The organism is Streptomyces sp. NPDC101118 (genome assembly GCF_044759445.1).
GTDB lineage: Bacteria > Actinomycetota > Actinomycetes > Streptomycetales > Streptomycetaceae > Streptomyces.
This window is the reverse complement of record NZ_JBIVZG010000017.1, coordinates 56,862-110,196: the sequence shown is the minus strand read 5'-3', so window position 1 is coordinate 110,196 and position 53,335 is coordinate 56,862. Positions and strand designations below refer to the sequence as shown.

The 53,335-nt window shown below is 75.4% G+C and carries 54 protein-coding genes and 1 pseudogene (2 of these 55 only partly in view); 16 read left to right on the top strand and 39 right to left on the bottom strand.

What is annotated here, in order from left to right; translation table 11 throughout:
* From ACIQUQ_RS25335 to ACIQUQ_RS25320, 4 genes are all read right to left on the bottom strand, one after another.
* Window positions 1–207, bottom strand: the 5' portion of a protein-coding gene (locus ACIQUQ_RS25335) for a hypothetical protein (protein ID WP_403672543.1). The gene continues 168 nt to the left of window position 1, outside the view; the window shows 207 of its 375 coding nt (coding positions 1–207); it begins with the start codon at window positions 205–207; its stop codon lies off the left edge, out of view.
* Between the two features lie 107 nt (window positions 208–314).
* Window positions 315–704: a roadblock/LC7 domain-containing protein gene (locus tag ACIQUQ_RS25330; protein WP_403672540.1), complete on the bottom strand. Its 390-nt coding sequence runs from the start codon at window positions 702–704 to the stop codon at window positions 315–317.
* Between the two features lie 106 nt (window positions 705–810).
* A complete protein-coding gene (locus ACIQUQ_RS25325; RefSeq protein ID WP_403979915.1) occupies window positions 811–1,587 on the bottom strand; it encodes a transcriptional regulator in 777 nt (258 codons plus the stop codon).
* Window positions 1,584–2,039: a hypothetical protein gene (locus ACIQUQ_RS25320; RefSeq protein WP_403979913.1), complete on the bottom strand. Its 456-nt coding sequence runs from the start codon at window positions 2,037–2,039 to the stop codon at window positions 1,584–1,586. The genes ACIQUQ_RS25325 and ACIQUQ_RS25320 overlap by 4 nt, the downstream gene beginning before the upstream one ends.
* Window positions 2,040–2,324: 285 nt before the next feature.
* Between ACIQUQ_RS25320 and ACIQUQ_RS25315 the strand changes: the two genes are divergently transcribed.
* Window positions 2,325–2,789: a PaaI family thioesterase gene (locus tag ACIQUQ_RS25315; protein ID WP_403979911.1), complete on the top strand. Its 465-nt coding sequence runs from the start codon at window positions 2,325–2,327 to the stop codon at window positions 2,787–2,789.
* A 70-nt stretch (window positions 2,790–2,859) separates the two neighbouring features.
* On the opposite strand, the gene ACIQUQ_RS25310 is transcribed toward ACIQUQ_RS25315, so the two are convergent.
* The 7 genes from ACIQUQ_RS25310 to ACIQUQ_RS25280 all read right to left on the bottom strand — a co-directional run bounded on the left by ACIQUQ_RS25310 (window position 2,860) and on the right by ACIQUQ_RS25280 (window position 7,931).
* On the bottom strand, window positions 2,860–3,258 hold the full coding sequence (locus ACIQUQ_RS25310) for a VOC family protein (RefSeq protein ID WP_403979909.1): 399 nt from the start codon (window positions 3,256–3,258) through the stop codon (window positions 2,860–2,862).
* A gap of 66 nt (window positions 3,259–3,324) precedes the next feature.
* Window positions 3,325–4,032: a (2Fe-2S)-binding protein gene (locus tag ACIQUQ_RS25305; protein ID WP_403979907.1), complete on the bottom strand. Its 708-nt coding sequence runs from the start codon at window positions 4,030–4,032 to the stop codon at window positions 3,325–3,327.
* Window positions 4,033–4,123: 91 nt separating this feature from the next.
* Window positions 4,124–4,798, bottom strand: a complete 675-nt coding sequence (locus ACIQUQ_RS25300; protein WP_403979905.1) for a hypothetical protein — start codon at window positions 4,796–4,798, stop codon at window positions 4,124–4,126.
* 188 nt (window positions 4,799–4,986) lie between these two features.
* A complete protein-coding gene (locus tag ACIQUQ_RS25295; protein WP_403979902.1) occupies window positions 4,987–5,436 on the bottom strand; it encodes a DUF6114 domain-containing protein in 450 nt (149 codons plus the stop codon).
* Window position 5,437: 1 nt separating this feature from the next.
* Window positions 5,438–6,082: a DUF6230 family protein gene (locus ACIQUQ_RS25290; protein ID WP_403979899.1), complete on the bottom strand. Its 645-nt coding sequence runs from the start codon at window positions 6,080–6,082 to the stop codon at window positions 5,438–5,440.
* Between the two features lie 214 nt (window positions 6,083–6,296).
* Window positions 6,297–7,187, bottom strand: a complete 891-nt coding sequence (locus ACIQUQ_RS25285) for a MerR family transcriptional regulator (RefSeq protein ID WP_403979896.1) — start codon at window positions 7,185–7,187, stop codon at window positions 6,297–6,299.
* An 18-nt stretch (window positions 7,188–7,205) separates the two neighbouring features.
* The gene (locus ACIQUQ_RS25280; RefSeq protein WP_403979893.1) at window positions 7,206–7,931 is read right to left on the bottom strand and encodes a TetR/AcrR family transcriptional regulator; all 726 of its coding nucleotides are present in this window, start codon (window positions 7,929–7,931) and stop codon (window positions 7,206–7,208) included.
* Between the two features lie 138 nt (window positions 7,932–8,069).
* On the opposite strand from ACIQUQ_RS25280, the gene ACIQUQ_RS25275 reads away from it, so the two are divergent.
* Complete coding sequence (locus tag ACIQUQ_RS25275) at window positions 8,070–9,290, top strand: saccharopine dehydrogenase family protein (protein ID WP_403979890.1); 1,221 nt, start codon at window positions 8,070–8,072, stop codon at window positions 9,288–9,290.
* Between the two features lie 50 nt (window positions 9,291–9,340).
* Here the strand turns inward: ACIQUQ_RS25275 and ACIQUQ_RS25270 are convergent, their stop codons facing one another.
* The 3 genes from ACIQUQ_RS25270 to ACIQUQ_RS25260 form a co-directional block, all read right to left on the bottom strand.
* The gene (locus ACIQUQ_RS25270; RefSeq protein WP_403979887.1) at window positions 9,341–10,510 is read right to left on the bottom strand and encodes a low temperature requirement protein A; all 1,170 of its coding nucleotides are present in this window, start codon (window positions 10,508–10,510) and stop codon (window positions 9,341–9,343) included.
* 418 nt (window positions 10,511–10,928) lie between these two features.
* Complete coding sequence (locus ACIQUQ_RS25265) at window positions 10,929–11,324, bottom strand: hypothetical protein (RefSeq protein WP_403979884.1); 396 nt, start codon at window positions 11,322–11,324, stop codon at window positions 10,929–10,931.
* 155 nt (window positions 11,325–11,479) lie between these two features.
* Window positions 11,480–12,652: a Ku protein gene (locus ACIQUQ_RS25260; protein ID WP_403979882.1), complete on the bottom strand. Its 1,173-nt coding sequence runs from the start codon at window positions 12,650–12,652 to the stop codon at window positions 11,480–11,482.
* 131 nt (window positions 12,653–12,783) lie between these two features.
* Here ACIQUQ_RS25260 and ACIQUQ_RS25255 point away from each other — a divergent pair, with 131 nt between their 5' ends.
* Window positions 12,784–13,026 carry a DUF6158 family protein gene (locus ACIQUQ_RS25255; RefSeq protein ID WP_403979879.1) on the top strand — a complete coding sequence of 81 codons (243 nt, stop codon included), beginning with the start codon at window positions 12,784–12,786 and terminating at the stop codon, window positions 13,024–13,026.
* 52 nt (window positions 13,027–13,078) lie between these two features.
* Here ACIQUQ_RS25255 and ACIQUQ_RS25250 read toward each other — a convergent pair whose 3' ends face one another.
* Together ACIQUQ_RS25250 and ACIQUQ_RS25245 are read right to left on the bottom strand one after the other, a co-directional pair.
* Complete coding sequence (locus ACIQUQ_RS25250) at window positions 13,079–13,558, bottom strand: VOC family protein (RefSeq protein WP_403979877.1); 480 nt, start codon at window positions 13,556–13,558, stop codon at window positions 13,079–13,081.
* A 231-nt stretch (window positions 13,559–13,789) separates the two neighbouring features.
* Window positions 13,790–15,337 carry an MFS transporter gene (locus tag ACIQUQ_RS25245; RefSeq protein WP_403979875.1) on the bottom strand — a complete coding sequence of 516 codons (1,548 nt, stop codon included), beginning with the start codon at window positions 15,335–15,337 and terminating at the stop codon, window positions 13,790–13,792.
* A 191-nt stretch (window positions 15,338–15,528) separates the two neighbouring features.
* Between ACIQUQ_RS25245 and ACIQUQ_RS25240 the strand changes: the two genes are divergently transcribed.
* Genes ACIQUQ_RS25240 through ACIQUQ_RS25230 form a run of 3 tightly spaced genes read left to right on the top strand, consistent with a single transcriptional unit; the run spans window position 15,529 to window position 16,923 of the window.
* Window positions 15,529–15,891, top strand: coding sequence for a DUF1304 domain-containing protein (locus tag ACIQUQ_RS25240; protein ID WP_403979872.1), 363 nt, complete (start codon window positions 15,529–15,531; stop codon window positions 15,889–15,891).
* Window positions 15,888–16,484 carry a TetR/AcrR family transcriptional regulator gene (locus ACIQUQ_RS25235; protein ID WP_403979869.1) on the top strand — a complete coding sequence of 199 codons (597 nt, stop codon included), beginning with the start codon at window positions 15,888–15,890 and terminating at the stop codon, window positions 16,482–16,484. The genes ACIQUQ_RS25240 and ACIQUQ_RS25235 overlap by 4 nt, the downstream gene beginning before the upstream one ends.
* Window positions 16,485–16,527: 43 nt before the next feature.
* Window positions 16,528–16,923, top strand: a complete 396-nt coding sequence (locus tag ACIQUQ_RS25230; RefSeq protein WP_403979866.1) for a DUF3040 domain-containing protein — start codon at window positions 16,528–16,530, stop codon at window positions 16,921–16,923.
* A 61-nt stretch (window positions 16,924–16,984) separates the two neighbouring features.
* Here the strand turns inward: ACIQUQ_RS25230 and ACIQUQ_RS25225 are convergent, their stop codons facing one another.
* Window positions 16,985–17,332, bottom strand: coding sequence for a hypothetical protein (locus ACIQUQ_RS25225; RefSeq protein ID WP_403979863.1), 348 nt, complete (start codon window positions 17,330–17,332; stop codon window positions 16,985–16,987).
* A 155-nt stretch (window positions 17,333–17,487) separates the two neighbouring features.
* On the opposite strand from ACIQUQ_RS25225, the gene ACIQUQ_RS25220 reads away from it, so the two are divergent.
* Complete coding sequence (locus tag ACIQUQ_RS25220; protein WP_403979860.1) at window positions 17,488–18,138, top strand: UdgX family uracil-DNA binding protein; 651 nt, start codon at window positions 17,488–17,490, stop codon at window positions 18,136–18,138.
* 152 nt (window positions 18,139–18,290) lie between these two features.
* Here ACIQUQ_RS25220 and ACIQUQ_RS25215 read toward each other — a convergent pair whose 3' ends face one another.
* The 4 genes from ACIQUQ_RS25215 to ACIQUQ_RS25200 all read right to left on the bottom strand — a co-directional run bounded on the left by ACIQUQ_RS25215 (window position 18,291) and on the right by ACIQUQ_RS25200 (window position 22,444).
* The gene (locus ACIQUQ_RS25215; RefSeq protein ID WP_403979858.1) at window positions 18,291–19,382 is read right to left on the bottom strand and encodes an NAD-dependent epimerase/dehydratase family protein; all 1,092 of its coding nucleotides are present in this window, start codon (window positions 19,380–19,382) and stop codon (window positions 18,291–18,293) included.
* Between the two features lie 64 nt (window positions 19,383–19,446).
* On the bottom strand, window positions 19,447–19,770 hold the full coding sequence (locus tag ACIQUQ_RS25210) for a plasmid stabilization protein (protein WP_403979855.1): 324 nt from the start codon (window positions 19,768–19,770) through the stop codon (window positions 19,447–19,449).
* A gap of 62 nt (window positions 19,771–19,832) precedes the next feature.
* Window positions 19,833–21,101, bottom strand: coding sequence for a cytochrome P450 (locus tag ACIQUQ_RS25205; RefSeq protein ID WP_403979852.1), 1,269 nt, complete (start codon window positions 21,099–21,101; stop codon window positions 19,833–19,835).
* Window positions 21,102–21,319: 218 nt separating this feature from the next.
* Complete coding sequence (locus tag ACIQUQ_RS25200; RefSeq protein WP_403979849.1) at window positions 21,320–22,444, bottom strand: glutamate--cysteine ligase; 1,125 nt, start codon at window positions 22,442–22,444, stop codon at window positions 21,320–21,322.
* A gap of 221 nt (window positions 22,445–22,665) precedes the next feature.
* On the opposite strand from ACIQUQ_RS25200, the gene ACIQUQ_RS25195 reads away from it, so the two are divergent.
* Window positions 22,666–22,914: a CDGSH iron-sulfur domain-containing protein gene (locus ACIQUQ_RS25195; protein ID WP_403979846.1), complete on the top strand. Its 249-nt coding sequence runs from the start codon at window positions 22,666–22,668 to the stop codon at window positions 22,912–22,914.
* A gap of 223 nt (window positions 22,915–23,137) precedes the next feature.
* Here the strand turns inward: ACIQUQ_RS25195 and ACIQUQ_RS25190 are convergent, their stop codons facing one another.
* The 3 genes and pseudogenes from ACIQUQ_RS25190 to ACIQUQ_RS25180 form a co-directional block, all read right to left on the bottom strand.
* Window positions 23,138–24,256, bottom strand: coding sequence for an iron-containing redox enzyme family protein (locus ACIQUQ_RS25190; RefSeq protein WP_403979843.1), 1,119 nt, complete (start codon window positions 24,254–24,256; stop codon window positions 23,138–23,140).
* Window positions 24,257–24,294: 38 nt separating this feature from the next.
* Window positions 24,295–25,275: a virginiamycin B lyase gene (locus ACIQUQ_RS25185; RefSeq protein WP_403979840.1), complete on the bottom strand. Its 981-nt coding sequence runs from the start codon at window positions 25,273–25,275 to the stop codon at window positions 24,295–24,297.
* Window positions 25,272–26,900 (bottom strand): annotated as a pseudogene (locus tag ACIQUQ_RS25180) (ABC-F family ATP-binding cassette domain-containing protein); the annotation flags it as partial. The gene ACIQUQ_RS25185 and the pseudogene ACIQUQ_RS25180, both read right to left, overlap by 4 nt.
* 82 nt (window positions 26,901–26,982) lie before the next feature.
* Here ACIQUQ_RS25180 and ACIQUQ_RS25175 point away from each other — a divergent pair.
* Together ACIQUQ_RS25175 and ACIQUQ_RS25170 are read left to right on the top strand one after the other, a co-directional pair.
* Window positions 26,983–27,597, top strand: a complete 615-nt coding sequence (locus tag ACIQUQ_RS25175) for a TetR/AcrR family transcriptional regulator (protein WP_403979837.1) — start codon at window positions 26,983–26,985, stop codon at window positions 27,595–27,597.
* A 107-nt stretch (window positions 27,598–27,704) separates the two neighbouring features.
* Window positions 27,705–28,115: a RidA family protein gene (locus ACIQUQ_RS25170; RefSeq protein WP_403979834.1), complete on the top strand. Its 411-nt coding sequence runs from the start codon at window positions 27,705–27,707 to the stop codon at window positions 28,113–28,115.
* Between the two features lie 163 nt (window positions 28,116–28,278).
* On the opposite strand, the gene ACIQUQ_RS25165 is transcribed toward ACIQUQ_RS25170, so the two are convergent.
* The 5 genes from ACIQUQ_RS25165 to ACIQUQ_RS25145 form a co-directional block, all read right to left on the bottom strand.
* Window positions 28,279–29,583 carry an MFS transporter gene (locus ACIQUQ_RS25165; protein WP_403979831.1) on the bottom strand — a complete coding sequence of 435 codons (1,305 nt, stop codon included), beginning with the start codon at window positions 29,581–29,583 and terminating at the stop codon, window positions 28,279–28,281.
* A 164-nt stretch (window positions 29,584–29,747) separates the two neighbouring features.
* The gene (locus ACIQUQ_RS25160) at window positions 29,748–31,139 is read right to left on the bottom strand and encodes a PLP-dependent aminotransferase family protein (RefSeq protein WP_403979828.1); all 1,392 of its coding nucleotides are present in this window, start codon (window positions 31,137–31,139) and stop codon (window positions 29,748–29,750) included.
* 252 nt (window positions 31,140–31,391) lie between these two features.
* A complete protein-coding gene (locus ACIQUQ_RS25155) occupies window positions 31,392–32,192 on the bottom strand; it encodes an alpha/beta fold hydrolase (protein ID WP_403979826.1) in 801 nt (266 codons plus the stop codon).
* Between the two features lie 58 nt (window positions 32,193–32,250).
* Window positions 32,251–33,285, bottom strand: a complete 1,035-nt coding sequence (locus tag ACIQUQ_RS25150; RefSeq protein WP_403979823.1) for a TolB-like translocation protein — start codon at window positions 33,283–33,285, stop codon at window positions 32,251–32,253.
* Entirely contained in the window at window positions 33,282–34,598 is a 1,317-nt protein-coding gene (locus ACIQUQ_RS25145) for an MFS transporter (protein ID WP_403980083.1), read from the bottom strand. The genes ACIQUQ_RS25150 and ACIQUQ_RS25145 overlap by 4 nt, the downstream gene beginning before the upstream one ends.
* Before the next feature lie 403 nt (window positions 34,599–35,001).
* Between ACIQUQ_RS25145 and ACIQUQ_RS25140 the strand changes: the two genes are divergently transcribed.
* Window positions 35,002–36,729, top strand: a complete 1,728-nt coding sequence (locus ACIQUQ_RS25140) for an alpha/beta hydrolase-fold protein (protein ID WP_403979820.1) — start codon at window positions 35,002–35,004, stop codon at window positions 36,727–36,729.
* A 66-nt stretch (window positions 36,730–36,795) separates the two neighbouring features.
* On the opposite strand, the gene ACIQUQ_RS25135 is transcribed toward ACIQUQ_RS25140, so the two are convergent.
* The gene (locus ACIQUQ_RS25135; protein ID WP_403979817.1) at window positions 36,796–38,199 is read right to left on the bottom strand and encodes a carboxylesterase/lipase family protein; all 1,404 of its coding nucleotides are present in this window, start codon (window positions 38,197–38,199) and stop codon (window positions 36,796–36,798) included.
* A 233-nt stretch (window positions 38,200–38,432) separates the two neighbouring features.
* On the opposite strand from ACIQUQ_RS25135, the gene ACIQUQ_RS25130 reads away from it, so the two are divergent.
* Together ACIQUQ_RS25130 and ACIQUQ_RS25125 are read left to right on the top strand one after the other, a co-directional pair.
* Window positions 38,433–38,759, top strand: coding sequence for a hypothetical protein (locus tag ACIQUQ_RS25130; RefSeq protein ID WP_403979815.1), 327 nt, complete (start codon window positions 38,433–38,435; stop codon window positions 38,757–38,759).
* Window positions 38,760–38,852: 93 nt separating this feature from the next.
* The gene (locus tag ACIQUQ_RS25125) at window positions 38,853–39,128 is read left to right on the top strand and encodes a chaplin (protein WP_403979812.1); all 276 of its coding nucleotides are present in this window, start codon (window positions 38,853–38,855) and stop codon (window positions 39,126–39,128) included.
* 123 nt (window positions 39,129–39,251) lie between these two features.
* On the opposite strand, the gene ACIQUQ_RS25120 is transcribed toward ACIQUQ_RS25125, so the two are convergent.
* From ACIQUQ_RS25120 to ACIQUQ_RS25095, 6 genes are all read right to left on the bottom strand, one after another.
* Window positions 39,252–40,115 carry a tyrosinase family protein gene (locus tag ACIQUQ_RS25120; protein ID WP_403979809.1) on the bottom strand — a complete coding sequence of 288 codons (864 nt, stop codon included), beginning with the start codon at window positions 40,113–40,115 and terminating at the stop codon, window positions 39,252–39,254.
* Between the two features lie 77 nt (window positions 40,116–40,192).
* The gene (locus ACIQUQ_RS25115) at window positions 40,193–40,633 is read right to left on the bottom strand and encodes a tyrosinase family oxidase copper chaperone (RefSeq protein ID WP_403979807.1); all 441 of its coding nucleotides are present in this window, start codon (window positions 40,631–40,633) and stop codon (window positions 40,193–40,195) included.
* Between the two features lie 116 nt (window positions 40,634–40,749).
* A complete protein-coding gene (locus ACIQUQ_RS25110) occupies window positions 40,750–41,295 on the bottom strand; it encodes a GNAT family N-acetyltransferase (protein WP_403979804.1) in 546 nt (181 codons plus the stop codon).
* Window positions 41,296–41,495: 200 nt separating this feature from the next.
* On the bottom strand, window positions 41,496–42,617 hold the full coding sequence (locus tag ACIQUQ_RS25105) for an acyl-CoA dehydrogenase family protein (RefSeq protein WP_403980079.1): 1,122 nt from the start codon (window positions 42,615–42,617) through the stop codon (window positions 41,496–41,498).
* Entirely contained in the window at window positions 42,596–43,870 is a 1,275-nt protein-coding gene (locus ACIQUQ_RS25100) for an acyl-CoA dehydrogenase family protein (protein ID WP_403979801.1), read from the bottom strand. Before ACIQUQ_RS25100 ends, ACIQUQ_RS25105 begins: the two co-directional genes overlap by 22 nt.
* The gene (locus ACIQUQ_RS25095) at window positions 43,867–44,838 is read right to left on the bottom strand and encodes an NADPH:quinone oxidoreductase family protein (protein WP_403979799.1); all 972 of its coding nucleotides are present in this window, start codon (window positions 44,836–44,838) and stop codon (window positions 43,867–43,869) included. Before ACIQUQ_RS25095 ends, ACIQUQ_RS25100 begins: the two co-directional genes overlap by 4 nt.
* A gap of 299 nt (window positions 44,839–45,137) precedes the next feature.
* Between ACIQUQ_RS25095 and ACIQUQ_RS25090 the strand changes: the two genes are divergently transcribed.
* Entirely contained in the window at window positions 45,138–46,268 is a 1,131-nt protein-coding gene (locus tag ACIQUQ_RS25090) for a hypothetical protein (RefSeq protein ID WP_403979796.1), read from the top strand.
* Window positions 46,269–46,319: 51 nt separating this feature from the next.
* Entirely contained in the window at window positions 46,320–47,354 is a 1,035-nt protein-coding gene (locus ACIQUQ_RS25085; RefSeq protein WP_403979793.1) for an SDR family oxidoreductase, read from the top strand.
* Here ACIQUQ_RS25085 and ACIQUQ_RS25080 read toward each other — a convergent pair.
* A complete protein-coding gene (locus ACIQUQ_RS25080) occupies window positions 47,344–50,808 on the bottom strand; it encodes an NB-ARC domain-containing protein (RefSeq protein ID WP_403979790.1) in 3,465 nt (1,154 codons plus the stop codon). The two genes, ACIQUQ_RS25085 and ACIQUQ_RS25080, sit on opposite strands and share 11 nt — an antisense overlap.
* Before the next feature lie 131 nt (window positions 50,809–50,939).
* Here ACIQUQ_RS25080 and ACIQUQ_RS25075 point away from each other — a divergent pair, with 131 nt between their 5' ends.
* The gene (locus ACIQUQ_RS25075) at window positions 50,940–51,530 is read left to right on the top strand and encodes an SMI1/KNR4 family protein (protein ID WP_403979787.1); all 591 of its coding nucleotides are present in this window, start codon (window positions 50,940–50,942) and stop codon (window positions 51,528–51,530) included.
* Window positions 51,531–51,697: 167 nt separating this feature from the next.
* Here the strand turns inward: ACIQUQ_RS25075 and ACIQUQ_RS25070 are convergent, their stop codons facing one another.
* Both ACIQUQ_RS25070 and ACIQUQ_RS25065 read right to left on the bottom strand, forming a co-directional pair.
* Window positions 51,698–52,513, bottom strand: a complete 816-nt coding sequence (locus ACIQUQ_RS25070) for a hypothetical protein (protein ID WP_403979784.1) — start codon at window positions 52,511–52,513, stop codon at window positions 51,698–51,700.
* A 126-nt stretch (window positions 52,514–52,639) separates the two neighbouring features.
* On the bottom strand, window positions 52,640–53,335 hold the 3' portion of the coding sequence (locus ACIQUQ_RS25065; protein ID WP_403979781.1) for an enoyl-CoA hydratase/isomerase family protein. Its footprint extends 138 nt past the window's final position; the window shows 696 of its 834 coding nt (coding positions 139–834); its start codon lies beyond the right edge, outside the window; its stop codon occupies window positions 52,640–52,642.

Below are 53,335 nucleotides of genomic sequence, written 5' to 3'. Positions count from 1 at the left end.
CTCGTCCTTGAGGCCCAGCATCTCCATGGTGCGGACCTTGGCGCGGACCACGTCGGTGTTGCCCGCCGCGGCGACGTTGAGGTCGAGTTCCTTGCCCCCGCCGATCATGCCCAGGGCCATGCCGCTGGTGTAGTCGACGAGCGCGGCGCCGATGGCGCCGTCGATGAGGGTGGTGGCTTCTTTGAGGGCGGCTTCGGTGGATGCCATGGCTGTCGTACTTCCTTTTCTTGACCGTGCCCGGGGCGGTCCCGGTGGATTCCGGGTCCCGTCGGGCGAACTGCACCGTCTGGTTGGTGTGTCGTACGGAGGAGGGGTCAGGGGTCGCGGCGCGTGAGGGCGCTGTCGACCAGCTCGCCTATGCGGGCGCTGGAGCGGCGGGCCTCCAGGTGGAGGCGGCCGACGTTGATGCGGGGTTCCGCGAGCAGGGTCAGCACGGCGGAGCCGCCTGCGGCGTACGTGGCGACGTACCCGTCCGCGCCGCGCACCAGCAGCTCGCGGAAGTCGCCCTGGCCGGTGGCGTCGGTGAGGCGCTGCGCGACGCCGAGCGCGGCGGCGGTGAGCGCCGCCACGCCCTCGGCCTCGATGGCGGAGGTCTCCTGGGCGAGGACGAGGCCGTCGACGCTGGCCGCGAGGGCGCCGGTCAGCTGGGGCAACCGGGCTCGCAGCCGCCTGAGTTCACCGAGCACCTCGGGCTCTGCCGTCATCAGCTGTCTCCTTTCATGCTGTCTCCTCTCGGCGCGCTGACGCATCGGGAGCCTCATGACGGCCTTCCCGGAGCGGAGCGGCGGGTGGTGCCGAGCGAAGAGGTGGTCACAGGGTTGCCTCCAGGGCGTCACGGAGCCGACGGAGCAGGGCGATGTCCGGGGAGGCGACCTGCGTTACCCATCCGGGGAGGGGTGAAGGAGGTGGGGGCATGGGGTCCTGCGGGGTCTCGACCAGGCCCGTGGCGGCGAGCCGGCGTACCTCCAGGAGGGTGTGGAAGGCGGGGCGGCCCAGCTTCCAGGCGAGGGCCGCCGGTGTGCGGACCCCGTCGGCCGCGCGCAGCAGGGCGCGCTGGCGAGGGGTGACGGTCTGTCCCGGCGCGGCGGCCCGGGGCACCACGGGGGCGGTGTCGAGCACGGGGTAGGGCCAGACGGTGTCGAGGAGTTCCCTGCGGCGTACGGTCTCGCGCTCCACGGCGGCGGCGGAGACCGAGCGCACGGAGCCGATCCAGTGGGTGGCGCCGCGCCGGAAGCGGGTGGGCCCGCTGCCGGGGGCGAGGGCGAAGAACGCCGCGTCGAAGACGGCGCCGAGGTGGCAGATCTCGAGCTCGCCGTCGCCGAGCCGGCCGCTCTCGACCAGGAACCGGCCGACCTCGCGGCGCGGGCCGGCCCGGTCCACGGCCTCCTGCCAGCCCTCGGGGGGCAGCCGGCCGCCGGCCGTCAGCAGGACATCGATCCCGGGGGTGGCGGGGCTCTCGGCGTGCACGATCCGGCCGTCTTCCAGGAAGAGGGTGCCGTGGTCGCGGAGCAGGGCGCCGGTGGCGCGTTCGTCGGCGAGTCGTTGGAGCATCGGGGACACCGTGGTGGCCGCCGCGTGTGCGCTCATCCCAGCACCAGCCGCCCGGCGAGGTCGCGGAGCCGGATCCGGGCGAGGGCGAGGTTGCCCGCGGTGCGGTCCAGCCAGAGGTGGATGAAGACGCTGCTGTCGAAGCTCGTCTCGACGAAGCGGAGCACGTGGTAGCCGGTGCGGGTGGTGACGATCACGTCCTCGACCGGCGGCTCGCCGTCGGGCGGGCCGGGCGGGAGTTCGGGCGGCGCCGGTCTGGCGCTGTGCCGGCCCGACAGGCCGGGGGGCGGTACGCCGATGGCCGAGAAGGACTCGTACTCGGCGGCCGCGCGGGCGAGTTCCGCGGTCTCGGCCGCGGTGGTTTCGTGGTCGCCGACCGGCGAGTCGCCTATCGTGCCCAGTGCGAGACCGCTGCTCCAGTCGACCAGCGCGGCCCCGCGGGCACCAGGCACGGCCATCACTTCGAGCAGACACTCATCGATTCCGGGCACTCGGGCTCCCCTCCCAGCCGCCGTGCGCAGGACGGTCGCGTACGGGCGGCGACACAGACGCTACTCAACGTCGGCGCCGGGTTGGGGAGTTCTGGCAAATTCCATCGGAACATGCCGAAAACCGGTATGGGGGGCCGGAAGCTTGCGGTCCGGCCCGTGCGGAGTCGGTCGTTCCCCGCGCCGTTGCGGGCGCCGCGCCGGGGTGCTCGGCGCGTCCGGGTGGGCAGGGGAACGTGCGTGCTCCGTACCACGGCGGCCCTTCCGCGCAGGGCTTAGGCTCGGGACATGAGCGACGACAGCGGCGGGCCGGGCGGCGCCGGCCCGAGCGGCCTCGACTTCCTGCGTTCGATGGTCGACGGGCGCGTGCCACAGCCGCCGATGGGCCGGACGCTGGGCTTCGCGCTGATCGCCGTCGAACCGGGCACCGCGGTGTTCGAGGGCGAGACCGGCGAGCACCTCTACAACCCGATGGGCACCGTGCACGGCGGCTACCTCGCGACGCTGCTGGACTCGGCCCTGGGCTGCGCGGTGCTGTCGCGGCTGCCCGCGGGTACGGCGTACACGACGGCGCAGCTCAACGTGCACATGATCCGCCCGGTCACCGCCGCCACCGGCAAGCTGCGCGCCACCGGTACGGCCGTCCACGTGGGCCGCACGATCGGCACGGCCGAGGCCCGGGTGGTGGGCGTGGCTGACGGGAGGCTGTACGCCCACGCGACCACGACCTGCGCGATCTTCCCGGCGCGGTAGCGCGGCCGGGGGGTGCGGCGGGGCGGCCGGCAGTGCGGCGGGGCGGGGCCCGCCGCGGGCCGATCAGTCCTCAGTCCTCCGGGGCCGGGTGGTAGAACTCCAGGGCGATGCCGTCCGGATCCTTCACGTTGAGGTGCCACCCGAACGGATCCTCGACGATGCCGGAGTGCGCCGTCTCCTGTTCGTCGAGACGGGCTTCCCAGGCTTCCAGGCCCGCGCGGTCGGCGACCCTGAGGGCCAGGTGGTCGAGTCCGACGCGGGTGGCGTCGAAGGCGTCCGCCTGGTTCGTCGTCCCGTGCGTGCGGAAGCCGATGACCAGCAGGGGCGATGCCACGGCCAGGAACGGGCCGTACTCGTCCTCCACGTCCATCACCGTCTGCGTGTCGAGCAGGCGGTTGTAGAACTCCGCGCTGCGCTTGACGTCGCTCACGGTCAGGCAGACGTGGTCGACACCGGTGACCTCGGGCATGGACGCCACCTCCTCCGGGTGGTGGGCTGTCCCCCCTTCCGATGCTACGCGCCGGGCCTCGGCGGCTCAGGTCTTCGGGGCACGGGAGGAGACGCGGGTGCGGAGGACGCAGTCGCCGCAGAGTCCGCCTCCGGGGACCTGGTAGTAGAGGCAGCAACTGTTGCGCACGAAGGCCGTGCCCAGGCCCGGCTCGTGGATCCAGGTGTGGGCGGCGTCCGCGAGCGGGCCGTCGCCGTCCAGGAGTTCCGCGACGAGGGAGGCCGGGGAGTACGGGGTGCCGGGCGCCCGGTTCTCGAGCACGCGGAGGGCACCGACCAGGGCGGAGGCCGAATTGCCGCGCAGGATCCGGTCGGAGAGCCCGGATCCGGTGCGCAGCCGGGCGTCCAGCACGGGGAGGTTGCCCTCCAGTACGGAGGCGGTCAGGCCCTGGGCCCCCCGCTCGGGGCGGGGCTCGGGATCGGGCAGCCAGAGCGTGAGGGAGCCGCCGGCCGGGAGGTGCCAGAGCACGCGGTCGGGGGCCAGGTCGGGGACCCGGCCGTCGAGGGCGGCGCAGCCCAGGGCGAGGGACCACAGGCGCGAGGCGATGCCGAGGTGGGCGGTGGAGGCGGCGACCCGGGTGCGGGCGGTGCCCGTGCGGCGGGCGGTCTCGGCGACGTATCCGTCGAGCGCGGTCCCGTACAGCTCGGTGAGCGGGCGGTACCCGGCCGGGGGCGCTCCGAGGCCCGCGGTGAAGTACGGCCCGACGGCGGCCAGTCGGCCGAGGGTCTCGATCACGGGCAGCCAGTATGCCGCCGCCCGGACCGTGACCGGGCTCGGGGGGCCGGTCGGGGGCCGGGCGGCGGGTCTGCGAGCCGGCGGGCTTCGCTCAGCCGGTGACGGTGATCTGCTGGGACGGGTCGGTGGTGTCCGTCACGAGGTAGGTGGCGGTGAAGGTGGAGGTGGTGGCGCTGGTCGGACAGCCGAAGCCGCCGACCACCTTGACCGGGACGCTCGCGCCGGAGAAGGCGAGCGCGGACGGGGCGCCGTTGGTCCAGGTGCCGGGCACGGCGGCGGCCGCGGTGGGTGCGGCGGTGACCGTGCAGCTGGCGATGCCGCTGGTGCGGACGACCAGGCCGGCGGTGGGCACGGTCATGGTGGCGACGACCGGGGAGCCGTGCTGCATGGAGACGCCCCAGGTGCCGCTGGTGGTCACCGTGGCGCTGACGCCGGGCACGCTGGTGGTGCAGGAGCCGTAGGCCGGCGCGGAGATGGTGGACGAGACCGGGCCGGCCGCGTTGTGGTTGGCGGGTGCCTGCGGCACCGCGCCGGTGGACGTGGAGACGGTGCAGGTCACGGTGACGGAGCCGGCCTTGAGGGTGGCCTTGCCGGTGAGGGCCGCCTTGAAGGAGTGGCCGGCCGGGGTGACGGTGGTGGAGCCGGCCAGGGCCGGTCCGGATGCGGCGGCGGCCGGGCCGGTGAGGCCCACCGCCCCGAGGGCGAGGCCGGCGGCGGCCGCGAGGGCGAGTGCGGTGCGGGGACGGGTGCGGGTGCGGGTGGTCATGGCGGTGCTCCTTCGGGAGTGGGGTGGGGTGCGGCCGGTCCGACCGGGCCCGCGTACGGCCGGCCGCGGGGCGGCGGCGCGTGCGGGGGCCCGGGCGGCCTGGGGGATCGGCCGGGTGGGGTCGGGCTCAGGCGGTCGGGCTTCGGCGGGCGGGCTTCGGCGGGCGCGGGTGTCGGACCGGGCACGGTTCAGGAACCGGGCGCGGACGCCGGTTCCGGTAGGGAGCCCGGCGCACCGCCCGGACCGGCGCCGGGCGCGCCGTCCGGTACGGCGCGGGCCGCGGCGCCCCCTGCCGGCCCCGCCACCGGGCGCCAGGCGAACGTCAGCCCGCCGCCGACGATCCCGAGGACGGTGCCGATCAGGAAGCCGCCCAGGTTCGACAGGACCAGCGCGGCGCAGGCGAGGAGCGCGGTGACGATCCCGGCCAGGCTCCGGTGGTGCGGGGCGAACCAGGCGGTCAGACCCATGAGGATCATCAGGAGGCCCATCAGGACGGACGGGATCCCCGCCACGCCCTGATGGAGCATCACCTTCAGCGGGGCCAGCGGCAGGACGCTGATCTCGGCGCCGGCGAGTACGGTGACCAGGCCGCCCCAGAAGGGACGGCTGCGGCGCCAGCGCCGCCAGGCCCCCGCCATGTCAGAAGCATTCCTTCTTGCCCTTGGCGACGGTCATGTTCAGGCCGGAGAGCTTGAAGGTGCCCGCGTTGGTCGCCCAGGCGGTCTGCCTCAGCTTGGCGATGCGCACGGTGTCGGCCTGCTGGCCGAAGAGGTCCTGCATGCCCTGGGAGCCGTCGGGCCCCTTGTCGAGGGTGGAGGCGTCGCGGCCGATCTCGATGTTGGTGAAGACCGCGTCGCCGCCGAGCTGGGTGGCGTCCACGAAGAGGTCGGTGGCCTCGACGGGGGTGCCGCGGCCCGCGGTGAGGTTGAGCGAGATGTCCCCGATGACGGGGAGGGTGGTGACGACCGACTGGCAGAGGCTGCGCAGTTCGGCCTGTTTGATGGCGGTGACGGCGACCGGGATCAGTTCCTCCCGGGCGTTCACGTCGATGCCGCCGTACTGGGCGAACCCCTGGCCGGTGAGGCTTTCCGCGGAGACCTTGAACTGCTGGCCCGAGACGGCGAACGAGGCGGCGAGCGCGCCCTGGGAGAGGGCGATGCCGAGGCCGGCGGTGACGGCCAGGGCGGGGACGGTGAGGACGGCGAAGCGTCTCCAGCCGACCCTGCCCGTCACCTCCGGCGCGGGGCCGGGCGGAGTGTCGGAGGGTAAGCGGGCTTCCTGCATGGCGACATGTCCCCTTGTCAGCGAGGTGAACGTGCCTGGACCTGGCGGCCGGTGCGCGGGGCAGGGGCCGGCCGGGTGCGCCGGTGACCGGGCGACCGGTGGCCGCACCTCGTCCGGGGTGGTGGCGACCGGTCACCGGGCTCTGGTTACCGACGAGTTGAACGTATGAGTGCCAATGGCGGTTGGCAAGGTTGCGGCAACGGCGGTTTTCGGCCTACTCCTGGGCCGCCTCGGTACCGCTCACCAGCCCCAGCAGTTCCTCCAGTTCGGCCGTGACCCGCGCGGCCAGCGCCCGAGCGAACTCGGCCGCCACCACCTCGCCGGCGACCGGCCGGAGGGCCGCCACGGCCTCGGTGACCCGCTGCACCTGCTCGGCCGGAAGCGCTTCCAGGCCGCCCTCGCCGATGACGTGCCGGCGGAACAGGGCCACGAACCGGTCCGCCACGGCGGCCGCCTCGCCCTGTACGAACTCCCCCGCGTCCAGCACCTCCGAGACCGGAACGCCGCGCCGGACCAGGGCCACCGTCGCCTCCAGCAGCCGCCGGCTGCGGTGGGTCACGAGGTCGCCGTCGACGCTCAGGTAGCCCAGCGCGACCGCGCGCCGGGTGTCCTCGGGCGTGGCGCCGGGCCCGAAGGTCTCGCGCAGCCGGGCGAGCGGGAGGGTGACGGGCTCCTCGCGGGGCCAGTCGTGGGTCATGGCGCGTTCCAGGCCCAGCAGTCGGGCGAGCCCGCCGCCGCGCTCCCACGCGTCGAAGAGTTCGGCGATGGCGTTGACGGTGTAGCCCCGGCCCAGCAGGTCGTCGATCAGCCGGAGCCGGGTGAGGTGGTCCTCCGAGTACCAGGCGATCCGGCCCTCGCGGCGGGGCGGCGGCAGCAGCCCCCGCTCCTGGTAGTAGCGCAGGTTGCGGGCCTTCACCCCGGCCGCCCTGGCGAGTTCCTCCCGGCGGTAGCGCGGGCGGCCGTCGCCGGCGGGGCAGGGTCCGTCACCCGGAGTACGGCGGTCCGCGCCGGCCGGGTCGAGGCCGTCGCCGGCGGGCCGGCCGCCCGCGTCGGCCGGGCCGTCGCTCCCCGCGTCGTGGTCCCGCTCCCCCTCTGCCTGTGTCACCCGCGCGAGTGTAGAGCGTTACCCGTCGGTCGGCCCGCCCCCGGGGACGGCGCTGAGCTGGGCTTCCGCGCTGTCCAGCAGCATCCGCAGGGCGACCGGGTACGCGCTGTGCGTCATCCGGGCGGCCAGCAGCGGGGCGGTCGCGGCGATGTGCGGGTACGTGTCGGCGGGCAGCCGGGCGTACGTCGACTCCCACATCTCCTCGTCCGCGGCCCGCGCCTCCTCCGCCAGCGCCAGGGACCCCGCGTCCAGCGCCGCGAAGGCGAGGCTCTGGTCGATGAACGCGTGGTAGATCCGCACGGCCACCGGGTCCGGGAAGCCGGCGGTGCGGAGCACCCCGAGGATCGCCTCGTCGGCGGCGATCTCGCGCGGCCGCCCGGTGACCCGGCTGGCGGTGAGCACCGCCGCCTGCGGGTGGTCCAGGTAGGCGCGGTGGATGCGCAGGCCCAGCGCGCCGAGGTCGGCGCGCCAGTCGCCGGTGGCGGTCCAGCCCTCCAGGGCGCGGCCGGTGAGCTCCTCGCCGATGGCCCGGGTGAGGTCGTCCATGCCGGCGAAGTACCGGTAGAGGGTGCTGGGGTCCGCGCCGAGGGCGGCGCCCAGCCGGCGGGCGGTCAGGCCGCCGCTGCCGTGTTCGCGGAGCATCCGCAGGGCGGTCTCCACGATCATCCGCTCGGACAGCACGGTGCCCGTCTTGGTCGGCCGGCGCCTCCTGCGTGCCGGTTCGGGCACCACCTGCTTGGCCATGGCCCGTCCTTCCCGAGTGCCGCGCGTCCCCGGAACCGTACCCGCGGATCCTTATGCCAACGCCATTGACCTTAACTCCGGGCAACGCGTTTCATCGCCCTCCAAGGAGCGAGCGCTCCAACGGAAGAGGGTTGTGTCATGCGTGTACTGCTTGTGGGGGCTGGTGGCGTCGGCACGGCGATCACCCGGATCGCGGCCCGCCGGAAGTTCTTCGAGCACATGGTCGTGGCGGACTACGACCCGGCCCGGGCGGAGGCGGCGGTGGCCGCGCTGGGGGACGGCGAGACCCGGTTCAGCGCCTGCCGCGTCGACGCCTCGGACGAGGCCGCGGTGACCGCCCTGCTGGCGGAGCGCGGCTGCGACGTGCTGCTCAACGCCACCGACCCGCGGTTCGTGATGCCGCTGTTCAACGCCGCGCTGGCGGCCGGCGCGCACTACCTGGACATGGCGATGTCGCTCTCGTACCCGCACCCGGAGCGCCCGTACGAGGAGTGCGGGGTCAAGCTCGGCGACGCGCAGTTCGATCGGGCGGCGGAGTGGGAGGAGGCCGGGCGGCTGGCGCTGGTCGGCATGGGCGTGGAGCCGGGCCTGTCGGACGTCTTCGCCCGGTACGCGGCCGACGAGCTCTTCGACGAGATCGAGGAGATCGGCATCCGCGACGGCGCCAACCTCGCGGTCGAGGGGTACGAGTTCGCCCCCTCCTTCAGCATCTGGACCACGATCGAGGAGTGCCTGAACCCTCCCGTGGTGTACGAGTCGGGGCGCGGCTGGTTCACCACCCCGCCGTTCAGCGAGGGCGAGGTCTTCGACTTCCCCGAGGGCATCGGCCCGGTGGAGTGCGTGAACGTCGAGCACGAGGAGGTGCTGCTGATCCCCCGCTGGGTCGACGCCCGCCGGGTGACCTTCAAGTACGGGCTCGGCGACGACTTCATCGGCAAGCTGAAGGCCCTGCACGCACTGGGCCTGGACAGCACGGCGCCCGTCACCGTGCCCGGTCCCGGGGGTCCGGTCCGGGTCTCGCCGCGGGACGTGGTGGCGGCCTGCCTGCCGGACCCGGCCACGCTGGGCGGGCGGATGACCGGCAAGACCTGTGCCGGCACCTGGGTGAAGGGCGTCAAGGACGGGGCGCCGCGCGAGGTGTACCTGTACCACGTGGTCGACAACCAGTGGTCGATGGGCGAGTACGGCTCGCAGGCGGTGGTCTGGCAGACCGCGGTGAACCCGGTGGTCGCGCTGGAACTGCTGGCCGACGGCAGCTGGTCGGGCTCGGGCGTGCTGGGCCCGGAGGCGTTCGCTCCGCGGCCGTTCCTGGACCTGCTCACCGCGTACGGCTCCCCGTGGGGGATGCGCGAGCAGTGAGCACGGCGTACGGGCGGCCCGGGGGGACCGCCCGTACGGTGCGCGCGGCGCTACCCGGGTGCGGCCGCCCGCCGCCGGGCCAGCGCCTTGGCGTACAGCAGGTGGAGGATCGCCTCGGCGGCCAGCAGCAGGACCACCAGCCAGGGGGCGAGCACGTCCGCGCCGAGTACGACGAGGAGCGCCACGCCGATGCCGGGCACGGCCCAGACCGCGACCCTGCGCGGGGGGCTCCCGAACCGCAGGGCGATCAGGGCGTGCGCGGCGTGGTAGAGGGCGAGGCCGCCGGCGAGCGCCCAGACGGCGCCGCGGGCCAGGTGCGCGTGGCCGGCCTCCTCCACCGCAGTGGACAGCCCGGCGGCCATGAGGATGACGGCGGCGGTGACGAAGAAGTGCAGGAAGCCGCCGACGTCGCGGGCCATCAGGTAGGCCGCGCGGCCGCCGGCGGCGCCGAGCACCCGCTCGGCGCCGGTGGCGGCGAAGTCGAAGTACGACCACCAGAGCGCGGCCAGCAGCACGAAGCCGAGCACGGCCACCAGTCCGGCGGCGGCGGTCCAGGTGTGGTCGGCGGCGGTGATGAGCGCCAGCACGGACTCGCCCAGCACGATGATCACGAAGAGGCCGACCCGCTCGACCAGGTGGCCGGTGTGGACCTGCCCCGGGATCCCCACGCCGCGGGCGGTGAGCAGCAGCACCATCTCGGCGAGCAGCAGGGCCGCCCAGACGACGTAGATCCAGGGCGCGGGCACGGCGGCGGAGGCCGCCCAGAGCACCGCGGAGGCCAGGCAGTAGCTCAGCGGCCGCCAGCGCGGGATGCGGCGGGGCGGGGCGAAGCGGGTGGCGGGCCACCAGAGGGCCAGCAGGACGAGCCGGGTGCCGGCGTAGCCGAGGGCGTACGCGGGTGCCCGGTCGCCGTCGGCCTCGGGCGCGGCGGCGGCCATCACCGCCAGGCAGAGCATGGCGAACAGCATCGCGAAGCGGCGGCGGGCGCTGTCGTCCTGGAAGAGGTTGGCGGAGACGGTGAGGTTGGCCCACATCCACCAGGGCGGGAAGTAGAGGGCGAAGAAGACGCCGAACTCGCGCCAGCCGGGGTCGCCGTGCAGTCCGTGGGAGAGCTGCGCGACGAAGGCGACGAAGACGAGGTCGAAGAAGAGCTCCAGCCACCCGGCATGACGCTCGGCCTCGCGCACGGACGACGCGTCCGCGGACTGCGGTGTGCTCATCGGAACCACCCGGGTACGGCGACGGGCCACGACAGGAAGCATCAGACCACGGAACGGCGCGTTCGCGCCTGCGGTGACGCTCCGCGGGGTGGGGTGCGTGCGCGGCTGCGCCGGTCCGAGGCGGTGCCGGTCCGAGGCTTCGTGCCCCGCACCGCGGACGGCGGCCCGCGACCGGCCCGGCGCACCGGCTGGCCCGTCGCCCCGGCCGCGCCGGTTCGCGGGGGCGCCCTCCTCGGGCGGCCTACGACATCACGTTCCCCCTCGCCCACGACGCCGGTGCCGGCTCCGTCACGCTGCTGCCGGGTCCGGGTGCGGCGTTCGCGTCCATGACCTGCCGTCCCATCGGGCCGGCATGCCGACGACGCCCTGCGGGGGGCGCCGGGCTCGCGCGGTCTGCCGTGAACACGGGCGGCGGGCTCTACTTCTGGAGCCTCTGAGTGCGGGCCTTCGGAGGGCGGTCGCGTTTGACGCCGCAGCAGGCCAGGAGCTCGGTGCCGGTGGCGTCGAAGAACAGCTGGTAGCTCCACGAACGGTCCACCGTGTCGATGATGCCGGTGCGCAGGTGTTCGCCGCGGTGCCGGGCCAGGATCTCGACGGTCTCGTCCAGGCCCAGGGTCGTCTGGCCGGTCCGCAGCGTCCGCCGCCGCCTGGTCGTGGCGATGCCGGCGGCCATCCAGTGGGGCACCGCGTCTTCCCAGACCACCACCCGCCCGCCGGCGGCGACGGCGTCGCGTGCGGCCGCGCAGGCCCGCGTCTGGTCGGTGAGCATCGCGACGACGTCGGGGTGGGGCGGGTTCTCGTCCTCGGTGGCCATGCGGGGACTGTAGGGAGCGAGAGGGGTGGGCCGCCACGGGATTCCGCGGGGAGTGCGCGGGCTGCCGGACCGCCGGGCCCGGTGCCGGGCAGGCCCGCACGGGGGTGCGGGGCCGGTACAGGGGTGCGGGGCCGGTGCGGGCGGGGGTCCGCGCGTCAGGCGGCCCGGGGTGACTCCAGGGCCTTCGCCAGTTCGGCGCGGGTCATCGTCGAGCGGCCCGGGATGCCGGCCGCGGCGGCGCGTTCGTACAGCTCGGCCTTGGTGAGGTCCTTCAGGTCCGCGCCGCCGGATCCCTTGCCCGCCTGCCGGCCGGAGGCCGTCCGGGACCTGCCGCGGCCCGGCCCGGAGGCGGAGGCGCGCCCGTTTCCCCTACCGGTACCGGTGCGGGTGCGGGTCGGCTTGCCACGGCCGGAGCCGGTGGCCGTCTGGGCACCGGCGGTGCCGGCACGACGGCCGCGGCCCGTGCCGGAGCCCTTCCCGGCAGGGCCGTCGGAGCGGCCGGTGCGGCCGCCGGTGCGGCCGGATCCCCGGCCGCCACGCCCCGCGGAGCCACCGGCGGCGTCGACGCTGGCGCGGAGGACTTCCATCAGGTCCACCACGTTGGTGGCCTCCGCCGCCGGTTCCGCCTTCTCCGTTTCACCGCCCTCCTTCTTCGCCTTGATCAGCCGCGCCACCTCCGCCCGGTACGTGTCCTGGTACTCCTCCGGCTGCCACTCCATCGACAGGGCGTCGACGAGCTGCTCGGCCATCCGCATCTCGCGCCCCGACAGCCGGGTCCCGGACGAGGGCAGGAACTCGATCTCCTCCCGCGGGTCCCGGATCTCGTCCGCCCAGTGCAGGGTGTGCAGGGTCAGCACGCCCCGCTCCGCCTTCACCGCCACCAGGTACTCGTGGTTCCGCATCACGAAGGTCGCGATCCCCGCCTTGCCCGCCTTCTCCAGGGCCTTCACCAGCAGGGCGTACACCTTGGTGTACTCCTTGCCGCCGGGGCCGAGGTAGTACGTCTTCCCGAAGTGCACGGGATCGACCTCCGCGAGGTCGACGAAGCCGGTGATCTCCAGTGACCGGGACCGCCCGGGCGCGATGTCGTCCAGCTCCTCGCGTTCCACGACGACGTACTCGTCGTCCACGACCACGCCCTTCACGATGTCCTTCAGGCCGACCTCCTCGCCGGTGCGCTCGTTGACGCGCCGGTTGCGGATGCGGTCGGAGGTGCCGCGCTGGAGCTGGTGGAAGTGGATCGTGTGGTCCTCGGTGGCGGTCATCAGCCGCACCGGCAGCGAGACCAGCCCGAAAGTGAGCGCTCCGGCCCATACGGGACGCGCCATGTCGATCACCGTCCGTCGTGCGGGGTCCGGCCGCGGCAAGGCCGACCGGATTGTTCGCATTTACCCTGTCTTACGGGGAAGCAGTCATTCCGGCGGCCCCGCCCCTCACCACCGGACCGGAGGGAGTGACCATGGCCGAGCACGACGGCGGTGTGGCACCCGAGCAGCTGGCGGAGGGCCTCCTGCTGAAGGAGCTGGAGGCCATCCACCGCACCCGGCACGAAACGCTGCTGCACGGGTCGGCGGACGCCCTGCGGACCCACACCCAGCGCATGTCGGAGCTGGAGGGCGAGTACCTGCGGCGGCACCCGGACCGCGCTCCGGTGGCCGGCCGCACCCGCTCGGGCGCGCGGGCCCGCGGCACGGAGGGCTGACCCCGCCGGCCGGACGGCGGGCGGGTGAGGGCCGTGTCCCGCGCCCCCGTGCTCACTCCCCCGCGTACGCACGCTCCAGCGCCGCCAGGTCGATCTTGACCATCTGGAGCATGGCCCGGGTCGTCCGCGCGGCCTTCTCCTGGTCCTCGTCGCCCACCATGTCGAGCAGCACCTCGGGGAAGACCTGCCAGGACACCCCGTACCGGTCCTTGAGCCAGCCGCAGGCGACGCCGTGCCCGCCCTCGGTCAGCCTCTCCCAGTAGTAGTCGACCTCGGCCTGGTCCTTGCAGCGGATCTGGAACGAGACGGCCTCGTTGAAGGTGAACTCGGGGCCGCCGTTGAGGGCGACGAACTTCTGGCCGTTGAGTTCGAACTCGACGGCCAGGACGTCCCCCGCGGGCCCCGGGCCGGCCTCCGTGTACCGGCCGACCTTGCCGGGCCGGGAGTCCTTGAAGACGGACAGGTAGAACTGCGCGGCCTCCTCGGCCTGGCCGTCGAACCACAGGCACGTGGTGAATCCACGGTCGGACATCTCTGCCTCCTCGTACGGGCGTGCACCGCGCGGCGGGTGCCGCGCTACCTGTATGGACCGGTCCGGGCACCGGAACTCATCGGCGCGGCCGCGGAAATCTCCGTTCACCCGGCCGGCCCTGCAGCGGGGGCCGGCAGCAGGGGTCCGGGAACACGGCAGGGGCGGGCGCCGGGGATGTCCCCGTACGCCCGCCCCTGTACCTCCGCGCCGTGGGCCCGGCCCCGCCGGGGATCAGGCGGTCGCCGCCGCGGCGGCGGGACGGGCCTCCTCGGCGGTCTCCTGGGCGGGGGCCTCCTGGGCGGCGGGCTCCGCCACGGCGGGCGCGGCGGCAGCGTCGGCACCCGCCGGGTCCGCCTTGGCACGCAGGCCGATCCAGCCGATCAGGCCGACCAGAGCGAAGGCCACCGCGGCCACCACGAAGGTCAGGGTGAAGCCGGACTCGGCGGGCAGCTCCGGCACGCCCGCCGGCAGGTGCTCGATGGTCTGCGAGGCCAGGATCGTCGTGACGACGGCGCTGCCGATGGCGCTGCCCGTGGAGCGGGAGATGGAGTTGATGCCGTTGGCGATGCCGCTCTGGTGGTGCGGGACGCTCGACATGATCACGGCCGGCATGGCCGCGTAGCCGAAGCTGACGGAGGCACCGACGACCAGGCCGGCGCCGATCACCGAGAACGCGTGGCCGTGGTCCAGCGCGAGCCAGAGGAACCCGGCCGCGCCGAGCGCGGCGGCGAGGCCGAGGACCACGCGCGGGCCGCGGTGGCGGACCAGCCGGCCGCCGATCGGCGAGGCGAGCAGCGAGACGATCGCGCCGGGCAGCAGGAACTCGACCGAGGCCCGCAGGATCGAGGCGTCGAAGCCGTAGCCGGTGAGCGCCTCGGGCATCTGGACCAGGTAGGAGACGCCCAGGAAGTTGGCGAACATCCCGAAGCCGACCAGGATGCCGGCGAGGTTGGCCATCAGCACCGGGCGGTGGACGAACATCTTCATGTCGACCAGCGGCTCGCGGACCCGCCGCTCGACGAGCACCCAGACGGCCGTCATGACGGCGGCGCCGGCGAAGCTGCCCAGGGTCCGGGCGGAGCCCCAGCCCCACTCGTGGCCCTGGGAGACCGGCAGCAGCAGGAGCAGCAGGGCGATGCCGAGGGTGAGCGCACCGAGGACGTCCGTACGGCCGCCGGCCTTGGTCCGCGTGGCCGGGACCAGGAAGAGGACGGCCAGCAGGGCGATCACGGCGAAGCCGACGGCCATCCAGAAGGCGCTGCGGTAGTCCGCGTCGGAGCCGGAGGTGAGCAGGCCGGTGGCGACGAGCGCCAGGCCGCTGCCGAACGCGAGGGTGCCGCTGACCAGGGCCATCGCACCGGGCAGCCGCTCGGGGCGGACCTCTTCGCGGAGCACCGACAGGGCCAGCGGGAAGATCGCGGTGGCCGCGCCCTGGAGCACCCGGCCCACGATCAGCACGGGCAGCGAGGTGGCGAGTGCGGCGATGACCGAGCCGACGACCATGACACCGAGGACGGCGATCAGGGTGGGCTTCTTGCCGCGCTGGTCGCCGAAGCGGCCGAGCAGCGGGGTGAAGACGGCGGCCGAGAGCAGGGTGGCGGTGGTCACCCAGCTGACGTTCGCGGTGGTCGTGCCGAGGTCGGCGCGGATCAGCCCCAGGATCGGCACGGGCAGGGTCTGCATCATCGACACGACCATCGCGGCGAGGCTCAGGGCGAGGACGACGGCCGTCTCGCTGCGTCGGCCGGACGCGGTGGCCGGGGTGGCGGGGTGACTCATGGCGGCGGGGACCTTCTCGGTGCTCAATGCTTCAGGACGCGGATGTTTCATGTCTTCAAGTAACTGGACGAAGGTAGCCAGCATTAGTTCACTTGGTCAAGTAAATAATTGCTTTACCAAACCATTGCCTTGAGCCACCGACCCCGACGGGCGGTTGACGGAATGGACATGTGTCCATCTAAGCTGGACACATGTCCATCTTTGCGAACGTCCTCGTGGGCCTGGTCGCCCTGCTGCACGTCTACATCCTGGTTCTGGAGATGTTCCTGTGGGAGCGCGCGCCGGGCCGCGGCCTGTCGGGCTTCGATGCCGGCATGGCCCGGGCCACCCGGCCGCTCGCCGCCAACCAGGGGCTCTACAACGGCTTCCTCGCGGCCGGCCTGGTCTGGGGCCTGGTCGCCGCCGACCCCGTGGGCTTCCAGGCACGGGTGTTCTTCCTCGCCTGCGTGACCGTGGCGGGCCTGTACGGCGGCCTCACCGCCAACCGCCGGATCCTCCTGGCCCAGGCCCTGCCCGGCGCCCTGGCGCTGGCGGCCGTCCTCGTCGCCGGATGACGCCCCGTACCACCGCGCCGGACGAGGGCGGGGCGCGGGCCGCCCGTACCCGCGACCGGCTCCGCACCGCGCTGCTGGCCGAGTGCGCCGAGCGGCCGCTCGCGGAGATCACCGTCGCCGCGCTGGTACGCCGGGCCGGTGTCGGCCGGGCCACCTTCTACCTGCACTACACCGACGTACCCGACCTGGCCGTGGACACCTGCGCGGACCTGGCCCGGCAGGCGGTGGACGCGCTGCACGCCTGGCGCGGCGTGCCCGACCCGGCGGCTCCGCCGGAGCCGCTGGTCCGGTTCTTCACGGAGACCGCGGGCCACGCCGGGCTGTACCGGGCGCTGCTGCTGCCCGGGGGCTCGGGACCGCTCGGCCAGGCGCTCCACCGGGAGCTGCGGCAGCGCAGCCTGGCCGAACGCACGCTCGCGGGCGGCCACTCCCCCGCCCTGATCGCGTCCGCCGTCACCGCCACCTTCACCGGGGTACTGGCAGACTGGCTCCACGGGCTCGTCGAGGGCACGCCGGAGGCTCTGGCGGGCCAGGTGTGGCGGCTGCTCATCACCCTGCACCGGCATCCGTCTGGGCCCGCCGTAACTGGGTAGCGGCACGTGACGGGGGGCAGGCGGCGCACCACCGGAGGCGGCCATGGACGGCCCTGGATTCTCTGAGCGGGAGCGCACGATCCTGGACGGGATCGAACGGGACCTGGCCGGGGAGGACGCCCTCCTCGACCGCCGGATGCGCACGATGCGACGCGGGCTGCGCCCCTGGGCCGTGCCCTGGCGGGGCGCCCGGCGCCATCCGCTGCGGCTGGCGGCACCGCTGCTGCTGACCGCCTCGGCCACCCTGTTCGTACTGGCCGTCGCGGCCGAGCGGCCCGCCCTCATCTGGGCGTTCGCGGCCGTCTGGCTGGTCACGCTGGCCTGCCTGCTGCGGATGCTGATCGGCTGGTGCCGCCGCTGGGCGGCCACGATGGCCCGCCGCGAGCCGCGGGGACCGGCGGAGGGGCAGGGCACGGCGTCGGACGGGCCGGGGATCTGAGGGCCCCGGCCCGCGACGGCTCCCGGGCCCGGGCTCACTGCGACCCGGGGCCCGCGGGAGGTCAGCGCCCGTGGAGCCGCAGGTGGACGTCCTTCTCCTGGTCGCCCGCCGCGCTGCCCTGCGCGTCGATCGCGAAGACCGTGCCCAGCTCCGCCACGACCCGGTCCACCGCCCCGTACCCGCCCTGGGCGGTGACGGTCACCGGGTGCTCCAGGGGCACCGCGTGCGCGGCGTGCTCCTTGGGGTGCGCCACGTCGAAGGTCGAGGACCATACGGTGGCCCGGCCGCCGCTCCGGGCCGACGGGGCCCGGTCCGGTGTGAACGTCTCGCCCAGCGCCGTCAGCACCGTCCGCGCGTCGTCCTCCGCGCAGTCGCTGACGACCACCGTCACCTCTGTACCACCGCTCACGGCCGACTCCCTTCCCGGCCCCCGTGTCTCTGCCCCCTGTTGCCCGGGACCTGCCCGGCCTACACCCCATACTCCCCGACTCCCGGTTTCGGCGCCGGTCCGCCGGAGAGACGCGGAGCAGGGGGCGGCCGCGACACGGGAGCGAGGCGAGCACCATGGCCGGAACCGTTGCGGCCCCGTACGACGCCCGGCCCTTCCTGCCCCGGCGGGGCGGCCTGGAGGCGCACCGGAAGGCCGCGGCCGACTGCCGGGGCTGTCCGCTGTGGGAGGGCACCACCGGCACGGTCTTCGGCACCGGCGACCCCGGCGCCCGGCTGGTGCTGGTGGGCGAGCAGCCCGGCGACCAGGAGGACCGGCGGGGCGAGCCGTTCGTCGGCCCCGCGGGACGGCTGCTGCGCCGCGCGGCGGCGGAGGCCGGGCTGGACCTGGCGGAGTGTTACGTCACCAATGCCGTCAAGCACTTCAAGTACACGATCGCCGCGGGCGGCAAGCGCCGGATCCACAAGCAGCCGACCCTGCGCGAGCTGACCGCCTGCCGCCCCTGGCTCGACGCCGAGCTGGGCCTCGTCGCCCCCGAACTCGTGGTGGCCCTGGGCGCCACGGCCGGCAAGGCCCTGTGGGGCCCGGACTTCCGGCTCGCCGACCGGCGCGGGGCGGTGGTGGAACTGGCCCTGCCCGGGGACGGCGGGGTGCGCCACGGCCTGGCGACGCTGCACCCGTCGGCGGTGCTGCGGTCGAACGACCGGGAGGCGGCGTACGCGGGCCTGGTGGCCGACCTGACGGTGGCGCGCCGGCACCTGGGCTGAGCCGCGCGGCACCTGGGCCGGCGGTCGTCAGGTACCCGGGCCGACCCGGGTGCCTGGACGACGGCCGGCCAGGTCGCGCAACGGCCGAGCCGGCACAGCTGCCCGGACAACGGCCGAGCCAGGTGCCGGACAACGGCCGGGTGCCGCCCCCGTCAGGCCACGTGGGCCGGCAGGCCGGCGCGGCCCGGGTGGAGCGGGGCCGTGTCCATGCCCGCGGCCTCCCGCAGGCCGCCGAGGAACTCGGCCAGCGCCTCGGTCGCGGAGCGGCGCGGGGCGAAGCCCAGTTCGCGCTCCGCCCGCGAGGTGTCCATCAGCGGCAGCCTCAGGAACGCGTCGAACAGGTCCGGCGAGGCGGGCACCGCCCGCAGCCGCCAGGCCGCCGCGAGGGCGGCCCGTACGCCGCTCCGCGGCACCGGCACCACCCGCGCGTCCAGCAGCCCTGCCAGCAGGCCGGCGTCGACCACCGGCCCGGCGGCGAGGTTGAAGGCCCCGCGCACCGGACGGGCCACGGCGGCCCGGTAGGCCTGGGCGGCGTCGTCGGTGTGCAGCACCTGGAAGCGGAGTCCGGGCAGGTCCGGCACCACGGGGATGAGCCCGGGGCGCACGAGCCGGCCGGGCAGCAGCGGGCCGGCGAAGATCCGGCGCTGCTGCGAGGCGGACTCCCGCTTGAAGAGGAATCCGGGCCGCATCCGCACCACCCGCATCTCGGGGTGGTCGCGCTCGAACACGTCGAGCCAGCGCTCGACGTACGCCTTCTCCCGGCAGTACGCCGCCGCGGCCCAGCCGTGCGTGGGCCAGTCCTCGGTCACCTCGCGGTCCTTGGGGCCGGGCGAGTACGCGCCCACCGAGGAGGCGTACACGAGCGCGGGCACGCCCGCCTCGGCCGCGGCCTCGAAGACCCGGATGCTGCCCAGCACGTTCGTCCGCCAGGTGGTCAGCGGGTCGTGCGCGGGCTGGAACCGCCAGGCCAGGTGGACGACCGCGTCGGCGCCGCGGAAGTGCGGCACGAGGTCGGGGCCTCCGGGGTCCACGTCCGCGGCGGCCCACCGGGTCCCGGGCGGGCGCCAGTCGGGGACGCGGCGGGCCAGGCCCAGCACGGACATCACCGCCGGGTCCTCGGCGAGGGCCCGCACCACGCTGGTCCCCGCGTTGCCGGTGGCGCCCACGACGACCACGCGCGAGCCGTGTCCGGTGCCCGCACCGGCACCTGCACCTGCACCTGCGTCCGCATCCGCATCCGCCATCGTCCTGCCTCCTCATGTCGCGGTGCTCCCGGCGCCCCGCCCGGGGCGGGGCGGGCCGGCCGGGTCAGCGGCCCAGCTTCTGCTTCAGCTCGGCCTTGTTCATGTTCGAGCGGCCGTGGATGTTGCGGCGCTTGGCCTCCTCGTACAGCTGGTCGTACGTCGGGCCCTGCGCGCCGCTGTGCGAGCGCCGGCCGCCGCGCTTCGACGAGGACATGTCCTCCAGCGAGGTCCTGCTGGCCGTCTTGGACTCGCCCGCGCGGGCGCGCTCCTTGTTGACCGTGCGGGCGGCGATCTCCTCGGCCTTCTTCTCGCTCTCGCCGCGGGACTTGACGCTCTCCTTGATGTGCTCGTACTGACGCTCCCTCTTCGGGCTGGATCCGCGGGGCATGGCGTTCCTCCTGCTCTTCCGTCGGTGTGTTCCACGTGTGGCCGTGTGGTCCGTCCCGGGCTTCAGCCGGCCGGGGTGACCGGCGTGATCACGACCCCGCTGCGGGGCCGGGTGGGGACCCGGCGCAGCGGGATCGAGAGGTCCTGGTGGTCGGGTACGGCGTACTCCTGGGCCGCCAGCCGTGCGGCGAGCACGGTCAGCACGGCGATGGTGATGTCCTCGCCGGGGCACCGGTGGCCGGTCGTGGGGTCGCCGCCGCCCTGCGGGACCAGCGTGTCGGGGTCCGGCGGTCCGCCGGCGAAGCGTTCGGGGTCGAAGCGCTCCGGGTCGTGCCAGGTCCGGGGGTCGTGGTCCTGCCCGTACAGGTCGAGCAGGACGAGGGTGCCCTCGGGGATGTGCTCGCCCTGCCACTCCAGGTCGGTGGCGGCCCGGCCGGCCGCGAAGGGCGCGAACGGGTAGTAGCGGCGCACCTCGTGGGCGAACGCGCGGGCGCGGTCGGTGCGGTCCGTGCCGCCGGCTCCGCCGGGGCCGTCGGCTCCGTCGGCGCGCAGCCGGGCGGCCTCCGCCGGCCAGGCGTGCAGCGCGTGCGCCGCGAAGGCGGCGAACCACGCGATGGCGACGGTGGGCCGGACGACGTTCAGCAGTTCCACGGCCGCGGTGTGCGGGTCGAGCAGCCGGCCCTCGGCGTCCCGGTGCCGGGCCACGGCCTCCAGGACGCTGGGGGCGGCGTGGCCGTCGCGGGGCGCGGCCGCGCGGGCCCCCTGGACGAGCCGTGCGAACTGCTTCTCCTGGCGCTTGCGGGCCCGCCGGGCCCGCCAGTGCCGGGGGCCGGGGGTGGCGAAGCCGTCGACCATGGCCACGCAGTCGCGGGCGGTGCGGCGTACGGCCCGCTGGGACAGCGGCAGTCCGGCCCAGCCGCAGACCGCGCGGGCCAGCACCTGGCTCGCGGTGTCGAACACGGCGATCGGGCGGCCGGGGGCACGGGCCAGCTCGCGGCTCCACAGGGTGTCGACCCGCTCCACGAGGTCCCGTACGCGGGCCTCGTCCATCAGCAGCCGGACGAACATGCCCTTGCGGACCCGGTGGGGCGTGCCGTCCAGGGTGTGCACGGCGCCCCGCCCGAAGAGGGTGTCCAGCACCGGTCCGGGCAGCGCGGCGTGGCGCCGGACGTGGCGTTCGTCGTAGAAGAAGCCGACGGCTCCGGGGCCGCCCACTGCGACCGCGGGCCTGCCGAGCAGGCGCGTGCGCACGGGCCCGCCGCCGGTCCGGCGACGGCGCTCGGGCAGCCAGCCGTACCCCTGGGCCAGCAGGGACAGGGTGCTGTCGGTCATCGTGGGGGACATGGTGCGCGGCTACCCGGTGGCGCGGGGGGTATGCGGGGCCGGGCGGCGAGCGACGGGGGGACCGGGCCGGCGTCCCGGACGGCAGGGGCGCGGCGGCAGCAGGGGCGACACGGACGGCAGGGGCGTGGGGCGGCAGGGGGCGTGGCACGGCAGGGGCGTGGCACGGCAGGGGCGTGGGGCGGCACGGACGGCACCGGTCGGTGGGCTCACGCCTGGGTCACGGCCACCAGGTCGTCGACGACGTCACACAGGCGGCCGGCCCGGCGGTAGGCGGCCCGCTGGCGTTCGGCGCCGTTGCCCGCGCGGCGGGTCCGGTCCAGGAGCCGGACCGCCTCGTCGAGGTCCCCGGCGGCCGCGAGGCCCGGCGCCGCCCGGCGCAGCAGGGCCCGGGTCCGTTCCGCGGCGGTCACGGTGGCACCGGTGAAGGGGTCCACGGCGTCGCCCCGGTCGCCGTGGCGGGCCGCCGCGGCGTGCGCGGCACGCATCCGGGCCGCGGGGACCGTGGCGGCCGAGCCGTTCGTGGGACGCATCAGGGCGGTCATCGCCAGGCCCCGTACGAGCAGGGCCAGCAGCACCGTCATGTCGAGGTCGGCGTTGCTGTCCGCCACGCGCACCTCGACGGTGGGGACGTGCTCGGAGGGCCGGGCGAACCAGTAGATCATCCGGCGGTCGAGCAGGATGCCGGAACGGACCAGTGCGGACGCGGTGTGCTCGTACCCGGCGGCGTCGAGCACGGGTGCGGGCCCGGCGGTGGGCCAGCGGCCGAACTCGACGGACCGCCAGCCGGCGAAGCCGCTCTCCAGGCCGCCGCGGAAGGGCGAGTTGGCCAGCAGGCCCTGGAGGGCGGGCAGGTAGGGGCGCAGCTCGTTGGCGAGGAGCAGGGCCTGGACGCGGTCGGCGGTGCCGATGTGGACGTGACAGCCGCAGACCATGCCATGGGTGCCGTCCACGACGGCGCCGAAGTGCCGGGCCATGCGGCGGTAGCGGGGGGTGTCGGTGACCGGGATCGGTGCGTCCGGCGGGACGACGACCGTGCCGCTGGCCATCAGCCGGCACCCGGCGGCGCGGGCGGCACCGGCGGCGACGGCGCGCAGGGCGGTGAGGTCGGCGCGCAGCTCGGCGGCGGAGGTGGTGGGGCGGGTGCAGAGCTCGACCTGACACCGGTAGAACTCCGCCTGCACCCGCCCGCCGAGCCGCGGCACGAGCGCCCGCAGCACGTCGGGACCGCGGGGGACGGGGGCGCGGGTCACGGGATCGACGAGGAAGAACTCCTCCTCGACGCCCATCGTCGGCACGGCCACCCGGCCGCCGCCCGACTCCTCTGCGCTCATGGCCCGCGTCTACCCCGGGGTGCCCGGGGAAACCCGGGGTGCCCGGGGGTGTGGGGGTGGACCGTGGGGGTGGACCGGACCCGCGCGGGGCCGGGGTGCCCGGGGGGTGGACCGGACCCGCGCGGGGCGCGGTGCATGTGGGCCCCCGCACCGGGCACACGCGCCCCGACGGTGCTCGTGCCCATCGGGAGCGGGGCCGGGGAACGAGGAGCGTGGTGACCATGCCGGAGCCGGTGGACCGTACCGAGGGCCCGCGCGACGGGGCCGGCCGGCGTCCCGCGGAGCCGCCGCTGCCCCGGGCGACGTCGATCGCGGGCGGACCCGTACTGATCGAGGGCCCGGTCGAGATCGTGCTGCCGGACGGCGAGGTGCGCGTGTGCGACCGGCCGGTCGTGGCCCTGTGCGCCTGCCGCCGCAGCCTCCGCTTCCCCCTGTGCGACACGAGCCACCGCCCGAGGGTCCGCTCCTGACCTGCTGCCCGACGGCACCCGGGGCCCGCACTTCCTCGGCCACCGTCGAGGTCCCGCCCCCGCGGGGCCGTTGCGACCACCCTCCCCCGGTCCGCGTCCGACCGTCCTCCCGGCACGCGGACCCCGGAAGAGGCCACCGCCCCAGGGCGGTGGCCTCTTCCCGTGCCGTCAGGACCGTCACGCCCGGCACAAGTGCACACCCGTCACCGGGGCGGACGAACCCTCACCCGGCCGCCGCCCTCCCCGAGCCCTCGTCGCCGCCCGAACTGCCCGCACCGGCCGCGCCACCCACGTCACCCACGTCCAGCCTGTCCGGGTGGTCCAGCTGGTCCAGGGGGACCCGCAGAGCCGAGTGGCCCTGGCGCCAGGCGGTCAGCACCTGCTCGGTGAGCCGGTCGCCCAGCCACACCGTGGCCTCCACGCCGAAGACCACGTCCGCCTCCAGCTCCGGCTCCTCCTCCAGCAGTCCGCCGATCACGTCCCGCCGCACGACCTGCTCGTGCACCGCGTCCGCCTCCACGTGTTCGTCGTAGAACCGCAGCGCCGCCGGCCCCGCCCCCGCCCGCCGCAGCGCCAGCAGCATCCGCGCGGCCGCGGGCGGGGCCGCGGTCTCCAGCGCCGCGAAGTGCCCGACCAGCGCGCCGCGCAGCGAACGGTGCAGGCCCAGCAGCGACATCAGGTTGACCGTGGCGAGGGCCGGCGCCCCGGCGGCGGGCAGGTAGCGCCCGTACGCGGGGTCGAGCCCGAGGTCGCGCATCAGGTCCGCCCAGAGCGTGGCGTGCAGCCGCTCGGCGCGTCCGCTGCCGTAGTCGTCGTACAGCACGGCCGCCATCGCCGCCTTGGCCCGCCCGCGCAGCCTCGGCAGCACCCAGGCGTGCGGGTCGGCCTCCTTCAGCAGGTACAGGGAGCGCAGGGCCGCGTACTCGCGGAGTTCCTCGCGCCCGCCGCCGTCCTTGAGGTGGTGGGAGACGTCGTAGGCGTCGGTGTGTTCGACCAGCAGCCCGCGCAGCGCCTGGTCGACGCGGTCGACGGCACCGGTCTCCGCGCGGAGCGCGCCGAGGAACCGGCGCTCCAGCAGGCTCCGGAGTCCCAGCAGCTCCGGGTCCCATTCCTTGCCGTCCGGCACGCCCTCGAAGCCGCGGTAGTGGGGCTCGTAGCAGAGGTAGAGGGCGAGTTGGAGGTCCTCGCCGTACGGGTCGGCGCGCTCGACGGTGTCGGGCCCCGGGAGCCCGTACGGTCCCTCCGCGCGCAGCGCGCTGAGCACGGCGGCGGACAGCTCGCCCCGGCCGGGCGGCAGGACGGGCGCGGCCCCCAGGTCCGGGGCGGTGGCTACGGCACTCATGGCGGCGTTCCTTCCCAGGGGGCGTCAGCCCCCCACGTTCACGCCCCGCCAGTACCCGACCCGGCCCGGGGCACACCCGGGCGGGGCCACCCGGCCGTTCCGGCCGTGGCCTGCCCGGTGGAGGGCGGGGTCAGACGGGTCAGGTGGCCGGATTCCTGGGCCGTGTACAGGGTGCCGTCGGGGGTGAAGGCGAGGCCGTGGGGTTCGGGGGCGGTGGTGGGGAGGGGGTGCTCCTCGACCTGGCCGTCGGGGGTGATGGCGGCCACGCGGTTGGTGGCCCATGCCGTGAACCAGCAGCGGCCGTCCGGGCCCGCCGTGATGGCGTGGGGGCGGCAGCCGGGGTCGGGGAGGGGGAATTCCGTGATCCTGCCGTCGGTGGTGACGCGGGCGATCTGCCCGGCGCCGATCTCCACGCACCACAGGGCGCCGTCGGGGCCCGCGGTGATGCCGACGGGCGCGGCGCCCGGGGTCGGCAAGGGGTACAGGGTGACGTCTCCGCCGGTCGTGATGCGGCCGACGGCGTCCGCCTGGTTGAGGGTGAACCAGAGCGCGCCGTCGGGGCCCGCGGTGATGAAGGAGGCGAAGGCCCCGGTGACCGACAGGGGGTATTCGGTGACCTCGCCGGAGGTGGTGATGCGGCCGATGCGGTCGGTGTGCATCGCGGTGAACCACAGCGCGCCGTCCGGGCCGGCGGTGATGCCGAAGGGGCCGCTGCCGGGGGTGGGCAGGTCGTACGCGGTGATCTCGCCCGACGTCGTGACGCGGCCGATGCGGTGGTCGCGGTTCCGGGTGAACCACAGGGCGCCGTCCGGGCCGGCGGTCAGGACGGACGGTCCGCAGTCCGGGGCGCCGGTGTCGTACCGGGTGACCTCGCCGTCGGGGCCGAGCCGGACGACGGCGCCGGCGTGGACGAGGGTGGTCCACACGGCCCCGTCGGGGCCGGCGGCGACCGCGTAGGGGCCCTCGCCGGGTTCGGAGACCCGGAGGAGTGCGTGCCGGCCGGGGCGGTGCTCGGTCACAGGGCTCCTTGAAGGGCGGGGGCGGGGGCGGGGCCAGGGGCGGGGGCGGTGAGGTCGAGGCGGGCGCCGTGCCAGCGGTCACGCAGCCGGCGGTCGTGGCTGACGACCACCAGGGCTCCCGGGTAGTGGTCGAGGGCCGCTTCGAGGTCCTCGACCAGGGCGAGGGAGAGGTGGTTCGTCGGCTCGTCGAGCAGCAGGACGTCGGCCGGTCCGGCCACCAGGCGGGCCAGGGCGAGCCGTTGGCGCTGTCCGGTGGAGAGCCGCCCGACGGGCGTGTCGAGGCGGTCGGGCGCGAACAGCCCGAGGGAGAGCAGCCGGGCGGTGCCCTCGGGGCCGAAGGCGGCGCGTACGGTGCGGCCGGGCGGGCCCGGATCGGGCTGCTGCGACAGGAGGCCGACGCGGCCCCGGCGGGTGATCCGGCCCCGGTCCGGGGCGAGTTCGCCGGCCAGGATGCGCAACAGGGTGCTCTTGCCCGCCCCGTTGGGGCCGGTGACCAGCAGCCGGTCGCCGGCCGAGAGCGTCAGGCCGAGCGGGCGCAGGCGGCCGGTCACGCCGATGCCTTCGGCATCGACGAGGGTGCCGGACGCCCGCCCGGCCGTACCGAGTCCGGCCGTGCGGAGTTCGGCGGTGAAGCGCAGCGGTGCGGCGGGGGCCGGGACCGGCTCGGCCAGCAGGCGGCGCAGCCGCTCCTCCGCGTTGCGGACCCGCCCGGCCAGGGACTGCTGGACGCGGCCGGCCGCCCGGTCGTACGCCATCTTGTTGCCGTCCCTGACGGCCCGCCCCGGTGCCACCCGGCGGGCGGTGGTGGCCGCCGCCTCGCGCAGCCGCTCGGCCTCCGCCCGCCACCGCTCGTGGGCCTGGGCGCGGCGGGCGCGTTCTGCGGCCTTCGCGGCGAGGTAGCCGGCGTAGCCGTTGCCGTACCGGGTGAGCGTCCTGGTGTCGGCGTCGGCCTCGACGAGGACGTCGGCCACCCGGTCGAGGAAGGTCCGGTCGTGCGAGACGGCGACGGTGGTGCCTGCGCGGCCGCGCAGGTGTTCCTCCAGCCAGGTGAGGGCGTTGTCGTCGAGGTGGTTGGTGGGCTCGTCGAGCAGCAGCACCTCGGGGGACCCGGCCAGCAGGGCGGCCAGGCGCAGGCGCACCCGTTCGCCGCCCGAGAGGCTTCCGACGCGGCGGTCACGGGGCAGCCGGGCCAGGCCCAGGCCGTGCAGGGCGCGCTCCAGGCGGGCGTCGGCGTCGTACCCGCCGCGCAGTTCGAAGGCGGTGAGGAGGTCGCCGTACTCGGCCAGGCCGCTCTCGTCGCCGCCGGTCATGGCCTTCTCCAGCTCGCGCATCCGGGTTTCGAGGGCCCGCAGGCCGGCGAGGCCGCGGTCGATGACGCGCTGGACGGTGAGGTGGCCGGGGAGGTGCTCCTCCTGGGCGAGCCGGCCGAGGCCGCCGGCGGCGCGGACGGTGACGGTGCCCTGGTCGGGCGCCTCCGCACCGGCGAGCAGGCGGAGCAGCGTGGACTTGCCCGAGCCGTTCTCGCCGATGATCCCGGTGCGCCGGCCCGCGGGGAGCGAGCAGCTGACGCCGTCGAGGACGACGTGGCCGTCGTACGCCTTGGTGACGGCGCGGAGGGTGAGCTGGGTGGTGCCGGTCGGGGTGGTGCCGGTCGTGGGCTGCGTGGGGAACTCCTTAAAGCGACGATCGTTGCGTTAAGATGCTGCCATGGCATCCACGACATCCGCAAGCGGTTCCCGCCCGGGGGGCCGCAGCGCCCGGGTCCGCGCCCAGGTCCTCGAGGCAGCCGGTGCGCAGTTGGTCGAGCAGGGGTACGACGCGCTCACCGTCGACGCGGTGGCCGAGCGGGCCGGCGTCCACCGCACCACCGTCTACCGGCGCTGGCGGGACGTCGGCGGACTGCTGGCCGACCTGCTGGACGCGGCCGCCGACGACAGCTGGGAGCCGGCCGACACGGGCACGCTGGAGGGCGACCTGACCGCCCTGAACGAGGAGATCCTGGCCGGCGTGACCGCCGATCCCCCGCTGACCACGGCGCTGATCGCGGCGTCGTTCCGCTCGGCCCAGGCGGCGGACGCGCTGCGCGCCTTCTGGGAGGACCGGTACGCGCGCTGCGCGGTGGTGGCCGCACGCGCGGAGCAGCGGGGCGAACTCCCGGCCGGCACCCGCTCGCGGGACCTCCTGGTCGCGGCGACGGCCCCGCTCTACCACGAGCTGGTCCTCCTGGGCACGCCCCCGGCCCCGCACCTCCCCGCCACGGCGGCCCGCGCAGCCGCGTCAGCGGCCCGCGCGGGGGCGTTCACGGGTCCGGTCGGCGAGTGACGGGACCCGCCGCTGAGCCCGTTCCTCGGCCTTCCGGCCGCCGCGCGTGTCGCCCGGAGGGACAAATTGCGGTGCGCACCGGCAGCATGCGGGTCAGACTCGCGGGCATGACTGCGAAGATCACTCGTATCAACCCCGAGCAGCTGCACTCCACGCCGGGCTATCACCACATCACCGTGGTGGAGACCGGTCGTACGGCCTACCTGGCGGGACAGTGCCCGCTCGACCGGAGCGGCTCCCTCGTCGGTTCCGGATCGCTTGAGGTGCAAGTCGACCAGGTGGTCGCGAACGCCCTCGCCGCCTTGGCTGCCGTGGATGCCGAGCCGCAGCACGTGGTGCGCTCGGTGATCTACGTGCGGAGCGACGACAGAGACGTCCTGGGCGTCGCCTGGCGTCGGCTCACCGACTCGGCTCTCGGGCCGGCGTTCACCACGGCCAGCACGCTGTTGGGAGTGGCGCAGCTCGGCTTCACGGGACAGCTCGTCGAGGTGGACCTCACCGTGGCACTGCCCGACTGAACCTCTTCGCCCACGGGTGCCGAACGGCGCCGCGAACCGGTCGGCTCGCCCGGGGACCCGCCGGACGTGGGAGCGGCCTTCGTCTCCCGGATGGCCGCGGGACGGCTCGTCCCGTCATGCCGGGGATCGGGCTCGTCTCCGGGTGGGCTGCAGTGGGTGGCCGTCAGGCCGCTTGGGTGAGGGGGCGGGTGGGCTCCGGGGTCGGGGTGGGCGGGCGGGTGCCGGCGGCCCAGCGGGTGGCCGGGCCCATCGCGTAGCCCGCGGCCAGGAAGATGCCGCCCAGCAGCAGCCAGCCCGGGACGCCGCCGGCCACCACCAGGGAGGTCAGCAGCAGGGGGCCCAGGGTGCGGGCCACCGGCACTCCGGTGCCGAAGAAGCCCTGGTACTGGCCGATCTGGTGGGCCGGCGCCAGGGAGAAGCCGATCTGCCAGCCGCCCGCCGACTGCCGCATCTCGGCGGCCACCTGGAGCACCGCGCCGGCCACCAGTACCGCCGCCCCGGCCCAGGCCCCGAGCCGCCAGCCGGAGAGGGCGAAGACCGCGCACGACGCCAGCATGATCCAGCCCGACGAACGCACCGCCCGGGCGGCTCCGGCCAGCCCGGTCACCGAGCGCGCCGCACGCACCTGGAACAGCATCACGGCCCCGGTGTTGAGGACGAACAGGCCCGAGACCAGCCAGCCGGGCGCGTCGGTGCGGCCGACGATCCAGAGCGGCAGCACGAGGCTGAGCAGCGGCAGCCGGAGCAGCAGCACGGCGTTGAGCAGGGTCACGAGCGCGTACGGCCGGTCGCGCAGCACCGCGAGCCGGCGCTCCCCCACCGGAGCCGTGCCGGCAGCCCGGCCCGCACCGCCCGCCGCAGCCGTCCCCGCAGCGCGGACCGCCCCACCGCCCGCCGGAGCCACAGCCGGTACGCGCCACAGGAGGCCCGCGCCCAGCAGGAAGGTCAGCGCGTCCAGGACGAACACCGCGAGGTACGCCTCCCGCGTCCCCACGTGCAGCGCCAGACCGCCCACCGCCGCGCCCGCGGCCAGTCCGGCGTTGCCCACGGCCTGGAGGCGGGCCAGTACGCCGGTCCGCTCCCCCGGCGCCACCAGCCCGGCCAGCAGCGCCTGCCGGGCCGCGGCCAGTCCGCACTGCGCGGTCGCGTACCCGACGGCGGCCACCAGGAACGCCCCGAAGGAGTCCACCAGCAGGAACGACGCCACCGCGCCCGCGGCGGCCAGTGCCAGCAGGACCGCAGTGCCGCGCGGCCCGCGCCGGTCGGCGAGCGCCCCCAGCGGCACCCCGGCGACGGAGCCGACCGCCCAGGCCACGGTCAGGCCGAGGCCGACCTGCGCGGGCGAGAGGCCGGCCACTCCGGTGAAGTACAGCGCGGAGCTGACGTAATAGGCGCCGTCGCCGACGGAGTTGCTCAGCTGGGCGGCGGCGAGCAGCCGCGCCGGTCCGGACGGGGGCAGGATCCGCATCGGGTGACTCCGGGGTGGCCTTCAGGGGCGGCCTTCGGGGATTCGGGGACACTCCGAGGCTACGGTCGCGATGGCCCGATGAGCAGGGCCATTCTGCTGCCGTGGGACTGGGCCACTTTGCCCCGGTCGGCTGCCCTGCCAGTCCCGGCAGCCCCGGCTCCTCCCTACGCCCCGTCCAAGACCCGCACCAGCTCCTCCAGCGCCTGCGGGTAGTCCCGTTCGCGCGGCGTGCCGTAGCCGACCACCAGGCCCTGCGGCCGGTCGCCCGGGGTGTGCCAGTGGTCGCCGAGCCAGCCCAGCGCCAGTCCGGCCGCATCCGCCCTCCGCCGCAGATCCGCCTCCGCCGGTCCCCCGTCCGGGAGTTCGAGCAGGGCGTGCAGCCCGGCGGCGACGCCGCTGACCCGGCCGTACGGGGCGAGGCGGCCGGCCAGCAGGTCGCGGCGGCGCCGGTACCGCATCCGGACCGCGCGCACGTGCCGGTCGTAGGTGTGACCGGCCATCAGCTCGGCCAGGGCCAGCTGCCCCAGCGTCTCGGTGTGGTGGTCGGTGTGCAGCTTGGCGTCCAGGACCGGGCCGACGAGGTGCTCCGGCAGCACCATCCAGGCCAGCCGCAGCGCGGGGGCCAGGGACTTGGAGACCGTGCCGAGGTACGCGACGTGGCCGGGCGCGGTCCCCTGGAGGGCGCCGACCGGCTGGCGGTCGTACCGGAACTCCCCGTCGTAGTCGTCCTCCACGAGAAGCGTGCCCCGCGCGCGGGCCCAGGCGGTCAGTTCGCGGCGCCGGGCCGGGTGGAGCGGGACGCCCGTCGGGTACTGGTGCGCCGGGGTGACCACGGCCGCGTCGGCGCCGTCGAGGGCCTCGGGGTGCGCGCCGCGCTCGTCCACCGGCAGCGGCCGGACCGCGAGCCCGGTACGGCGGACCACCTCCCGGTGGAAGGCGAGGCCGGGGTCCTCCATGGCGACGGTACGGGCACCGGCACCGGCGAGGACGCGGGAGAGCAGCGAGAGACCCTGGACGTAACCGGAGACGACCACGATCCGGCCGGGGTCGGCGAGGACGCCCCGGGTCCGGCCGAGGTAGCCGGCGAGGGCGGTGCGGAGTTCGGGGCGGCCGAGCGGGTCGCCGTAGCCGTACGTTTCCGCGCTCGCCGTGGTGAGCGCGCGCCGCACCGCCCGCAGCCAGGCGGCCACCGGGAAGGTACCGACGTCGGGGCTGCCCGGGCGCAGGTCGAGCCGGGGGGCGTCGGGGCGCGCGGCCTCCGCCCCGGCTCCTCCGCGGGCGGTGGCGAGGGCCGCCACCACCGTGCCGGCGCCCTGGCGGGCGGTGAGGTAGCCCTCGGCGGTGAGTTGGTCGTACGCGGCCTGAACGGTGCCGCGGGACAGGCCCAGTTCGGCGGCGAGCCGGCGGGTGGAGGGCAGCCGGGCGCCGGAGACCAGGCGTCCGGTGCGGACGGCGTCGCGCAGGCCGTGTTCGAGGGCCGTGCGGCGGCCCCCCGCCGCGTCGAGGTCGACGTGCAGGTCCACCCCGGCGACGGACCAGGATCCGGATCCAGTCATGGCAGCCGATCCTACGTTCGACCGCCCCGGTTCGTCGCCCCGCCCGCCCCCGCTCGTCGCCCGCCCGCCCCGGACCGCACCACCCGGCAGGTGAGGAGCACGCCCCCGGGCACCCGAGAAGCCCCCTCCCCACCCGACGAGCCCGCCCCCAGGGCACCGACGAGCACGCCCCCGGGCCCGGATTACACGCCGCCTGCCGCCTGCCGTCCGACGCCCGCCGGGCACACCGCCCCGCTGCCGACGGGTCCCGCCTCACACCTTCGCCAGGAACTCCAGCAGCGCCGCGTTGAAGGCCTCCGGCGCCTCCACCCCCGGCAGGTGACCGGCTCCGGGGATGACCACGAGGGCGGACTCCGGTACCAGGGCGTGGAGTTCCTCGGCGTCCGCCACCGGCGTGTACACGTCCTCCTCGCCGACCACGACCAGGGCCGGCACCCGGGCGGCCGCCAGACCGGGCCGGTGGTCGGTGCGTTCGGCACGGCCGCGCAGCGCGGCGGCGGCGCCCTCCGGGTCGGTGCCGCGCATCATGCCCAGGACGTGCGCGGCCACTTCGGGCAGGGCGGTGACATGGGCCGGAGTGATCATCTTGTCGATCACCTCGTCCGCGTAGCCGCCCATCCCCTCCGCCACCAGCCGGTCGGCCAGCGCCCTGCGGAACGCCTTGCCGTCCTCCGTCTCGGGCCGGGGCGAGGTGTCGGCCAGCACCAGCGCCAGCACCCGCCGGGGGAACAGCCGGTGGAACTCCATGGTGAGCTGGCCGCCCATGGAGACCCCGCCCACCACGGCCCGCTCCAGCCCGAGGTGGTCCAGGAGTTCGGCGAGGTCGCCGGCGAACGCCTCGAAGGACGTCGTGCCGGGCACGACCTCGCTCCGGCCGTAGCCGCGCAGGTCCGGGGTGACCACCCGGTACCCGGCCGCCGCCAGGGCCCGGGCCTGCGGGTCCCACAGGGTGCGGTCGAAGGGGTGGCCGTGCACCAGCAGCACGGGGGTGCCGCCGGCCGGGCCGGACACCTCGTAGTGGATCCGCGTACCGTCCGTCGTCGTGAAGTCCATCCCGCCAACCTAGTGCCACCGCCGGGCGCCACCCGGTGCGGCGGCGGCGCGACGGTGCTCAGCCCAGCCGGGCCGGGGCCAGGGCCGAGGTGAGGAAGCGGCGGGGGGTACCCGTGCCGTCGGCGGGGACGGTGTACAGGTCGGAGCCGAAGTCGCCGGGCAGGGCGTAGGCGAGGGTGTGGCCGTCGGTCCAGACCGCCTGGTCGTCGACGCTCCGGGCCTCGGCGAGGGGGTGGTCGCGCAGGTCGGCCAGGTCCAGCACGTGCAGCCGCCAGGGCGCCTCGGCGGGCAGGCCCGGCACCCGCTTCTTGAAGGCGATGCGGGTCTCGTCGGGCGACAGCGAGGGGCACTCCACGTTCGTCCGCAGGGTGGTGACGGACCGTTTCGCCAGGTCGCCGCGGACCAGGTGGGTGCGGCCCCCGGTGGCGAGGGTCGCGTAGAAGTGCCGGTCGTCGCGGCTGAAGGTGACGCCCCAGAAGTTCACGTCGGACGCGCGGTACGGCGCCCCGTCCCTGACCACCGCGAAGGCCTCCAGCGTCGGTTCGAGCCGCCCGCTGCGCAGGTCGAGGACGGAGGTCCGGGTGGAGAACGCGGTCCCGGCGTACGAGTCCCCGCCGACGAACACCGTCCACGCGACGAACCGTCCGCTGGGCGAGACCCGGGCCCGGGTCGGGATGCCCGCGACGGGATGCCGGGCGACCTCCCGCAGGCGGGCGTCGAGGACCACGGCCCGGTGGCTCACGGTCACCGTGCCGCCCGCCTGCTGGAGGCAGATCCCGGTGCCGCCGGCCGCGTGGAAGCGCAGGCAGCGCAGCCCCGACACGGTGCGGGGGCCGCCGGGCGCCCCGGCGGGCACGCTGGCCAGCGTGTCGCGGTACGGGCCCCAGGACATGTTCCGGAAGACCAGGCGCCGTTCGCCGCCGTCCGCCAGGGAGACCGGGCCCGGCCGTTCCCGGGGACCGTCGGCGCGGCCGCGGTCCCGGGCCGCGGCCCGGTCGGCGGCCCGCCACACGGCGCCCCCGGCGAGGCCGCCGAGGACGAGCAGCGCGACGAGCAGGATCAACAGCCGCCCGCGGGCGGTGGGGCCGGTCATGCAGGGTCCTCCTCGGGGGTGCGGGGCGGGCGGAGCCGGACGGCGAGCGCGGCCGCCAGGGCCAGCCCGGTGCCGGCGAGGAGCAGCGCGGGCCGCTCGCCCCAGGCGGTCCAGGCGGCACCGAAGGCGAGCGAGCCGAGGAACCTGGCCAGGGCCTGCCCGGTCTGTACGAGCGCCAGGCCGCCCGCGCGCAGCTCCTCGGGCACGGCGTCCGCCGCGGCGGCCATCAGCACGCCGTCGGTGGCCGCGTAGAACAGGCCGTGCAGCAGCAGGACCGCGTACGGCAGCGCCGCGCCCCGCCACGGGCCGAGCAGCAGCCCGTACCCGGCGAGCAGCGCGAGGTGGCCGCCGAGGAACACCCGCCAGGGCCCGGCACGGTCGGCGAGGCGCCCCAGCGGCAGGGCGAGCAGCAGGAACGCGGCCGCCGTGCCCAGGGGCAGCAGGGCGAACCAGCGGTCTGCCAGCCCGGTGCGGCGCTGGAGCAGCAGGAAGACGAAGGCGTCGCCGACCGTGGTCAGGCCCAGCAGCAGGGCGCAGAGGCAGGTGCGGCGCAGGGCGGGCCGGCGCAGCAGGCCCAGGGAAGCCCGCAGCGTGACCCGCCCCGGGCCCCCCGAGTCGCCCGAGTCCCCCGGGCCCCCCGCCGGCGGCCCGGGGGCCCGGCGCCGGCCGGGGACGAAGAGCACCAGCACCAGCACGCCGAGCAGGGCGACGCAGCCGCTGACGGCGAACACCGCGTCGTAGCCGCCGGCGGCCTCCCGCAGGATCAGGAAGGCGGCGAGCGGTCCGAGGAGCGCCCCGGCGGTGTCCATGGCCCGGTGCACGCCGAAGGCGCGTCCGCACTCCCCGGGCGCGCTGGCCAGGGAGATCAGCGCGTCGCGGGGCGCGGTGCGCAGGCCCTTGCCGGTGCGGTCGGCGGCGAGCACCGCCCCGATCAGCGGGAGGGTGTGCACGACGAGGAGCAGCGGCTTGCAGAGGGCCGAGAGGGCGTAGCCGAGGCCGGCGACGGCCTTGTGGCGGCCGGACCGGTCGGCGAGGTGCCCGCCGACGAGCCGGACCAGCGCGCTCACCCCGTTGTACAGGCCGTCGACCAGGCCGAGGCCGAGCGGGGAGAGGCCCAGTCCCGCGACGAGGTAGAGGGGCAGGACGGCGGTCACCATCTCGGCGGAGACGTCGGTGACCAGCGAGACCGTGCCGAGGGCGAGCACGGTGGGGGCGACGGCCGCGCGCGGCCGGGGGCCGGCCGCTTCCGCTCCCGTGTGCGGTGCCGGCCCTGCCTGGGCCGGGGGCATGCCGCGGCTGTCCGCTACGTACACGGCGGGCGGTACGACCTGGCCGCGGCCGAGGGCAGCGGCGGGGCGGCAGGGCGGCACGGACACGGGGCGGGGCGGAACGGGCAGGGGAACGAGCCGGACACGGACGACCTCCGGGGGGCCTGCGGGCGGGGCGGGCGGCGCGCGGGTCGCACCGTAGCGAGCGGGCCGCACCGGGGCCAGAGAACTCGGCGCCGCCCGGCATGCGCTTCCGGTATCGGTGCGCACCCCGGGCGGCATGGGCCGCGGCGTCCCCTCGGATCCGCGCCCGGGGCCCCTCCGGCAGCCGGCACCGGGAGCCAAAGGTCAAGATGCGGCAAAGCGGGCAACCCGGCGGGGCTGATCCACATCCTCAGAGCCGAATGACAGTTCGCCCTTCGGGGCAGACCCGAGCCGGAGATCCGTGATGACGTACGCACCCAACGGGGGCACCCCCCAGGGCAACCGCCCGCCCGAGGGGAACCGCCCGCCCGAAGGCCACGGGTCCCCGCAGGAATACGGTTCCCCGCAGGAGTACGGGACCGGCGGGCCGTACGGATCCGCACAGCCGTACGCGCCCTACGGGTCCCCCGAGCACGGCTCGCCGCAGTACGGAACACCGGAGCAGGCCACCCGCCCGTACGGGTCCCCGCAGTACCGCACCCCCGGCCATGACGCCCCCCGGGGCCACGGCCAGGGCCCGTACGCCGCCCGCCCTCCGCACGGCGCGCCCGGGCAGCACCCTCAGCAGCCCGCGCACCCCCGGCAGCCGCAGCAACCGCAGCACCCCCAGCAGCCCTACGGCCACCAGCCGCCGTACGGCAATCCCCCGTACGGCTCCCCCCAGGCCCCCGGCCCGTACGACACCCGGGAGCCGTACGACACCCGGGAGCCGTACGACACCCGGGAGCCGTACGGCACCCCGGGCTCGTACGACACCCACGAGCCGTACGAGCCCCCCACCCCGTACGCCCCCGCCCCCGGCCACGGCCACTCACCGGCCCACCACCAGGAGCCCCCGCTCCCGCCCCACCCCCGCGACGGCGACCCCTCCCCCGAGGACCAGGGCCGGCCGCCCCGCCGGCGCGGGCGCCGCCTGCTGATCGCCGGCACCACCCTCGCCGTCCTCGGCGTGGGCGCCTGGCAGGTGATGAGCCACTACGAGATCCCGCCGTTCACGGACAAGGGCGACCCGGTCTCCTTCGACCAGACCCCCGCCGACCCCGGCCCCGACGCGGGCGGCGGTCAGTCGGGCGGCACCGCCAGGCCCGCCGACTCCAAGGTCTCGCTGCCGACCGGCCCGAAGGCCGAGTTCAAGGTGGCGAACACCCTCGAGGACGGCACCAAGATCGGCGTGGTGACGTACACGGGCAAGAAGTCGGGCTTCACCGGCAAGGTCTGGGTGTGGGCCCCCAAGGCGTACTCGGACCCGAAGTTCGCCAAGAGCGGTTTCCCGGTGATGATCGCCCTGCCCGGCGGCGCGGGCTACCCGATGAACTACTGGATGGGCACCGACCTCAAGCTCCAGGAGAGCATCACCAAGTGGTACGACGAGGGCAAGAGCAAGCCCTTCCTGCTGGCCATGCCGGTGCAGAACCCGGAGCCGGACACGGACGGCACGTACTGGGACGGCAGTGACATCCCCGGCCAGCCCAAGATGGGCACCTGGCTCGCCGAGGACGTCCCGCAGCTGATGAAGGAGAACTTCCGCACCATCAAGTCCCGGGACGGCTGGGCCTTCATGGGCTCCTCCACGGGCGGTTTCAACGGCCTGAAGGCGGTGCTGAAGCACCCGGACAAGTTCAAGGCCGTGATCGCCTCAGGACCGGACATCGTGCCGGACTCGCGGCTCTGGAAGGGCCACGAGAAGGAGAAGCAGGAGAACAACCCGCAGGTCCTGGCCCAGCAGCTGATCGACCGCAAGGGGCCGGACGTCTACCTGGCCTTCCAGGTCGGCACGAACGAGAGCAACACCAAGACCCTCCCGGACGTGAAGAAGTTCATCGCCACCTACGGCAACAAGGGGCCGGTCCACACCACCCTGAAGGAGATCCAGGGCGGCAAGCACAACGCCGCCACCTACGTCCCGGCCATGGGCGAGGGGCCGATCGAGTGGATCAGCAAGTACATGGAGGGCCCGACCCCGGCCTCCTAGGCGGCGGAACCGGGCTCCGTCCGGACGCGAACGGCGAACACGCGAAGGGTGGGCGGCCGGGCCCCGCTATGCGCCGAACCGGCGGGGCTCCCCGGGGGCCGGGGCCCAGCCCGGGTCCCCGGTGACCGCGAACGACACCCACGCCGCGTGCATGGCGTCGGCCAGTTCCTGCGGCGCCCCGGGGCCCGCCAGCGCGCGGGCCGCCGGGGTGTCCAGCACGTCGAAGACGAAGCCCAGCTCCAGGGCGTGGCAGGACCCCAGCCCGGGTATGCCCGAGCGCCAGCCGAACTCGTACACGTACGCCGGCGCCCGACGCTCCGCCGCGGCCAGGGCGCGCAGCGGGTCCCGCAGCAGCCGGTCGGTGAGCACCTGGCCCGCGACCTCGCCCACCGGCAGCTCCGGCTGTGCCGCCCGCCGGGCCCGTACGGCCGCGAGCGGCATCCCGGCGCGGGCCGCCGTCAGCGCGAGGGCCATCGGGCCCATCCGGTTCAGGTGGCCCAGTACGCCCGTGGGCGCCAGCCACAGCCGGTACTCCTCGTCCGTCCAGCCCAGCAGCAGCGGTACGTCGGTCCCCGCCTCGCCCGCGACGAGCCGGGCCAGCGGGTCGCCGGGCACGGCGTCCCCGTCCTCGACGATCCCGAAGGCCGCCCCGCCCAGCAGCGGGCTGGAGCGGCGCAGTACGGCGGCCTGCGCGGCCAGCAGGGCGTCCGGGTCCACCTCGGCGAAGGCCGCCGCGGTGGCCGGCACCTTGAGCCGGGCCGCCATCCTGCGCACCATGGCCCGCACCTTCACGTGCGGCAGCGCCTCCGGGGGACCGCTCTGGAGCACCGCCCGCCGGAACAGGCCCTCGGCCCGCGGGGAGGCGAGCAGCGCCCCGATGCTGATGGCGCCCGCCGACTCTCCGAACACGGTGACCCGGCCGGGATCGCCGCCGAAGGCCTCGATGTTGTCCCGCACCCACTCCAGGGCGGCGATCTGGTCCAGCAGCCCGCGGTTCGGCACCGCGTCGGGGAAGTGCCCGAAGCCCTCCACGCCCAGCCGGTAGTTCAGCGAGACGAGGACCACGCCGTCGCGGGCGAAGGACGAGCCGTCGTACACCGGCACCGCCGAAGAGCCCCTGGTCAGGGCGCCTCCGTGGATCCAGACCATGACCGGCAGCGCCGCTCCGGCCACCGGTTCCGGGGTCCACACGTTCAGGTTCAGGCAGTCGTCGCCCGGGTGGACCGGGTCGGTCAGCAGGGAGGCGAAGGGCTCCGGGTACGGGGTCTTCGGCGCCGTGGGTCCGAAGGCGACGGCCTCGCGCACGCCCTCCCAGGGCTCGGGCGGCGCGGGCGCGGCGAACCGGTGCGGTCCGACGGGCGGGGCGGCGTACGGGATGCCGCGGAAGACGGCGACGGAGCCCTCGCGCGTGCCCCGTACCGCGCCGTACCGCGTGACGGCCTCCACGCGTTCCACCACGTCCATGGCCATGTCGCCCTCCCGCATTTCCTCGGTGCGCCGTAGGCCCAGGAAGCGAGCATAAACAGCGGCGGCGGGGGCCGCCCGGCGGGGAGGGGGGTCCGGGTGCGAGGGGTGCGGGCCCCTCGGGCGTACCGGGCCGGCTCCCGGGCCCGGCGTTGCCCCTACGGGTGACATGGCGTGACCCGCACCGGGCCGGATGGTTGGACCGGTGGCAGGTACTCCATCCACACCGCGAGGCATACATGCGTATCAACGGCACCCTGAGGGCCGCGGCGGCCCCGGCACTCCTCCTGGCCGCCACGGCGGCTGCCGGGGGCACGGCCCACGCCGCCGGTCAGGACTTCCAGTTCTTCGGCACGGACGACAAGGTCCACGCCATCCACGACCCGGCCGGCTGCTTCGACGCCGCGGGCGGCGCCGGCGGAGGCGTGGTGAACGGCTCGGACAGGCGTGCGGTGCTGTACGCCGGGGAGGGGTGCGCGGGACGGGTCGTCGGGGTCGTCGAGCCCGGTGCCAGCGCCCCGGTGGGCCCGGCGTTCGGCTCGGTGCACTTCCCCGTCACCAGGTAGGCGGAGCGGCCGTGACCCCAGGGCGGTCACGGCGTTGTACGCCATGTCATCGTCACAGATCTTGTGGCGCTTCCATTTCTCAAGGAGATCTCGATGTCGCGTATCGCGAAGGCAGCAGCCGTCACCGCTGCCGCCGGTTCCGTTCTGGCCGCCGGCGCCGGCATGGCCGTCGCCGATGCCGGAGCGCACGGCGCCGCGGTCGGTTCCCCCGGTGTCGCCTCGGGCAACGTCGTCCAGGTGCCCGTGCACGTTCCGGTCAACGTCTGCGGCAACTCCGTGAACGTGATCGGCCTCCTGAACCCCGCCTTCGGCAACCACTGCGAGAACGTCTCCGGGCACGACGAGCCCAAGGGCGCCTACGGCGACTGATCGCCGGCACTCCGCAGTACCCCCTCGGGCCCCCCGCCGCAACCGCGGTGGGGGGCCCGACCCCTTGTGCAGGGACCTTTGTGCGGCTTGTGCGGGGCCCTCGTGCGGCCCGGCCGCCGGTGGCTACGCGTACCGGTAGAGGTTCCGGTGCGAGAGGAGTTCACGGGGCGTCACGCCCCAGGGCGGCATCGGCTCGTCCAGGCTGAGCACCCGCCCGTACTGCCGGTCGAAGCGGTCGAGGCGCTGCGCCGGCAGGTAGCCGGAGCCGGGGTGCTTCTGCTGCCAGCGGTCCCAGATCAGGTCGACGAACGAGTGGTGCAGCCAGAACGCCGGGTCGTTCGGCGCGGTACCGCCGGTCATGTGGCCGCCGATCCACTGGTGCACCTTGTTGTGGTTCCGCCAGCGCTCGCGGCGGGGCGCGGTCCACCCCTCCAGCTTGTTGCGGAAGCCGCCGTCGACGGCCGTCGAGTCCCAGGGGGCGGTGTCGTACACCGGGTCGTCCACGGCCCACTGCAGCTCGGCCGCCGTGGGGAGGGTGATGGGGTTGTGCGGGCGGCCGAGGTTGCGGGTGAGGAAGCGGCCCTCCCGGATGCCGACCGTGATGGGCCAGTTGCCCTTCTCGTGGGCGAAGGGGCCGGTCGTCACCTGCCGGTCGTCCGCGCGCCCGGTCCCGCCGAGGAAGTCCTCCGCCCAGAGGGAGGAGGCGGGGCTGCGGTCGCTGGTCCAGTCCCAGTAGGGGACGGACAGCCCCGGGTCGAGGGCCTGGAGCGCCTTCTCGAACTCCAGCAGGTACTTGCGGTGCCAGGGGAAGAACGAGGGCGACATGTGGCCCACGCGCAGGCCGTCGTCGTCGTCCGGCACGAAGTAGCGGTCGTGCGTGCGGACGAACTGGTCGTACGTGCCGTCGCGTTTGAGCTCCAGCACGGCCGCGACGAACCTCTTCTTCTGCGCGCTCGTGAGGTCCTTCTGGTTCTGGCGGGTGTACACGGGGTCGGGCCCTTTCGGCGGGGATCGGGGGCCGCCGTGGCGTGCCGGCGGCCGGGCGTGGGGTGCGGGTGGGGCCGTCAGGCGTGGTGCGCGGGGGCCTCGGCGAGGCGGGCGCTGCCGAGTTCGTCGACGGCGGCGCGGGCCAGGGCCCGGGGGGAGGGGAAGGACTCGTAGTGGTTGACCCCGCTGAGCCAGCTGCCGTCGGCGCGGCGCATCACGTGCAGGGAGCGCCCGTCGACGTACACGGCCACGCGTTCGCGCGCGCCGGGCGCGTGGGCGGCGTACCGGACGGCGGTGATGTGACGGCCGCGGTACGTCTCCTCGAAGACCGGTACGGTCGGCTCGACGTCGCGGGTGGTACGCCGGCCCGCGCGCCCGGCCCGGACGACGGGGGCCAGGGCCGCGGCCGTGGCCGCCACGACGGCCGCGGTGAAGGCCGTGCGCAGCGCCAGGCGGCGACTGACGGCGAGTGCTCCGGCTGCCCTGGCGATGCCGATGTTCCCGCTGCTGGCGCTCATCCGTGCTCCTCCGTGCCTCTCGGGGCGTCAACCGACTCCGACGGTCTAACGCTCCGGTGCAGTGGAGGTCACCGGGGGCCGCGCGCGGGGGGAGCTGCGGGGCGGGCGCGCGGGGGTCAGCGGGGCGTCGGGCCGCCTCCGGCGGGGGCGTGCGCGGATTTGTAGAAGATGGTGGTGGGGTGGAGGACGCCGGCCGGGTCGGCGGCGAAGTCCGGGACGGTGCCCGCCTCCTGCCAGCCGAGGGCGCGGTAGAGGCCCTCGGCGGGGCTGCCGGTCTCGGTGTCGAGGTGCAGCAGGACCAGTCCCTCGTGTGCCGCGTGCCGCTCGAGTTCGGCGAGCAGGGCCCGGGCGAGGCCCCGGCCGCGCGCCGCGCGGTGCACCATCAGCTTGTTGACCTCGGCGCGGTGCCGGCCGTTGGGCTTGGTCTCGCGGCGCAGGCTGACGGTGCCCGCGACCCGGTCGCCGTCGAGGGCCGTCCAGACGGTGAGCGTGCCGTCGGAGACGGCCGGCAGGAGCGACTCCCACCAGGCGGCGGCCTCGGCGTGGCCGACTCCGGCGAGGAAGCCGAGGGAGTTGCCCCCGGCGACGGTGTCGAGCGTCAGGTCGGCGAGGGAGGCGAGCTGGGCGCGGAGCGCGGCTTCCGAGAGCGGCTGGATGATCATGCCGGTCAGGGTAGGGAGCGATTGTTTCGGCCATGTGTGCTGTCGCGCCGGGCCGGGCGGCCGGGCTCCGGAGGCGGGGCGGGAGGGCGCGCCGGCCCCCGGGCGGGGCCGGCGCGTGATCGGCGGCGGCGCGTGATCGGCGGCGGCGGCGCCGGCCGGGAACTTCGCCGGGAACGGCGCGCCCTCGGCCCGCCCGGCCGTCAGGGGGCCGGGAGGGCGGCGAGCTGGGCGATGCGGTCGTGGTGGTGGCCCGGGGTGCCCAGCGCGAGCGAGTCGGCCTTGGCCCGCTTGAGGTGCAGGTGGGCCGGGTGTTCCCAGGTCATGCCGATGCCGCCGTGCAGTTGTACGCACTCCTCGGCGGCCCGCACGGCCACCCGCGAGCAGTAGGCCTGGGCGAGGGAGACGGCGAGGGCCGTTTCGGTGTCCCCGGTGGCCAGGGCGTCGGCCGCGTTGCGGGCGGCGGCGCGGGCCTGGGCCACCTCCAGCCAGAGCTGGGCGAGCCGGTGCTTGAGGGCCTGGAAGGAGCCGACGGGCCGGTTGAACTGGTGGCGCTCGCGGACGTGGCGCACGGTCTCGGTCAGGCACCAGTCGGCCAGCCCGAGCTGCTCGGAGGCGAGCAGTCCGGCGCCGGCGAGCAGGGCCCGGCGCAGCACGGCGGCGGCCGTGACGGGTCCGGCGAGCGGTTCGCCGTACGCGCGGTCGAGGCGGACGGTGGCCAGGGGGCGGGTGAGGTCGAGGGGGACGGCGGGGTCGATGCCCGCCTCCTCGGCGCGTACGGCGAAGAGGCCGGTGTCGGCGAGGACGAGCAGGACGTCGGCGGCGGCCGCGTCGGCCACGGAGGTGACGGTGCCGCTGAGCAGTCCGCCGCCGGTGTCGCGGACCGGGGCGGGGCCCTGTGCGCCGGGCCCGAGGGTGAGCGGCAGGGCGACGACGGCGACGGCCGTGCCGGCGGCGAGGGAGGCCAGCAGGCGGGCGACGGCGGGGAGCTGGGCGTCACAGGCGAGCAGGGCCTCGGTGGCGATGACGGAGCTGGTGAGGTAGGGGACCGGGGTGACGGCGCGGCCCAGCTCCTCCAGCACGACGGCGGCCTCGCGGGGGCCGGCGCCCTGGCCGCCGAGCTTCTCGGGGACCAGCAGCCCGGCGGCGCCGATCCCGGCGCCGAGGGCCTCCCACAGCGCCGGGTCGTAGGGCGTGCCGGATTCGGCGCGGGCCAGCACGGCGGCTGCGGGGGCCCGGTCGGTGAGCAGGGCCCGTACGGCGGCGCGGAGTTCTTCCTCGGTGTCGGTGTAGCGCAGGTCGCTCACTTGGCCAGGTCCTTCCAGGGCAGGTCCTTGTCGTCGCGCGGCTCGGGCGGCAGGCCGAGGACGCGTTCGGCGACGATGTTGAGGAGGATCTCGCTGGTGCCGCCCTCGATGGAGTTGCCCTTGGAGCGGAGGTAGCGGTAGCCGGCGTCGCGGCCGGTGAAGTCGACGAGTTCGGGGCGGCGCATCGTCCAGTCCTCGTACAGCAGGCCCTCCTCGCCGAGGAGTTCGACCTCCAGGCCGCTGATCTCCTGGTTGAGGCGGGCGAAGGTGAGCTTCATGCCGGAGCCCTCGGGGCCGGGCTGGCCGGCGGCGAGCTGCTGGCGCAGCCGCTCGGCGGTCAGGCGGGCCACCTCGGCCTCGACCCAGAGGCCGAGGAGCCGCTGGTGGAGTGCGTGGGTACGCAGTTCCGGGCGGGCGCGCCAGGCGGCGGCGACCGGGCCGATCATGCCGCCCTCGCGGGGCAGCCGCATGCCGCCGATGGAGACGCGTTCGTTCATGAGGGTGGTGCGGGCCACCTCCCAGCCCTGGCCGACGGCGCCGAGGCGGTGGGCGTCGGGGATCCGGACGCCGGTGAGGAAGACCTCGTTGAACTCGGCCTCGCCGGTGAGCTGGCGGAGCGGCCTGACCTCGACGCCGGGGGCGGTCATGTCGCAGAGGAAGTACGTGATGCCCTGGTGCTTGGGCAGGCCCGGGTCGGTGCGGGCGATGAGGATGGCCCAGCGGGCGAGGTGGGCGCTGGAGGTCCACACCTTCTGGCCGTCGACGATCCAGTCTCCGGCGGTTCCCGTGTGGCCGGGGTCCGAGGCGGTTCCCGTGTGGCCGGGGTCCGAGGCGGTTCCCGTGTGGCCAGGTCCCGGGGCGGTCTCCTCGCGGACCGCGCGGGTGCCGAGGGCGGCGAGGTCGGAGCCGGCGCCGGGCTCGCTGAAGAGCTGGCACCACACCTCCTCGCCGGTCCACAGGGGACGCAGGAAGCGGCGCTTCTGCTCCTCGGTGCCGTACGCGAGGATCGTGGGCGCGGCCATGCCGAGGCCGATGCCGATGCGGCGCGGGTCGTTGTCGGGTGCCCCGGCCTTCTCCAGTTCGGCGTCGGCCACGGCCTGGAGGGTGCGGGGGGCGCCGAGGCCGCCGAGGCCTTCGGGGTAGTGGACCCAGGCGAGGCCGGCGTCGAAGCGGGCGCGGAGGAAGTCCAGGCGGTCGGTGCTCGCCGGCGGGTGGGCGGCGAGGAGGTCCCGTACCCGGGCGGTGACGTCGGCGGCGGTGATGCCGGTCATCGGGCGGCTCCGGTTGCGGGGAGGACGACGAGGCGGCCGGTGGTGGTGCCGTCGGCGACGCGCTGTACGGCGTCGGCGGCGCGGTCCAGCGGGACGCGCTCGCTGACGAGCGGCCTGATGGCGCCGGCGTCGGCGAGCCGGGTGAGCTCCTCGTGGCAGGCGCGGACGGCGGCCGGGTCCTTGGTGTTGTAGAGGCCCCAGTGCAGGCCGAGGATCGCGTAGTTCTTGACCAGCGCGTGGTTGAGGGCGGGCGCGGGGACGGTGCCGCCGGCGAAGCCGACGACCACGATGCGGCCCTCGAACGCCACGGACTTGGCGGAGGCGGTGTACGCGTCGCCGCCGACCGGGTCGTACACGACGTCGGCACCGCGGCCGCCGGTGAACTCCTTGACCCGGGCGACGATGTCCTCGGCGTGCCGGTCGATCACCAGGTCGCAGCCCAGTTCCTCGGCGGTGCGGGCCTTGGCCTTGCCGCCGGCGACGCCGATGACGGTGGCCCCTGCGGCCTTGCCGAGCTGGACGGCGGCGCTGCCGACGCCCCCGGCGGCGGCGTGCACGAGGAGGGTCTCGCCCGCGCGCAGGCCGGCCCGGCGGTGCAGGCCGAACCAGCCGGTCTGGTAGCCGATGTGCAGGGCGGCGGCCTCGGCGTCGTCGAGGGCCTCGGGCGCCGGCAGGAGGGCGCGGGCGTCGGCGGTGACGTACTCGGCGAAACCGCCGTGCGGCAGGCGAGGGTTGGCGATCACACGGCGGCCGTCCTCGGTCTCGCCGCACACCTCGACGCCGGGGGTGAAGGGCAGGTCGGGGCGGATCTGGTACTGGCCCCGGCAGAGCAGGGCGTCGGGGAAGTTGACGTTGGCGGCCAGGACGCGCAGCCGCACCTCGCCCTCGCCGGGTTCGGGGGCCGGCACCTCGTCGAGGCGCATGACCTCGCGGGGCTCGCCGTGGGTGTGTACTCGCCATGCCTGCATCCGGGGCCTCCAGCCGCCGTCGAGGAACCACGCTCCGGGGCATACTAAGCGGTCGCTTGCCCGGAAGGGAATGCTCCGCGGCGGGTCCGCGCGCGGAAAGGGCCCGGGAAGGGCCCGGGAAGGGCCCGGGAAGGGGCCGTGAAGGGCCGTGAAGGGGCCCGTGCTCCCGCCGCGCCCGCCGGGCGCTCGAACTCGACGCGAACACTCCACGAAAAGTGGTCTGTACCGTTCCGCCCCAATCCGCCGCCCCACAAGGCAACATGTCCCCCACACGAACCATTCACATGGGGGGACACCACGTGAACAAGCTCAAGCACGTCTGCATCACCGCCGCCCTGGCCGCCGGCCTCCTCGGCACCGCCGGCCCGGCGACCGCCGCCCCTGCGCCGAAGCCGTGCAAGCCCGAGCTGCTGCTGCTCAAGTCGCTTCCCAGCACCGACGGTTACGTCAGCGGCGAGGTCCTCGGCCTCGGCGCCGGCGACCTGTCGGTGGGATCGAGCGAGGGCGTGCCGGTCTTCTGGGAGGGCGTGAAGGTCACCGCCGTCCCGCTCCCCGCGGGCTGGACTGCGGGCAAGGTCAACGCCGTGAACGCCGGCGGCCTGATGGTGGGCACGCTGACCCGCGACAACGGGAGGGAGGCGGTCGCGTTCACGTACCGCAAGGGCGACGCCGCCGTCGCCCTGCTCAGCGCGGCCGGTGACAACAGCTGGGGGGCTGACGTCAACGACGCCGGGTACGTGGTCGGCACCGCCGCCGGCACCGCCACCGTCTGGCGGGACGGCCAGGTCGTCCGGCGCCTGCCGGTGCCCGCGGACGCCCACTCCAGCACGAAGGTCGGCGCGGCCGGCATCAACAAGCGCGGCGACATCGTGGGCACCGCGACCACGTACTACTGGGACGAGGCGGGCGACTACCCCGTCGGCAACAGCTTCCCGGTGGTGTGGCCCGCCGGCGGCTACGACCCGTACAGCCTCCTCGTGGAGAACCAGACCGACTACACCATCGGCAACCGCGCGACGGACCTCGACGCCGCGGGCCGGGTCGTGGGCTTCGAGGACGTCAACATGAAGGCCTGGTACCGCACCACCGCCCAGGTGTGGAAGAAGCCCTACGACGCACTGCCCACCCTCCCGGGCAAGCTCCCCGGACACGTGGACGGCGAGCTGTACGCGATCAGCCCCACCACGAACGTCAGCGTCGGCTCGGCCATGACGTACGAGGAGAACTACCCGCAGAAGCTCAAGCCGCAGTACTGGCCGGGCTCGGGCCCGATGCTCACCCTGCCGCTGCCGAACGCGGACGCGACCGGCCTGGCGAAGGCCGTCTCCGACGACGACCGCGTGGGCGGCACCGTCATCGACTACGACCACCTCGTGGGCGAGTCCGCGGCGGTCTGGACGTGCGCGAGCAAGCAGGCGTACGCGCTCTGACGGCCGGCACGGGGCTGGTGATCTGAGGCCCGGCGCGCTATCGATGCGCGCATGGAGTCCACGGAGCACGGCCCGTCGGAGCACCCGCCGCAGCAGCCCCTGCCCGGCCTGCCGGCCCCGCCGCCGCTCGGCGCCAGCGCCCTGCCCCCCGGTACGTACGCGGGGCGGACGGTGCTGGTGACGGGCGGCGGCACCGGCCTGGGCAAGGCCATCGCCGCCGAGTTCGCCCGGCTCGGCGCGCACCTGGTGATCGTGGGCCGCCGGGCCGGGCAACTCCAGCAGGCGGTGGCCGAGCTGGGGGAGATCGCGGCCGGGGCGGAGGCGGCCGGCGGGGCCGCGGGCGGTGCGGACGCGGGCCGCGCGGATGACTGCCGTGCGGACGCGGGCGGTGCGGACGCCGGCCGTGCGGACGCGGGCGCCGGCCGGATCACGGCCGCCGTCTGCGACATCCGGGACCCGGAGCGGATCGCGGAGGTCTTCGACGCCGCCGTCGCCGCCTCCGGGCTGCCGGACGTCCTGGTCAACAACGCGGCCGCCAACTTCCCCGTCCCGGCCGAGGACATGTCGCCCAACGCCTGGCGCGCGGTCGTCGACGTCACCCTGACCGGCACCTGGCTGACGACCCGCGAGTTCGGCCGCCGCCACCTGGCCGCGGGCACACCCGGCTCGATCCTCAACATCGGTGCCTCGTACGCCTGGACGGGCGGGCCCGGCTTCGCGCACAGCGCCGCCGCGAAGGCCGGGGTCAAGAGCCTGACGGAGACCCTGGCCGTGGAGTGGGGCCCGTACGGAATCCAGGTCAACGGCCTGGTCCCGGGCCTGGTCCCGCACTCCGACATGACCGCCGACATCCGTGCCGGCCTGGCCCGCGACGAGGGTCCCGCCGCCCTCCGCCAGCCCGCGCTCCGGGTCGGCCTCCCCCGCGAACTGGGCTGGGCCGCCACCTTCCTGGCCTCCCCGTACGCGTCCTTCATCACCGGCCACACGCTGGTGGTGGACGGCGCCAACTGGCAGCGCCGCAGCCTGGTCAACCCGGAGGTCACCCCGCTCCGCGAGCAGCTGGGGCGGGGGCCGTTCAGCCCGTAGGCCCCGGCCCGGTCATCCCGCAGCGCCCGAGGAACCCGAAGAGGTACAGCCCGCCCGAGCCGCACACGGCGAGGTCCCGGCCGTCGGGATGCCAGGCGCAGCCGGAGAGCGGGCCCTCCGTCCGCAGGGCCGTCACCGCCCGGCCGGTGGCCGCCTCCCAGACGCGGACGGTCGCGTCCCCGCCCACGGACGCGAGCCACGCGCCGTCCGGGGAGAACGCCACGCCCCTGACCGCACCCTCGTGTCCCGTCAGGGTGTGCGTGCGGGTCCAGGTGCCGGTGTCACTGACCTGTACCGTGCCGTCGGCTCCCGCCGAGGCGAGCGTCCGGCCGTCCGGTGAGACCACCAGCTTCAGCACCGTCCCCGCGTGGCCGGGGAGCGGCGGGCCCGGATGCCACGTACCGGGCCCGGACGGGCCCCCGGTCCAGACGCAGACGGCTCCGTCCGCGTCCCCCACGGCGATCCAGTCCCCGGCGGGGCCCACGGCCACGGAGCGGTACGGCGCACGGGACCCGGGCAGTGCCGAGGTGCGGCGCCACGGCCCGGACTCCCAGACGGCGACCGTGCCGTCGAGGAGGACCAGCGCCAGCCAGGAGGCGTCCGGGGCGAGCGCCACGTCGGAGGCACTGACCGGAAGGTCGGTGTGGGTGCCCGCGGCCGTGTCGTACACCCGCGTCCGCCGGGCGCCGCCGACGGACACGGTCCGGCTGCCGTCCGCGGCGACGGCCACCGCGTGGACGGCGTGCAGGACCGTGCCCCGGTCGCGGAGCCGGTCCGTCCGGCCGGCGATCCGTACGACCTCGCCGGCCCGGCCCGTCAGCCAGCTGCCGTCCGGGGAGAACGCCACCGCGTACTGCGGCTCGGCGGGGCCGGCGGCCGGCCGTCCGGCGAAAGCACCGCGGACCTCCCAGAACCGGATGGTGCCGTCGTGGGAGCCGGTGGCGAGCCAGTTGCCGTCGGGTGCCACTTCCAGCACCACGTTCCAGAGGACGCGGGAGCGCACCGTGCCGAGCGGGGTCCCCTGCGGCATCGCCCACAGGTGCAGCCCCTCCTCGTCGGTGACGGCCAGCCACGATCCGTCCGGGGCCAGCGCCATGCGGTCGGCACGCCAGTCGTGGTCGGCCACGCCCCGGCGCCGGCGCTCCGCGAAATCGTGCCGCTCGGTCCCGCCCGGAGGGCCTGCGAGGGGGTCGTCCGCGAGGAGGACCTCCAGCGACCACAGGGGACCGCCCGCGCCGGCGACCGGCATCCGCCGCCAGTCGGCCGTGGACCAGAGCCGGAGCGTCGGGCCGCTCCCGGTGGCGAGGCGGGAGCCGTCCGGGGACAGTCTCAGCCCGGACACCGGGCCACCGGTCCAGATGACGCGGAGGGGCCGCCACCGCCCCGGCTCCCAGACGCGCAGCAGGCCGTCGCCGGTCCCGGTGACCAGCCACGCGCCGTCCGGGGCGAAGGCCGCGCCGTTGACCGGCCACCCGCCCCTTCTGCCGGAGATCCAGGCGCCCGTCACCGCGTCGAGAATCCGCAGGCGTCCCTCGCTGTCGCCGATCACCAGGACCGTCCCGTCGGGCGACAGCGCCAGCCGGACCAGCGCCGCGTCAGCGGACCGCAGGACCCGCACGCACCGGCCCGACTCCACGTCCCACACCCGGACGCTGCCGGCCTCGTCCGCGCTGGCGAGCCGGCTCCCGTCCGCGGACACGGCCATGGCCTTGACGGAGCGTGTGTGGCCCGTCAGCGTGCGCAGCAGCCGGCTGTCCGGCAGGTCGGGAGGATCCCAGCGGTTGTACAGCAGCGGACCGGATCCCGGGTCGCGCTGCCGGGCCCGGATCTGCTCCCGCCACAGGGGTTCGTGGGCCAGGCGGCTGTGCAGGGTGGCGGTCAGGGCACCGGCGGGCTCCAGCGGGGCGAGCAGGTGCGCGATGCGGTCGAGGTGCAGGGCGACGCGGGCGCCCGTGTCGGTGGGGACGCGGCGGGCGTCCTGCCAGGGGGCCGAGGGGCCGCGCCGGTGCAGCCGGGCCTCCACCCAGCGGAGGTCGGCCACGAGCGCCTCGGCCCGGTCGGTGCGGCCTGCGGCGAGGAGGTGCTCGACGAGGTGGTCCAGCAGGTAACCGTCGGTGTTCTCCCACGGCTCGGGGCCGGCCTCGTCGGCCAGCAGCCCGTGCAGCCGCCGCAGTTCGGCCTCGCCGAGTTCGCCGCGGAGGTAGTCGCGGAGCACGTCGTGCAGGGTGAGCCGGCCGCCGTCGCCCGGGGTGACGGAGACGAGGGAGAGGCGGTTCAGGCGCCCGCAGAGGGTACGGGCCGCGGCCTCGTCCAGCCCGCCGGTGACCGCCCAGAGGCGGGCGATCAGGGCCACCGGCACCGCCTCGTCCTCGGTGAACACCCCGAGTTCCGCGAGGCGTCGGGGCCCGTCGGCGGGCAGCAGGGTCGTGGCGGCCTCGACGGTGGCGCGTACGGCCGTGGACCGGCGTGCCGGGTCGTCGAGGTCGAGCTCCGCCACCGGTCCGGGCGACTCGCCCGCGGCCGGGCCGTGCGCGGCCAGCCCGTCGAGGGCTGCGCGGGCTGCGGCGGCCGGGTCCGCGCCGACGGCCACCTGGCCGGCGACCAGCCGGTTCGTGAGCCGGAGCAGCAGCGCCCAGCGACCGGTCGCGCGCAGCAGACCGGCGGTCAGTTCCTCGGGCAGCGGCGGGAGCTCCCACGTGAGGACGGCGCGGGCCTGGGCAGTGGTCATCTCCCCCACCGCGACGCGCCGGGTGCCGGGCGGCAGGAGCTCCGGGACCCGGGTGGTGACCAGGCGCACGCAGTTGCGGCCGCCCTGGAGGAAGGGCGTGAGCTGGTCCTCCTCCCATACGTCGTCCAGCACCAGCAGGGTGCGGGGGCGCTGGTCCAGCAGCCGGCCCAGGTGCCGGCCGGCGAGGCCGGGGTCGTCGAACGTCCTGGTGTCCCCCGTGACGTAGCGGGTGACCTCGGCCACCTTGGCGGCCACGGCCGCCCGGCCGCGGACGTCCCGGCCGACCGTGACGACGTACACGCGGTCGCGGAAGCGCCTGCGGACGCGGGGGTGTGCGGAGACGAGCCGGGCCAGGGTGGTCTTGCCGAAGCCGCCGTCGCCGTCGAGGGAGGAGGTGAGTGCCACCGCCCCGCGGCGGTGCCGGCGGCAGACGGCTGCGACCGCCCGCGCGCCCTCGGCCCGGCCGACCACCCAGTCCGCCACGTCCTCGGCGGGCGGCGGCGAGGGATCTCCGGCGCCGGCCGCGGGCCGCTCCTGGCGCCAGGCGGTGAGCAGCGCGCCGATCAGCGCCACGGTCCCGAGCCCGCCGACCCACCACCACGGCCGCTGCCGGATCTGGTCCAGGACGCCGGGCCACCGCTCCTGCGCCGTGGCCGCGTTGGCGGCCAGCGAGGCGAGCACGGCCACCACGGCAACGACCCCGCCGAGCAGAACCCCCTTGACCACGCCCCCCATCCCCACCCCCGAACCCGAAGATAGCGCCGCCTCGAAACCCACCGCAGCGGTATCCGCACCACCGCCCGGGCACCCGTGGACCGGCCGGCCCCCTGCCGCCGGCCCGGTCCCGGCGCCCGTGCATGATGGCCCGCATGAACACGGAAACCTGCGACCCGGCCGAGCTGGCCGCCCTGCGTGAGATCTTCGCTTCACGGCCCGGCGCCGCGCCGCCGGCCGGCTGGGAGGCGGTGCGGGCGTTCGAGGCGGAGCACGGCGTACTGCTGCCGGAGCCGTACCGCACGTTCGTGGCGGAGGTCTGCGACGGGCTGCCCGCCGGGCCGCCCCACTACGGCCTCCTCCCGCTCGCGGAGACCCCGCAGGACTGGGGCACGGACCGTCCCGAGCGCCTGCTCGCCGAGCCCTTCCCGCTCACCGAGGCGTGGCTGTGGGAGGACGACGACGCCGTGGTGGAACTGTCGGTGGAGGAGTTCGAGGCCCGTACGGCGACCGTGTTCGACCACGGCTCGCTGCTGCTGGGCACCGACGGCTGCGGCATGTACTGGCACCTGGTGGTCACCGGCCCGCAGCGCGGCCACGTCTGGCAGATCGCGGGCGAGGGCGCCCTGCCCTTCGGCCCCGAGTCGCCGGACGCCCTGATGCCGGGCACCCCCGGCTTCACGGGCTGGGCCACCCACTGGTCCGCCGGCCACGACTGGTTCCCCGACGCCTAGAGCGTGTCCGCAAGCTGGGCTGGGCGTAGGTCTGTTCGTGGTGCGGCGTCACGCGCCCGGGACCACGGTCGCACCGCAATCACCATGACCTGGGGATTCCTCGTCGGTGTCCTGCCCCCGGCACGGGGTGGTGGTCGGCCCGGTGCCCTCGGCCCGCCACGACGCCGTCATCGCGCTCGCCCTGCTCTGCGTTTCCTGCGGAGCACCTCCGCGACGTCGTGTGCCTCGGCCGGGTCGTAGACCGTTGTCGTTGTGGTCGGTGAGTACAGCGCGGAGGCTCGGGGTGTGAACGTGTAAGTGCGGACGCCGTGGCGGACGACCAGCTTGTCGACCTCGCCGGCGGGCACGTTCCACAGAGCGGCCAGGCTTGCTTCCGAGTACCACTCGTCGGGGCACACGAAGCTGCGGTCGATCTTCGTCCGGTGCTCCACCGCTATGCCGGCCGGGCCGAGTCGGCTGGTCAGCCAGTCGAGCAGTGCCTCCGCACCGACTCGGGACATCGGGCTCAGAGTTCCCGGCTTGCACTCCACCGTCCCTCCGCGCGTGTGCAGCACCACTTCGAGCGACTTCCGTTGGCCCGCTTTGAATTCCTCGGAAAGGACGACGCGCTCCAGATCGGCCGCGGCAACGGTGGAGGAACGCAGGAAGTACGCGATCACGAGTTGCTGCGTACTCCCGTGAGGGCGGAACTCGATCCACCGCACCGCTTCGGTCAACGTGGTGAATATCACGGTCGGGACGAACACGGTTATGGCCAGGGCTATCAGCCCGAGGGCAACCCGGAGGATGACCCAGGAACCGGTGCCCAGGGCGATTCCCAGGACCGGTATCAGGAAGGGGACCGCGATCACCGGCGGTGTCAGGACGCCGAGGACGAATTCGGTGCCGAGTTCCCAGACTCGGCGTGGCACGAACACCAGCCGCTCACCCGCTGCCGTTGCCGACACGACTCCCGACAGTGGGTGCGCATGGGGGGTGGTCATGAAGCAACTGTAGGCAGTGGCCGACAAATTGGTAAGGACCTGGACAAGGCAGCTCCGCGCCCGCGAGGGACTCGTTCACGCCTCGACGACCTGTGCGCAACGCGGGGGCGCCGCTGCCGGACGGGGTCAGCGGCCGTGGAAGCGTGGGGGGCGGCGGGTGGCGGCGGCCGTGTAGCCCTCTCGGCAGTCTTCCGAGGTGAGGGTGAGGGCGGCGGTCATGGCCGTGCGGTCCAGGGCGGCCGGCAGGCCCGCGTCGGCGAAGGCGTCGACGGAGCGCTTGATGCCCTGGACGGCCAGCGGCGCCTGGGCGGCGATCTCCGCGGCGATGCTCCGGGCGGTCGCGTCCAGGTCGGCGGCGGGCACCACCTGCTGGACCAGGCGCAGCCGTTCGGCCGTGGCCGCGTCGATCCGGCGGCCGGTGAGGGCCAGGTACTTCGCCCAGCCGGCGCCGGCCTCGCGGGCGATCCGCAGGTCGCCGCCGGCGTCGACGGCCACGCCCAGCCGGGCCTCGGGGAGGGCGAACACGGCGTCGTCGGCGGCCACCCGGATGTCCGCCATCAGTGCCAGTTCGAAGCCGAAACCGAGGCAGTAGCCCTGGACGGCCGCCACGACCGGCTGGGGCAGCCGGGAGAACACGGCGAACCGCTCGTGCACCCAGCGGATGCCCTCGTAGTAGTTGCGCGTGCGCTCGGCCGCCGAGACTCCGGTGATCGCACCGCCGGGGGCGGTCACGTCGATGCCCGCACAGAAGGCCCGGCCTTCGGCCCGCAGCAGGACGGCCCGTACCGAGTCGTCGAAGCGGATGCGGTCGGCGAGCAGTCC

What these genes read in the sequence shown, in the direction of transcription:
- ACIQUQ_RS25330 (WP_403672540.1), bottom strand. Translation starts at nt 704, where the DNA reads ATGACGGCAGAGCCCGAGGTGCTCGGTGAACTCAGGCGGCTGCGAGCC.
- ACIQUQ_RS25325 (WP_403979915.1), bottom strand. Translation starts at nt 1,587, where the DNA reads ATGAGCGCACACGCGGCGGCCACCACGGTGTCCCCGATGCTCCAACGA.
- ACIQUQ_RS25315 (WP_403979911.1), top strand. Translation starts at nt 2,325, where the DNA reads ATGAGCGACGACAGCGGCGGGCCGGGCGGCGCCGGCCCGAGCGGCCTC.
- ACIQUQ_RS25310 (WP_403979909.1), bottom strand. Translation starts at nt 3,258, where the DNA reads ATGCCCGAGGTCACCGGTGTCGACCACGTCTGCCTGACCGTGAGCGAC.
- ACIQUQ_RS25300 (WP_403979905.1), bottom strand. Translation starts at nt 4,798, where the DNA reads ATGACCACCCGCACCCGCACCCGTCCCCGCACCGCACTCGCCCTCGCG.
- ACIQUQ_RS25295 (WP_403979902.1), bottom strand. Translation starts at nt 5,436, where the DNA reads ATGGCGGGGGCCTGGCGGCGCTGGCGCCGCAGCCGTCCCTTCTGGGGC.
- ACIQUQ_RS25290 (WP_403979899.1), bottom strand. Translation starts at nt 6,082, where the DNA reads ATGCAGGAAGCCCGCTTACCCTCCGACACTCCGCCCGGCCCCGCGCCG.
- ACIQUQ_RS25280 (WP_403979893.1), bottom strand. Translation starts at nt 7,931, where the DNA reads ATGGCCAAGCAGGTGGTGCCCGAACCGGCACGCAGGAGGCGCCGGCCG.
- ACIQUQ_RS25275 (WP_403979890.1), top strand. Translation starts at nt 8,070, where the DNA reads ATGCGTGTACTGCTTGTGGGGGCTGGTGGCGTCGGCACGGCGATCACC.
- ACIQUQ_RS25270 (WP_403979887.1), bottom strand. Translation starts at nt 10,510, where the DNA reads ATGAGCACACCGCAGTCCGCGGACGCGTCGTCCGTGCGCGAGGCCGAG.
- ACIQUQ_RS25265 (WP_403979884.1), bottom strand. Translation starts at nt 11,324, where the DNA reads ATGGCCACCGAGGACGAGAACCCGCCCCACCCCGACGTCGTCGCGATG.
- ACIQUQ_RS25260 (WP_403979882.1), bottom strand. Translation starts at nt 12,652, where the DNA reads ATGGCGCGTCCCGTATGGGCCGGAGCGCTCACTTTCGGGCTGGTCTCG.
- ACIQUQ_RS25255 (WP_403979879.1), top strand. Translation starts at nt 12,784, where the DNA reads ATGGCCGAGCACGACGGCGGTGTGGCACCCGAGCAGCTGGCGGAGGGC.
- ACIQUQ_RS25250 (WP_403979877.1), bottom strand. Translation starts at nt 13,558, where the DNA reads ATGTCCGACCGTGGATTCACCACGTGCCTGTGGTTCGACGGCCAGGCC.
- ACIQUQ_RS25245 (WP_403979875.1), bottom strand. Translation starts at nt 15,337, where the DNA reads ATGAGTCACCCCGCCACCCCGGCCACCGCGTCCGGCCGACGCAGCGAG.
- ACIQUQ_RS25240 (WP_403979872.1), top strand. Translation starts at nt 15,529, where the DNA reads ATGTCCATCTTTGCGAACGTCCTCGTGGGCCTGGTCGCCCTGCTGCAC.
- ACIQUQ_RS25235 (WP_403979869.1), top strand. Translation starts at nt 15,888, where the DNA reads ATGACGCCCCGTACCACCGCGCCGGACGAGGGCGGGGCGCGGGCCGCC.
- ACIQUQ_RS25230 (WP_403979866.1), top strand. Translation starts at nt 16,528, where the DNA reads ATGGACGGCCCTGGATTCTCTGAGCGGGAGCGCACGATCCTGGACGGG.
- ACIQUQ_RS25220 (WP_403979860.1), top strand. Translation starts at nt 17,488, where the DNA reads ATGGCCGGAACCGTTGCGGCCCCGTACGACGCCCGGCCCTTCCTGCCC.
- ACIQUQ_RS25215 (WP_403979858.1), bottom strand. Translation starts at nt 19,382, where the DNA reads ATGGCGGATGCGGATGCGGACGCAGGTGCAGGTGCAGGTGCCGGTGCG.
- ACIQUQ_RS25210 (WP_403979855.1), bottom strand. Translation starts at nt 19,770, where the DNA reads ATGCCCCGCGGATCCAGCCCGAAGAGGGAGCGTCAGTACGAGCACATC.
- ACIQUQ_RS25205 (WP_403979852.1), bottom strand. Translation starts at nt 21,101, where the DNA reads ATGACCGACAGCACCCTGTCCCTGCTGGCCCAGGGGTACGGCTGGCTG.
- ACIQUQ_RS25200 (WP_403979849.1), bottom strand. Translation starts at nt 22,444, where the DNA reads ATGAGCGCAGAGGAGTCGGGCGGCGGCCGGGTGGCCGTGCCGACGATG.
- ACIQUQ_RS25195 (WP_403979846.1), top strand. Translation starts at nt 22,666, where the DNA reads ATGCCGGAGCCGGTGGACCGTACCGAGGGCCCGCGCGACGGGGCCGGC.
- ACIQUQ_RS25190 (WP_403979843.1), bottom strand. Translation starts at nt 24,256, where the DNA reads ATGAGTGCCGTAGCCACCGCCCCGGACCTGGGGGCCGCGCCCGTCCTG.
- ACIQUQ_RS25175 (WP_403979837.1), top strand. Translation starts at nt 26,983, where the DNA reads ATGGCATCCACGACATCCGCAAGCGGTTCCCGCCCGGGGGGCCGCAGC.
- ACIQUQ_RS25170 (WP_403979834.1), top strand. Translation starts at nt 27,705, where the DNA reads ATGACTGCGAAGATCACTCGTATCAACCCCGAGCAGCTGCACTCCACG.
- ACIQUQ_RS25165 (WP_403979831.1), bottom strand. Translation starts at nt 29,583, where the DNA reads ATGCGGATCCTGCCCCCGTCCGGACCGGCGCGGCTGCTCGCCGCCGCC.
- ACIQUQ_RS25160 (WP_403979828.1), bottom strand. Translation starts at nt 31,139, where the DNA reads ATGACTGGATCCGGATCCTGGTCCGTCGCCGGGGTGGACCTGCACGTC.
- ACIQUQ_RS25155 (WP_403979826.1), bottom strand. Translation starts at nt 32,192, where the DNA reads ATGGACTTCACGACGACGGACGGTACGCGGATCCACTACGAGGTGTCC.
- ACIQUQ_RS25150 (WP_403979823.1), bottom strand. Translation starts at nt 33,285, where the DNA reads ATGACCGGCCCCACCGCCCGCGGGCGGCTGTTGATCCTGCTCGTCGCG.
- ACIQUQ_RS25140 (WP_403979820.1), top strand. Translation starts at nt 35,002, where the DNA reads ATGACGTACGCACCCAACGGGGGCACCCCCCAGGGCAACCGCCCGCCC.
- ACIQUQ_RS25135 (WP_403979817.1), bottom strand. Translation starts at nt 38,199, where the DNA reads ATGGCCATGGACGTGGTGGAACGCGTGGAGGCCGTCACGCGGTACGGC.
- ACIQUQ_RS25130 (WP_403979815.1), top strand. Translation starts at nt 38,433, where the DNA reads ATGCGTATCAACGGCACCCTGAGGGCCGCGGCGGCCCCGGCACTCCTC.
- ACIQUQ_RS25125 (WP_403979812.1), top strand. Translation starts at nt 38,853, where the DNA reads ATGTCGCGTATCGCGAAGGCAGCAGCCGTCACCGCTGCCGCCGGTTCC.
- ACIQUQ_RS25115 (WP_403979807.1), bottom strand. Translation starts at nt 40,633, where the DNA reads ATGAGCGCCAGCAGCGGGAACATCGGCATCGCCAGGGCAGCCGGAGCA.
- ACIQUQ_RS25110 (WP_403979804.1), bottom strand. Translation starts at nt 41,295, where the DNA reads ATGATCATCCAGCCGCTCTCGGAAGCCGCGCTCCGCGCCCAGCTCGCC.
- ACIQUQ_RS25100 (WP_403979801.1), bottom strand. Translation starts at nt 43,870, where the DNA reads ATGACCGGCATCACCGCCGCCGACGTCACCGCCCGGGTACGGGACCTC.
- ACIQUQ_RS25095 (WP_403979799.1), bottom strand. Translation starts at nt 44,838, where the DNA reads ATGCAGGCATGGCGAGTACACACCCACGGCGAGCCCCGCGAGGTCATG.
- ACIQUQ_RS25085 (WP_403979793.1), top strand. Translation starts at nt 46,320, where the DNA reads ATGGAGTCCACGGAGCACGGCCCGTCGGAGCACCCGCCGCAGCAGCCC.
- ACIQUQ_RS25075 (WP_403979787.1), top strand. Translation starts at nt 50,940, where the DNA reads ATGATGGCCCGCATGAACACGGAAACCTGCGACCCGGCCGAGCTGGCC.
- ACIQUQ_RS25070 (WP_403979784.1), bottom strand. Translation starts at nt 52,513, where the DNA reads ATGACCACCCCCCATGCGCACCCACTGTCGGGAGTCGTGTCGGCAACG.